The following is a 55,533-nucleotide window of genomic DNA, read 5'->3' on the forward strand; positions in this document are numbered from 1 at the left end:
CCCAACACCAGAGCGGCCCGCTGGCCCTGCGCATGGGCGCTGCGTACAGCCGCCATGACGGCGACAGTAAGCGCGAGGTGGCTTTCAGCGGTTTCGATGAACGCCTGAAAGGTGACTATGACGCCGACAGCCAGCAAGCATTCGTCGAGTTGGGCTATGCCCTGGGCAGTGGCCGTCTGAGCGCCGAACCGTTCGCCAGCCTGGGCTATCAGCGCTATCACCGCGACAGCTACCGGGAGAAAGGTGGCGATGCGGCGCTGGCGGTGGATGCCGACACCCAGGACAACGTCAGCAGCACCTTGGGACTGCGCGTGGCGCACCTCGGCCAGCTGGCCAACGGCATGAGTTTGACCCCGCGGGCGAGCCTGGGTTGGCGGCATACCTATGGCAACATCGATACCCGCACGCGTCAGGCGTTTCTGGCGGGAGGGGATGCGTTCAGTGTCGAGGGCAGTGCAATCGACCGGGACAGCTTGCTGGTCGAGGCCGGGCTGGACCTGGGGCTGAGTGCGCGGCAGACCATTGGCTTGGGGTATAGCGGTGAGCTGGGGAGTAATAGCCGGAACCATGCCGTAGTCGGGCAGTGGCAGTTGAGGTTCTGAGGATTGGTTGTCAGTGCGGGCCTCCTCGCGGGCGGTCCGCACAGTCACCTTGCATTTAGGTCAGCAGAGGCATAGCTTCCGGGCATCGTTTTCCAAGCCCAGGAGCCTCTCCATGTACACCGGCATCGTCCAGGCCGTCCGCCCCCTCCTTGCTGTAACCACTTACCCGGGCCACAACCAGTTCACCATCGACCTCACCCCCGAACTGCTCGACGAGCTGAAGATCGGTGCCAGCGTCAGCGTCGAGGGCACCTGCCTGTCGGTCACCGAAATCGACGGCACCCAGGTCAAGTTCGACGCCATGACCGCCACCCTGGAGCGCACCAACCTGCGCTGCTTCAAGGCTGGCCAGGGCGTCAACATCGAGCGTTCGGCGAAGATGAATGCCGAAATCGGCGGCCACCTGATGGCCGGCCATGTCGCCACCACCGCCGAAATCGTCGAGCTGTCGATCGAGGAAACTGGCGCCTATATCAAGTTCCGCATGCCGCCGGAATGGGCTAAATACGTGTTCCCGCGCGGCTTCCTCGGCGTCAACGGCTGTAGCCTGACCGTCGCCGACGTGGACGATACGCTGATCACCATCAACCTGATCCCCGAAACCCTGCGCCAGACCACCTTCGCCCACTACAAGGCCGGGGAGCTGCTCAACATCGAAGTCGACCACCAGACCATGGTGCTGGTCGATGTGGTGGAACGCACCCTCAAAGGCACCCTCGCCCGCCTGTGATCAGACGCTGCGGGTGAGGCCGCCGTCGACCTTGATGTTCTGCCCGGTGATGTACGCCGCGCCATCGCTGGCCAGGAAGGCCACGGTCGCGGCGATTTCCTCGCTTTTGCCATAGCGCTTGAGCGGCACGCTGTCGCGGCGCTCGTCGGTGGCCGGCAGGCTGTCGATCCAGCCCGGCAGGACGTTGTTGATGCGAATGTTGTCGCCGGCATACTGGTCGGCGTAGATTTTGCTGAACGCTGCCAGCCCCGCACGGAACACCGCCGAGGTGGGGAACATCGCGCTTGGCTCGAAGGCCCAGGCGGTGGAAATGTTGATCACCACCCCACCCTTTTGCCGCTGCATGATCGGCGTCACCAGGCGGGTCGGGCGGATCACGTTGAGCAGGTAGGTTTCCATGCCCAGGTGCCAGTCTTCGTCGCTGATTTCCAGAATCGGCGCACGTGGGCCGTGCCCCGCACTGTTGACCAGCACGTCGATGCGACCCCACTTTGCGACCACTGCATCGACCAGGCGCTGGATATCGTCATTGGACTGGTTGCTGCCGGTCACGCCAATGCCCCCCAGTTCCTCGGCCAGGGCCTCGCCCTTGCCGGACGACGACAGAATGCCGACCTTGAAACCATCGGCAGCCAGGCGCCGCGCTGCCGCTGCGCCCATGCCGCTGCCACCTGCAATCACGATTGCTACCTTCTCGATGGACATGAAGCCTCCAGGTTTTCCTGCATGAGTGATGCAGCCAGACTAGCAGCGTGCTGCGCCTGACAGAGAGGCAGCATAGCTTCTCACTGATAATAGAAAATCTACTGTCTAACAGCCTGTTGAAGTAACCACGTTCGCACCGTGGCCAATGCCGGCGGCTGATAGGCATTTCTCGGCCACACCAGATAAAACGCCTGGTCCAGGCTCAGCGCGTGGTCGAACGCCAGGACCAGCCGCCCCGCCGCGATATCGCTCTGCACGAAGTGATAACTGGCCAGCGCCAGCCCCTGCCCGGCAATCGCAGCGTCGATTGCCAACGCGGTCTGGTTGAAGCGCACATTGCGCGCCGACGTTTGCAGCGGCTGTTGAAAGACTTCGCTGAGGAAATCGGGCCAGAAGTTGTGAGCGTCGTGCAGCAAGGTGTAGCGCTGCAGTTCCTGTAGATTCGTCGGTACGCCTTGAGCCTGCAAGAGCGCGGGGCTGGCTACCGCAACGATGCGCTGCTGAAGGAGCAACTCGGTGTGCAAGGCGGGGCCGAACGGTGGCCGCCCATAGCGCACGGCGATGTCCACGCCCTCCGGACGAAACTGCGAGAGACGCTCGGTGGCGAGCACCTGCAGGTCGATGCCGGGGTGCTCTTCGGCAAAAGATGAAAGCCTTGGGATCAGCCATTTCGCCGCAAAGGTCGGGGTCACACTGATCGTCAGTTGCGCACCATCGGGCCGCAGCGCCTGGGTAGCGCTGCTGATCAAGGCGAAGGCGCTGCGGATATCGCTGCTGTAGCGCACGCCTGCGCCTGTCAGGGCCAAACCTCGGGGCAGCCGCTCGAACAGCTTGATCCCCAGGTTCGCTTCAAGCCCGCGAATCTGCTGCGCCACCGCGGCCTGGGTAACCCCCAGTTCGTCGGCCGCCAGGCGAAAGTTGAGGTGCCGCGCCACCACCTCGAATACCCGCAGCCCATTGAGCGGCGGTAACGCAGAATAACCCTCGGCCATTTAGAAAATCTACTGAGTGAGCGGGCCTTGTACCTTACTCGATACGTGGATGCTGTTGCACCAAGAGCTTGCGCTTGGCCTCAAGTTCCGCGATCTGCTCGTCGATGTCCTCGATCTTCTGCTCGATGTTGTCGTGATGCTCCTGCAGCAGCTCGCGAGCTTCTTCGATGTCCGAGGCGGCTGGCGCGGCGCCGCGCAGCGGCTTGTTGGCGGTTTCCTTCATGGTCAGGCCGGTGATCAGGCCTACGGCGGCAATCACCATCAGGTAGTAGGCCGGCATGTACAGGTCACCGGTGCTCTCCACCAGCCAGGCGGCCAGGGTTGGAGTCAGGCCGGCGATCAACACCGAGATGTTGAAGGCGCTGGCCAAGGCGCTGTAGCGAATGTGTGTGGGGAACATTGCTGGCAGCGTCGACGCCATTACGCCGATGAAGAAATTGAGCATTACGGCGATGATCAGCAACCCGGCGAAAATCACCCCGAGCACGCCGCTGTTGATCAGCATGAACGCCGGGATGGCCAGCACGAACAGGCCGACGCTGCCGATGATGATGAAGGGGCGGCGGCCCCATTTGTCGCTGAGCAGGCCGATGATCGGCTGCACGAACAGCATGCCGACCATGATCGCGATGATGATCAGCACGCCGTGGTCTTCGCTGTAGTGCAGGTTGTGCGACAGGTAGCTGGGCATGTAAGTGAGCAGCATGTAGTAGGTGACGTTGGTGGCGATCACCACACCGATACAGGTCACCAGACTGCGCCAGTGCTGGGTGGCCACCTCCTTGAACGACACCTTGGGCCCAGAAGCCAGGCCTTCACGGTCGCCCTGCTCAAGCTTCTCGACATGCTGCTGGAAGGCCGGGGTTTCCTCCAGTGCATGGCGCAGGTACAGGCCGATGATACCCAGCGGCAAGGCCAGGAAGAACGGCAGGCGCCAGCCCCACTCGAGGAACTTCTCCTCTCCGAGAATGGTGGAAATCAGCACCACCACACCCGCGCCGAGCACAAAGCCGGCGATCGAGCCGAAGTCCAGCCAACTGCCAAGGAAGCCGCGCTTGCGGTCCGGCGCATACTCGGCGACGAAAATCGAAGCGCCGGTGTATTCGCCACCCACCGAGAAGCCCTGGGCCATCTTCGCCAGCAACAGCAGGATCGGCGCCCAGATGCCGATGGAGGCATAGGACGGTATCAGGCCGATGGCGAAGGTGCTCAGCGACATGATCACGATGGTCGCGGCGAGGATTTTCTGTCGCCCGAACTTGTCGCCCAGGGCACCGAAGAACAGCCCGCCCAACGGACGAATCAGGAACGGCACCGAGAAAGTGGCCAGGGCCGCGATCATCTGCACGCTGGGGTCGGCGTTGGGGAAAAACACCTTGCCCAGCGCATAGGCGACGAAGCCGTAAACGCCAAAGTCGAACCATTCCATGGCATTGCCCAGCGCCGCGGCGGTGATCGCCTTACGCATCTTGGCGTCGTCGACGATGGTGATGTCTTTCAAGCCGATCGGCTTGACGCTTTTCTTGCGAGATTTCATGCCTGTGTCCCTTCACTTGACGTTTCGCCACTGGCCGGCCTGCGGCTAGCTGGTGGCTCTAAGGCATCAGATACAACGGGACACTAAATAATTCAGCGCTTAACGATTTTTTGTGAGTGAACTGAGCGACTTCTGGCAAGGCTTGCAGAAATCAGCAGCGCTGTAATCGCTGGATTGGGGCAAAAAAAACCGCTGCAGAGGCAGCGGTTTTTTATCGGATGGCGTTTTATCAGATACCGTCGCGCGCCAGGTCCATGGCGAAGTAGCTCAGGATCAGATCGGCACCGGCCCGCTTGATCGCGCCGATGCTTTCACGCACCACACGGCCTTCGTCAATGGCGCCGGCCAAGCCGCCGAACTTGATCATCGCGTACTCGCCACTCACCTGATACGCCGCCAGCGGCAAGCGCGATGCGGCGCGGATGTCGGCGATCACGTCAAGGTAGGCACCGGCCGGTTTGACCATCAGCACGTCAGCCCCTTCCTGCTCGTCGAGCAGCGACTCGCGCACCGCTTCGCGGCGGTTCATCGGGTTCATCTGGTAGCTCTTGCGGTCGCCCTTTAGCACGGTGCCACCGGCTTCACGGAACGGGCCATAGAGCGACGAGGCGAACTTGGTGGAGTACGCCATGATCGCGGTGTCGTGGAAGCCAGCGGCATCCAGTGCGCCACGGATCGCCTGGACCTGGCCGTCCATCGCCGCCGACGGCGCGATGAAGTCGGCACCCGCAGCAGCGGCAATCACCGCCTGCTTGCCCAGGTTGGCCAGGGTGGCGTCGTTGTCCACGCCATGGTCGTGCAGCACGCCGCAGTGGCCGTGGCTGGTGTATTCACAGAAGCAGGTGTCGGACATCACCACCATTTCCGGCACGCTGTCCTTGCAGATGCGCGCCATGCGTGCGACCAGGCCGTTTTCGTTCCAGGTGTCGCTGCCGGTGGCATCCAGGTTGTGCGAAACGCCGAAGGTCATCACCGACTTGATGCCGGCGCGGGCGTAGCGCTCGATTTCCTGGGCCAGCAGTTTCTCGGGGATACGATTGACTCCCGGCATGCTGCTGATTGGCACAAAGTCGTCGATGCCTTCCTCGACGAAGATCGGCAGGATCAGGTCATCGAGGCGGAATTCTGTCTCCTGGAAGATCGTGCGCAGGGAATCGTTCTGGCGCAGACGGCGGGGACGAACGGAAGGGAAACGGTTGGACATGACAGCTCCAGGGAATATGGACGGCGTATACCTTATGCCTGTTGGGCTTCAGTGGAAAGACCGGGGGGTGAGATTGTGTCGTGCACTCAGGGCAATAGTTGGCTTTTGCATTGGCTGTGCCGGCCCTTTCGCGGGCGGTCCGACGTCTCGGCAAGCCCGCTCCCACAATGGTCCTGCCAACACTGATCATTGTGGGAGCGGGCTTGCCCCGCGAAAAGGCCAGTGCTGGCGCTAAATCACTGCAACCAAGGCGGCGGCGGCTCTTCGCCTTTGACCGGGCCATGCTCAGCTTCGGCCCGCGCCGCGCGGCGACGGGCATCGTCGAGCCGCGCAGCGTCGATCTCGCGCATCACTCCGCCCACATCGGCGACGTGCTCGTCGTCCTCGAATTCACCCGTCAACGGGCTGTCCACCTTCAACTCGCCCGCTTCGTACAGCGCCCACATTTCCTGGGCATAGCGGGTGTGCTTCAGCTCCGGGGCAAAGCGCCCGAAATAGTGCGCCATGTTCGCCACATCGCGCTGCAGCATGCTGAACGCATGGTTGTTGCCAGCGGCATCCACCGCCTGCGGCAGGTCGATGATCACCGGGCCGTCAGGGCCAAGCAGCACGTTGAATTCGGACAGGTCGCCATGCACCAGCCCGGCGCACAGCATCAGCACGATCTGACGAATGACGAAGTCGTGGTATTCACGGGCCTCTTCGGCCTCCAGGTGCACGTCATTCAGGCGCGGTGCGGCATCGCCGTCGGCGTCGGTCACCAGCTCCATCAACAGCACGCCATCCTGGAAGTCGTATGGCTTGGGCACCCGTACACCGGCACTGGCCAGGCGGAACAGCGCCGCCACTTCGGCGTTCTGCCAGGCGTCTTCGGCCTCCTTGCGGCCGTACTTGCTGCCCTTGGCCATCGCCCGAGCCTGGCGGCTGTTGCGCACCTTGCGGCCTTCCTGGTATTCGGCGGCCTGGCGGAAACTGCGCTTGTTGGCCTCTTTGTAGACCTTGGCGCAACGTACCTGGGCGCCGCAACGCACCACGTAGACGGCTGCTTCCTTGCCGCTCATCAAGGGTCGCAGCACTTCGTCGACCAGTCCGTCTTCAATCAGCGGTTCGATTCGTTTTGGCGTCTTCATCAGGCTTGTTTCGGGGTCCTGTCTGGCCTTTTGGCTGGGATGGCGGACATCCTCTCACAGGCGGCTGCGTCTTGCTCGTTTGTCTGCTCAGGCGGTGGCCCGGCACTGCACAATCAGGTGCCGGGCCCGGTCGAACGCCCAGTTGTAAACCACCGTGTAAGGCAGGATGATCACGAAGAAGCCCAACTCGACCATCAGCGCCTGCCACAGCGAGATGTCCAGCATCCAGGCCGCCACCGGCAGGCACCACACCACCAGGCCTGCTTCGAAACCCAGGCCATGAACGAAGCGTGACGAAGCCCTCCACTGGATACGTGGAGTTGCCACATAGCGGTCAACCAGCATGTTGTAGAGCATGTTCCAGCCCATGGCGATCAGCGACAAGGTAACTGCCAGACTACCCGCCGTGGCCAGCGACTTGCCCATGATCCAGGACAACAGCGGAGCACACAGCAATACGGCAAAGAACTCGTAGCCGACGGCATGCAGCAGACGTTCGGAGAAAGCGACTTTTTTCATGACAGGTTCCATCGTGTGATCAACTCGTGCTTCACATTTTCTTTGATGCAACTGATACTCGCGACATAGCTCCTATCGGTTTTATCAATACCTATGCGCTACTCACCCGAAGCTCTCGTCGCCTTTGTCGAAGCCGCCGCGCTCGGTTCGTTCTCGGCTGCAGCGCGTAAACTGCGCAAAAGCCAATCGACCATCAGCATCGCCATCGCCAATTTCGAAGCGGACGTGGGCTGCCCGCTGTTCGACCGTGCGGGCCGCCACCCCACCCTCAATGCGGCCGGTCGTCAGGTGCTGAGCCACGTCGAGGCGATCCTCGACGCCAGCGCGCGGCTCGACGCTCTGGCGGTGCGCCTGGCCGAGCAGGTCGAGCCGCTGGTCTCGGTGGTGATGTCAGACAGTTACAGCGTGACCTTCCAGGGCGCGGTGATCAGCCGTTTCGCCGAAAGCTATCCGCATACCGAACTGCGCTGCGGGCCGGCCGAAGACGCCGACGTGATCGACATGATCCAGCAGGACATGGCGCACATCGGGATCCTCGCCGCGCAGCCGCAGTATCCAGCCGACGTGGCCGTGGCGCGCTTGGTGGAGCAGGCGGAGTTTGCCGTGTACGTCAGCACTGACCACCCGCTGGCGCAGCAACCGGCACTGCAGCCGCTAGACCTGGAAAACGAGCGCCAGCTGTACATCAGAACCTACGCCCCAAGTCTGCACCACGGGCGCGGCCAAGCCTGGTCCGCGCCGGACTACCTGACCTTGCTTGAGTTTGCGGTGCGCGGTTTTGGCTGGGCCGAGCTGCCCAGGGCGCTGGTGGCACGCTTTGGCAGCGGCCTGGTGGAATTGCCGGTGGCAGGTTACCCACGACGCGTCGCAATGGATGTGATCTGGTCGCGGCAAAAGCCGCTTGGGCCGGCCGGCCAGTGGCTGGTGCAGCAGCTGTTGTCGCGCTAACCGCGTCAATCACTGCCGTCTACAGCCACCACCTGCCAGCTGTCATCCGGGTCAAAGCGCTGCATGGCCTTGACCAGCTTGTCACCCTGCGGCCCGAGGTCCTTCTCGAACACCTGCCCGTCATGGCTGACCATGAAGCTCATTACCCCGGTATCGTCGTACTTGGCCGGCCAGGCGACCATCGCGAAGCCCCGGCTCATCTGCGTGCCGATCAGGTAGCTGTAGGCGCCACCCGGTGCTGATGGGCCTTGGCCATCGAGGATACGGAAGTGATAACCGTACCAGTCGTCCCCCACCACATCCTGGCCGAACAGCGGGCCGAGGGGGCTGACTTCGCCGCTCGCGTCCGCTTCCCAGTACAGCCCATCGTGCTTGCCGGGCGAGCTGAAGACTTGCTGGGCATACTCCAGCGCGCCGTTGCCGTTGCGGTCCTTGGAGGCGTAGTCCATCTGCGCATCGTGATAGGCGAGCAGCGATTGCACGGCCGAAAGCTCATCGCGGCCGATGCGCCGTGCGCGGATCTCGGCGCTGCCGGCCTTGAGGTCGAAGCGCCAGCCGTTGGCGCTGTGCGACAGCGGAATGGGGAGCGTCCAGTGCTCGCTGCCCACGGCCAGAACAGCTTTGTCGTCGCTTTGCTTTTGAATCTGGTGCTGTTGGCGGTATTGCTGCAGAAACGCATCCACATCGCTGCGCTGCACGCCTTCACGGGGGATATAGGTGCGCCAGTCATCGCCGAGCAACTGGGCCAGGCGTGCCTGGTCGGCATGCTCGGTGCCCAGCGCTTGGACAAAGGCATCGACGGCTTTTTCCGGTGTCGGAAATGCCTGCTGCGCAGCCAGGCTCGAACCTGCACTGGCCAGGGCAATCAGCCCAAGCATCGTCTTGATGTTCATCGCCGGCCTCCTCCGCCACGGCGCATCGGCGCACTGGGCCTGGAAATGGCATGCCCCGCAGCACGCGCTGAATGGGGCCGCTGGGCAAGCATCTGGCTGGTCCTGCCGCGGTCGATCTGGGCCATGCTGCGCGATGGAGAACGGACGCCCTCGAAGGCATTGTTGCGCGCCCTGCCAGCATGGGTGTTCTGCCTGCTCTGCAGGGTCTGGCGGGCTTGCTGGCCGTCGCGACCGCCCCTGGCCTGCGGCTGACGATCGGCGAGGTGCGGGCGGTTGGTCTGGGCTTCGCGCACCTGGTCACGGGCCTGGCGGTTGCTGGTGGCGGGCCGTTCGATGCCTGCCCGGTCCATCGACGCGCGGGCGCGGTCGCGGGCCTGGGCGCGTTGGGCGTTGTCGCCCCGGAAGGCCGCGCGCTGGCTGGCACCCTCGAGCTGGCGGCCATACTGCTGGCGGCTGCGGTTATCGCGGTAGGGCACGCCATCACGGTGCACGGCGTTGTGCTGCCAGGTGTTCTGGTTGTTGCCGATGCGGTTGTTGACGTTGATGTTGTTGTAGCGATTGACGTCGATATCGATGTCGTTGAGCCCCCAGTCGCAATCGCCCCACAGGGAATTGACGATCGCCACCCCTGTGCCGAAGGCCAGCCCCGCCACCAGCGCTGAGCCTGCGTAGTACAGCGGTGACGGCGGGTAATAGACCGGCGGCGACGCGGGATAGGCCCAGGTGCCATAACTGGTGGTCGGGTTGTAGGTGGGCACGTAGACCACCTGCGGGTCGGCGGGCTGAATGATGATGGTACTGGCGGGTGCCGCGGCACTGCTGGCCGGGGCTGCGGGTGCAGCCTGCACCGTAACGTTCTGGTACTGGTTGCTTTGCAGGTTGCCGGCAGCCTTCGCTTGCTGGCGCAGCCTTTGCACGGCGCCCATCACATCGTCGGGCTGGGCCAGGAACGCATCCCCCAGGCGCTGCACCCAGACCGGGTCCTGGCCCAGCACCACCAGCACCTGCGGGAAGGCCACCAGCGCCTGGACGCTCGGGTCCCACGGCTGCTTGGCCACTTGCTTGACCGCGTCATCGCCCTGGGCCTTGGGGTTGGCTTTGGACCAGGCCACCGCTTCGCCCACCTCCCCGGGGTAAGTCGCGGCCATCAGCACCTGCGCCAGCAAGGCATCGGGATACAGTGCAATGGGGGCCAGCATCTGGTCCAACTGCTCCTGATTGAACACCGCCTGTTTGGCCGGTGCCGCTTCGGCAGGTTGCGCAGGCGCGGGAGACGTTTCAGCCTGTGCAAGGATTGTTAGACCGCTCAGGCAGAGCACCGCCGACACGACGCAGAGCAATGGCATGCGCATCACAGTTCCCTCGGAGTGAAGCCGCGTGGCACTTAAGCCTAGCAAAGGCTGCGGTTTGCACACGGCTGCTGGCGGTATCAATAGTCACTATCGAGAACGACAATTTCTACTGATCGCGCACGCTCAATAACCTTGCTCCATCGACTCGGCACATTCGCCCCCAAATTCTGGAGCTCCCCCATGAACACCACGGCCCGCCTGCTGCTCGCTGCCCTCACCGCCACCGCCCTCGCCGTGCTCAGTGGTTGCGCCAGCCACCCCGAACTGCGCCCCTACACCGCCGAAGAAACCCGCCAGTTGCAACTCGAATCCATCCAGCGCCAGGCCCTTTCACTGGACGAATACGAACTGCGCAAGCGCGTGATCCTGCGTGCGGCCAGCCCGCAGGTGGTGACCGAAGTGGTCGAGGCGCAGCCTGGGATCAAGGGCTGACCGGATCGACATTCCCCAGCGCCTTTGATGTATCCTGTGCCGCTCAAGAGCAAGCCTTCCAGGACGGTGACCATGACCAGGCCCCTTCTGTTGCTGAGTGCGGCCCTGCTGTTCAGTTCGGCGGCGCAGGCGCAGCAGATCCAGCGCCAACTGGGCGATTTCGATTTCAAGCTCGGCACCACGCCCTCACGCAGCATGGCCCAAGGGCTGATCTCGCCGAGCGCGACCGGTGCCTTCCACGGCGGCCTCGACCTCAGCCACCCCAGCGGCTGGTACGTCGGCCAGTACGCGCCGAGCATGGGCGTGACTCCCGAATCCACCCTGCGCCTGGACAGCTACCTGGGCTACAAGCACCATTTCGACAGCACCCTGGGTTACGAGGTCGGCCTGATCCACTACAGCCAACCGAATATCGCCGGCCCCGACAGTTATGCCCTGTACGGCGGCATTTCGATCCTGGGCAGCCGCATCGGCGGTGCCTGGCGCGACAATCCGGACAACCGCACCGGCACCCTGTTCGCCGACTTCGGCCAATTACCCGTATTCGACGTGGATTTGACCGTGAAGCTCGCCCACCACCGCCTGGGCACGCCGTTCACCATTGGTGACGGCAGCCAGGTGGATGCGTTCTCGGACTGGTCGCTGGAGCTGTCGCGGCCCTGGCTGGGCATCGACCTTAACCTCATCTACAGCAACTCCAACCTCACCGGTGGCGGCTGCGATGCATACGCGGGCATCAATACCTACTGCGAAAGCATGGTGACGCTCAAGGCCCAGCGCAGCTTCTTCTAGGTTTCAGGCATCAGCGTTGCAATCAACGCCCGCACGGTCCCCGGCAAGGCATCCAGCTCGCGCACCAGAATGCTGCGCTCACGCACCGCCCACGGTTCATCCAGGGTAATGGTGACCAGCCCCATGGTCTGGCTATGCCGCAGCGCCGCCGACTCGGGGATGATGCCAATCCCCACGCCCGCCTCCACCAGCCGGCAAATGGCCTCGAAACTCGACAGCTGAATGCGTAGCGACAGATTCAGGCCCATACGTTCCACATGGTCGCGCAGAAAGCTCAGCAGCGTGCTGCCGTCGTGCAAGCCGATATGCTGGAACGCCAGGGTCTGCTTCAACGACACCTGCTTGCAGGTCGCCAGCTCATGCCCTGCCGGCACGATCAGCACCAGCCGGTCGGTGCTGAAGTGCATCACCTGCAAACCGCTCGCTTCGACCGGCCCGGCGATTATGCCCATGTCGCTGCTGCCGTCGAGCACACCGCGCACGATATCCCGCGACAGGCGCTCTTGCAGGTCGACCGTCACCCCGGGACGCTTGGCCAGGAAGCCTGCCAGCACTTCGGGGAGGAATTCGGTGACGGCGGTGGTGTTGGCGAAGATGCGGATATGCCCGGCCGAATCGGTGCCGAACTGGGTGAATTCGGCTTTCAGGTAGTCCACCTGGCGCATGATCAGCCGGGCATGCATCAGCAGTTTTTGCCCGGCTGGGGTCAGCTCTACGCCACGGCTGTCGCGGTACAGCAGGCGTGTGTCGAGCTGCGCCTCCAGCGCCTTGATCCGCGCGCTGGCGGCGGCCGGGGAAAGAAATGCGCGGCGTGCGCCCTGGGTCAGGCTCGGTGATTCACCGATATGAATGAAAAGCCTCAGGTCTGCCAGGTCGAAATGCATCGGGGTGTCCTTGCACGGCGCGGGCGTTCAGCATACATGAACGCTGCCTTACGAAAATGCAAATTCACAGAATGCCAGGCGCCTCGCATGATCGATGCCATAACAACAAATGCAGAGGCCCATGGTGATGACTGCTACGGACTACAGTGCCTGGATCGGCCGCACGGAAGAAGCCGTCGACGAGCTCAGCCGCAACCTGATCAAGCGTATTGCCGCCACCTTTGGCGAAACCGCACCCGCCGCCGGACAACCGCTGCCGCCCTTGTGGATGTGGTGCTTCTTCCAGGAGCCAGTGGCCGAAACGCAACTGGGCAGCGACGGCCACCCGGCACGCGGCGGCTTCCTGCCACCCGCAGACAACCGCAACCGCATGTGGGCCGGGGGCCGGGTTGAATTCATCGCTCCGCTCAAAGTCGGCGCCGAGGCACATCGCCTCTCGACCATCGTGCACATCGAGGAAAAACATGGCCGCAGCGGCGCATTGCTGTTCGTCACAGTGCGCCACGAGTACTCGCAACACGGCAAGCTGTGCGTGCGTGAGGAGCAGGACATCGTCTACCGCGAACCCAATCCGCCAAAATTGAGCAGCGCCGCGCCAACCGCTGCAGCCGACTGGAGCGAGGCCATCACGCCCTCACCGACCTTGCTGTTCCGCTACTCCGCCGTGACCTTCAACGGGCACCGTATCCACTACGACCACCCCTACGTCACCGGCACCGAGGGCTACGCCGGCCTGGTGGTGCACGGCCCGCTGATCGCCACCCTCAACCTGCGCGCCTTCATCCGCGCCAACCCCGGCAAGCGTGTGCGCCATTTCGCCTACCGCGGCGTACGGCCACTGACAGTTCCCACGTCATTCGAACTGGCCGGCCACATCAGCGAGCCAGGCCAGGCGCAGCTATGGGCCGGCAATGCCGAGGGTGTGGCACAGAGCGCCGACGTGCTTTTCGACTGATACCTGGACAGGGAACCCCACATGCATACGTACGACAGCGATGACCTCAATGCCATCCGCGAAGGCGTGCGCGCCTTGTGCGCCGAATTCGACGCCAGCTACTGGCGCAAGATCGACGAAGAAAAAGGCTTCCCCGAAGCCTTCGTCAAAGCCATGACCGACGCCGGCTGGCTGTCGGCGATGATCCCGGAGCAATTCGGCGGCTCTGGCCTGGGCCTGGCCGAAGCCTCGGTGATCCTCGAAGAAGTTAACGCCTGCGGCGGTAACTCCGGCACCGTGCACGGGCAGATGTACAACATGTTCACCTTGCTGCGCCATGGCAGTGAAGAACAGAAGCGCCATTACCTGCCCAAGCTGGCCAGTGGCGAGTTGCGCCTGCAGTCGATGGGCGTGACCGAGCCCACCACCGGCACCGACACCACCAAGATCAAGACCACCGCCGTGCGCCAGGGCGACACATACGTGATCAATGGCCAGAAGGTGTGGATCTCGCGGATCCAGCACTCCGACCTGATGATCCTGCTGGCCCGCACCACGCCGCTGGCCGAGGTGAAGAAAAAGTCCGAGGGCATGTCGATCTTCCTGGTCGACCTGCGCGAGGCCATCGGCAATGGCCTGACCGTGCAGCCGATCGCCAACATGGTCAACCACGAAACCAATGAGCTGTTCTTCGACAACCTCGAACTGCCGGCCAGCAGCCTGATTGGCGAAGAAGGCCAAGGTTTCCGCTACATCCTTGACGGTCTCAATGCCGAGCGCACGCTCATCGCCGCCGAGTGCATCGGCGATGGCCGCTGGTTCATCGAGAAGGCCAGCGCCTATGCCCGTGACCGCGTGGTGTTCGGGCGGCCGATCGGGCAGAACCAGGGTGTGCAGTTCCCCATCGCCGAGGCGCATATCGAAATCGAGGCCGCCGACCTGATGCGCTGGCGGGCCTGCGCCGAATACGACAGCGGGCAGAACGCCGGGGCCAGCGCCAACATGGCCAAGTACCTGGCGGCCAAGGCGTCGTGGGAGGCGGCCAACGCTTGCCTGCAGACCCACGGCGGTTTCGGCTTTGCCTGCGAATACGACGTCGAGCGCAAGTTCCGCGAAACCCGCCTGTACCAGGTGGCGCCGATCTCCACCAACCTGATCCTGTCCTACGTGGCCGAGCACCTGCTCGAACTGCCACGCAGCTTCTGAGGGCCCGAGCATGCAGCATACCCAAGCCCTCGCCGGCTTCCTCGCCGACCTGCGCTACGCGCACATTCCCGGCCACGTGCTGGACCGTACCGAAGACTTGTTTCTTGACTGGCTGGGCTCGGCGCTGGCCAGCCAGGGCGCGCACCCGACCCCGTTGTTCGAGCGCTACGCCGAACGCATGGGGCCTGCGCAAGGCAGCGCGCGGGTGCTGACCAGCGGGCGCAGCTCATCGCCCTACTTCGCCGCCCTGGTCAATGGCGCAGCCTCGCACCTGGTCGAGCAGGACGACCTGCATAACAGCTCGGTGCTGCACCCGGCCACCGTGGTGTTTTCAGCCGTGCTGGCAGCCGCCCAGGACCTCGACAAAAGTGGCCAGGACCTGCTGCAGGCAGCGGTGGCCGGCTATGAAGCGGGGATTCGCATCGGTGAGTTCCTCGGCCGTTCGCACTATCGCATCTTCCACACCACCGCCACCGTCGGCACGCTGGCGGCGGCGGTGGGTGTGGGCAAGCTGCTGGGCTTCGACCAGTCGCAGTTCATCAACCTGCTCGGCAGCGCCGGCACCCAGGCCGCCGGCCTCTGGGAGTTCTTGCGCGATGCCGCCGACTCCAAGCAGTTGCACACCGCCAAAGCGGCCGCCGACGGCCTGTTGGCCGCTTACCTCACCGCTGATGGTCTGACCGGGGCGCGCAACATCCTCGAAGGTGAACAAGGTCTGGCCGCTGGCATGTCCCGCGACGCCGACCCGTCGCGCCTGAGCGACCGTTTGGGGGCACGATGGGCCTTGGTGGAAACCTCGTTCAAGTTCCACGCCTCGTGTCGCCACACCCACCCCGCCGCCGACGCGCTGCTGCAGCTGATGCAACGTGAAGGTCTGGGGCATGAACAGATCGCCAAGGTGGTCACCCGCGTGCACCAGGGCGCCATCGACGTGCTGGGCCGGGTCACCACGCCTGCAACCGTTCACCAGGCCAAGTTTTCCATGGGCACCGTACTTGGCCTGATCGCGGTGCACGGCAGTGCGCAGCTCCTGGAGTTCCGCGACCTGGCGCTGACCGATCCGCAGGTCGCGCGCTTTCGCGACAAGGTCGAGATGCAGCTCGACGCTGAAGTGGATGCGGCCTATCCGGCCCGCTGGCTGGGCCGAGTGGAGGTCACCTGCAACGACGGCCGCACCTTCAGCGCCGCCATCGACGAACCCAAGGGCGACCCGGGCAACACCCTCTCGCGCCCAGAGCTGGAAGCCAAATTCCAGCGCCTGCTGGCCTATTCCGGCGCACGCAGCCCGGCCCAGGGGCAGGCGCTGATCGCTCGCATCTGGCAGCTGCGCGACGCCCGCTCGCTGGCCGATCTGCACTGACCCCGAACAGGTGACCCTATGACTCAAGCAACGCCCCGCCCGCTGGACGGCATCACCGTGATCAGCCTGGAGCACGCCATCGCAGCGCCTTTCTGCACCCGCCAACTGGCCGACCTGGGCGCCCGCGTGATCAAGGTCGAACGCCCCGGCAGCGGTGATTTTGCCCGTGGCTACGACCAACGCGTCGACGGCCTGGCCTCGCACTTCGTGTGGACCAACCGCTCCAAGGAAAGCCTCACCCTCGACCTCAAGCAAGAGGCCGCCGACGGCATTCTCGAAGCCCTGCTGGCCAAGGCCGATGTGCTGGTGCAGAACCTCGCACCGGGCGCGGCGGCGCGCATGGGGCTGTCGTTCGAGGCCCTGCACGCGCGCTTCCCGCAGCTGATCGTGTGCGACATTTCCGGCTACGGCGAAGGTGGCCCCTATGAAAAGAAGAAAGCCTACGACCTGCTGATCCAGAGCGAAGGCGGCTTTCTATCGGTGACTGGCGGCCCCGGCGAAAACGACATGGCCAAGGCCGGCTGCTCGATCGCCGACATCGCCGCCGGCATGTACGCCTACACGGGCGTGTTGTCGGCGCTGATGCTGCGCGACAAGACCGGTGTCGGCAGCCGTATCGACGTGTCGATGCTGGAAAGCCTGGTGGAGTGGATGGGCTATCCGATGTACTACGCCTACGACGGTGCGCCGCCACCGCCGCGTGCAGGCGCTGCGCACTCGACCATCTACCCGTACGGGCCGTTCCCTACCGGTGGTGGCGGCACGATCATGCTCGGCCTGCAGAACGAACGGGAATGGGCGTTGTTTTGCGAGAAGGTACTGCTCGACCCAGAGCTGGCCAGCGATGACCGCTTCAGTGCCAACTTCAAGCGCTCGGAAAACCGCGAGATACTTCGGCAAATCATCATCGATGGCTTCGCCGACCTGTCGCTGGACGAGGTGGTGGCACGCCTCGAACAGGCGCAAATCGCCAATGCCCAAGTCAACGACATGCACGGCGTATGGCAGCACCCGCAGTTGCAGGCCCGCGACTGCTGGCGCGAAGTGGACAGCCCGGCCGGCAAGTTGCCGTCGCTGCTGCCACCGGGGCGCAACGCTGCCTTCACCCCACGCATGGATGCCGTACCGGCCTTGGGGCAGCATACCCAGGGCATTCTCGGCGAGCTGGGTTTCACGGCAGCGCAACAGGCCGACCTGGCGGCGGGTGGCGTGGTATGAACGTCGTCCGTTCCGCCCTGTTCGTGCCCGGTAGCCGCCCCGAACGCTTCGCCAAGGCGCTGGCGGCGGGAGCCGACGCGGTGATCATCGATTTCGAGGATGCCGTGGAGGAACCGCTCAAGCGCCAGGCGCGCGACAACCTGGGTGCGTTTCTGCAAGCCACGCCGCGGGCTTCGGTGTGGGTCCGGGTGAATGCGCCGCAGCACGTCGAGCATGCCGCCGACCTAGCCTTCTGTGCACAGCAAACCGGCGTCGCTGGCGTGCTGCTGCCCAAGGTGGAAAATGCCGCTCAGGTCGCCATTGCCCGCCACTCTGGCAAGCCAGTCTGGCCCATCATCGAAAGCGCCAAGGGTCTGTTGGCACTGGAGCAGATCGCCCATGCCGAGGGCGTCGAACGGTTGTCGTTCGGCAGCCTGGATCTGGCGCTGGACCTGCATCTGAACACTGAGAGTGCCGCAGCCCGGCAGTTCCTGGATCAGGCCCGCATGGCTGTGCAGCTGCACTCGCGCGCCGCTGACCTGCTGCCGCCGCTCGATGGAGTGTTTCCTGCCATTGCCGACGCCGAGGGCCTGCAGCGAGCGATGCGCCATGCCTATGACCTGGGCTATGGCGGGGCGCTGTGCATCCATCCCCGGCAGGTGGCGGTGATTCATGCGGCGCTGGCGCCTAGGGAGGAAGAACTGGCTTGGGCTCGACGAGTAGTAGCAGCGAGCGAGGCGGCCCAGGGTGCCGGGGCATTCCAGCTGGATGGGCAGATGGTCGATGCCCCGGTGTTGCTGCGGGCGCAGCGACTGTTGGTGCAACCCTAAGTCAGGGCACGGCGTTCGGCCATACCGAACGCCGCCTTACACAAATGCTAATTCTCTAAACGCAGGCCCTGGTCCATCTTTACGTTCAATCCTCCTACAACAATAAATCAGAGGTGACATCGATGTTGAAACTGACCCAGGCGCTGTTCTGCGCCGCCGCAGTCTCCATGGCCAGCCTGGCCCAGGCCGCCGACCCGATCATCATCAAATTCGCCCACGTGGTGGCCGACAGCACCCCCAAAGGCCAGGGTGCGCTGATGTTCCAGAAGCTCGTCGCCGCCGACCCGCAGCTCAAGGACAAGGTCAAAGTCGAGGTCTACCCCAACTCGTCGCTGTTCGGCGACGGCAAGGAGATGGAAGCCTTGCTGCTCGGCGATGTGCAGATGCTGGCGCCTTCGCTGGCCAAGTTCGAGCACTACAACAAGCAGGTGCAGATCTTCGACCTGCCGTTCCTGTTCGACGACCTGGCCGCTGTCGACCGCTTCCAGCAAGGCCCGCAAGGCAAGGCACTGTTGACCTCGATGGAGGACAAAGGCATCCGCGGCCTGGCCTATTGGCACAACGGCCTCAAACAGCTTTCAGCGAACAAGAAGGTGATCCTGCCCAAGGATGCCCGTGGCCTGAAGTTCCGCGTGCAGGCCTCAAGCGTGCTCGAAGAACAGTTCAAGGCGATCCGCGCCAACCCGCGCAAGATGAGCTTCGCCGAGGTCTACCAGGGCCTGCAGACCGGGACGGTCAACGGCACCGAGAACACCTGGTCGAACTACGAGAGCCAGAAGGTCAACGAAGTGCAGCCGTTCTTCACCGAGACCAACCATGGCCTGATCGACTACATGGTGATTACCAACGCCAAGTTCTGGAACGGCCTGCCTGAGGATGTTCGTGGCGAACTGCAGACGCTGATCGACCAGGTCACCGTCGAGGTGAACAAACAGGCCGAAGCCCTCAACCAGACCTCGCGGCAAAAGATTCTCGAGGCCAAGACTAGCGAGATCGACCCGCTGACCGCCGAGCAACGCCAGCAATGGCGTGAGGCGATGCGTCCGGTATGGGAGAAGTTCTCCGATCAGATCGGCGCCGACCTGATCGACGCCGCCGACGCCGCCAACAAGGCTTCCTGACCGCCGTTGCGCCTTGCCCTGGCCACCCGCTGTCTGGGTGGCCTGCCCCCTGTTTGTCTGGAGAATCCCTATGCAATCGCTCAGGCGTGTCTGGGAGCACTTCGAGGAAGGCATGATCGCCTTTCTCCTGGCGGCCATGACCCTGGTGACCTTCCTCTACGTGGCCCTGAACAACCTCTACACCATGTTCTACACGCTCAGTGACCACTGGTCCTTCGCCAGCGACCTGCTGCTCGCTGTCGGCGACCACCTGATGGGCTACGCCCAGGACATGACCTGGAGCATCGCCCTGACCAAGGCCATGTTCGGCTGGCTGATCTTCTTCGGTATCGCCTACGGCGTACGCACCGCAGGTCACCTGGGGGTCGACGTGCTGGTGCGGCGGACCCGCAAGCCGGTGCAGCGGGTGCTGGCGATGATTGCCTGCGCTTGCTGCCTGGCCTATGCCGGTTTGTTCCTGGTGGCCAGCATCAAATGGGTCAGCGCGGTACTGGTCGCCGGCATCGGCGCCGAAGACCTCGACCGCTATGGCATCAAGGTCGGCCATATTGCGCTGATCGTGCCGTTCGGTTTCGCCCTGGTCATCGTCCGTTACCTGGAAATCCTCTACCGCCTGTTCACCCATCGCCAGTACGGCCTGGGACTGGCCGACGAGGCCGCCGAAGCCAGCAAGCTGGCCAACCCTGGCGAGGAGCATCACTGATGACGGTTATCTGCCTGTTCCTGTTGCTGTTCGTGTTGATGTTCCTCGGCGTGCCAATCGCCATTGCCCTGGGTCTGTCAGGGGCGCTGTCGATCCTGATGTTCAGCCAGGACTCCCTGAGTTCACTGGCGATCAAGCTGTTCGAGACCTCCGACAGCTACACCTTCCTGGCCATCCCGTTCTTCCTGCTGTCGGGCGCGTTCATGACCACCGGTGGCGTGGCCCAGCGGCTGATCGACTTCGCCAACGCCTGCGTCGGGCATATCCGCGGCGGCCTGGCGATTGCCGCCGTGCTGGCGTGCATGCTGTTCGCCGCGCTGTCGGGCTCGTCACCGGCCACGGTCGCGGCGGTGGGTTCGATTGCCGTCGCCGGCATGGTGCGCTCCGGCTACCCACGTGAGTTCGGCGCCGGGATCATCTGCAACGCCGGCACCCTCGGCATCCTGATCCCGCCATCGATCGTCATGGTGGTGTACTCGGCAGCCACCGAAACCTCGGTGGGCAAGCTGTTCATGGCCGGCGTGATACCCGGCATCCTGCTTGGCGTCAGCCTGATGGTGACAATCTACATCGTCGCCAGAATCAAGAAACTGCCAGCGCAGCCCCGTGCCAGCTTCAGCGAATGGCTGAGCACCGCACGGCGGGCGTTCTGGGGGTTGTTGCTGCTGGTGATCATCCTTGGCGGTATCTACAGCGGCATGTTCACCCCGACCGAAGCGGCGGCCGTAGCCGCGGTGTACTCGGCGTTCATCGCGCTATTCGTGTACAAGGACATGCGTCTGCGCGATTGCCCGAAGGTGCTGCTGGAGTCGGGCCGGCTGACCATCATGCTGCTGTTCATCATCGCCAACGCCATGCTCTTCGCCCATGTACTGACCACCGAACAGATCCCCCAGCAGATTACTCAGTGGGTGTTGTCAGAGGGGCTGACGCCGATCGGTTTCCTGATCATGGTCAACGTGGTGCTGCTGGTGGCCGGCAGCTTCATGGAGCCGTCGGCGATCATCCTGATCCTGGCGCCGATCTTCTTCCCGATCGCGATGAAGCTGGGCATCGACCCGATTCACCTGGGGATCGTGATGGTGGTGAACATGGAGATCGGCCTGGTTCACCCACCGGTGGGGCTGAACCTGTTTGTGACCTCGGCGGTGACTGGCCTGACCTTGGGGCAGACGATCCGCGCGGCGCTGCCGTGGCTGTCGATCCTGCTGTTGTTCCTGGTGCTGGTGACCTATGTGCCGTTCATTTCGCTGGCGTTGCCGGCGTGGTTGGGGATGCCTTGAACCTGTAGTCAGATCCCGCCACCGGCCAGCAGCTCCGTCATCACCTCGGCCAACGCCTTGACCATCACATCCGCGGTTGGCCGATGGACGATGACGATCTCGTAACTGTCCACCTCAGGCAATCCCTGCCCCTCTCCCATTACCCGATGCTCAGCGGTTGCCGCCCGTGGCGGCAACAGGCTGATGCCCATGCCGTCGGCCACTGCCGCCTGGATGCCGCTGAGGCTGGAGCTGGTAAAGCTGATCCGCCAACGCCGGCCCATGCGTTCGATGGCACTGATCATGTCTTCGCGGTACAGCCCGCGTGGCGGGAAAGTTACCAGCGGGATAGGGTCTAGCTCGAAAGACGGCATCCGCGCGCTGTCGATCCATTGCAGGCGCTCGGGCCAACAGGCAACGCCCTCGCGGGTGTTGCGCCGCTGCTTGAGCAAAACCAGGTCGAGTTCACCGTTGTCGTAGGCCTGGCTGAGGTCGCGGCACAGGCCGCTGGTGACTTCCAGCTTGACCTGTGGATGCAGCCGGCTGAACGCCGACAGCGCGTTGGTGGTGCGCCCGCCGACGAAATCCTCGGGCACGCCCAGGCGCACCGTGACCCCGACCATGGCGCCCGCCAGCGCTTCGAGCATCTGGTCGTTCAACGCCAGCATGTGCCGGGCATAGCCGAGCAACGTCTGCCCGGCGTCGGTCGGCAGCACGTCGCGGTTGCCGCGCACCAGCAGGCGGTGGCCGACCATCTCTTCGAGGCGACGGACTTTCTGGCTGATGGTCGACTGGGTCGAGTGCAACCGTGCGGCGGCGGTGGTAAAGCTGCCGCAATCGGCCACGACGACGATCGCGCGCAGCAGGTCGAGGTCGAACAGGGCTCTATTCGATTTAACGCTGATGGACATCTTTGTATTCAACTACTGAATGGCAAGCCCTGACTTCTACCACGGCTAATCGCCAAGCGCCACGCCTTCACGACGTGGGTCGGCGCCACCCGACCAGCCTTCGGCGGTGCGCTGTATGATCTGCATGCCACTGGTCATGACCATGGGTGTGACCTCGTGCCCCCAGGTTGCCAGTTGGCGGATCAGCGCGGGGCTGGTCAGGTCGGCCTCCACTTCTGTACCGGCATTGCGGCTGCCGAAATTCGGCAGGTTGCTGGCCTGCTGCGGGTTAAGTTGCCAGTCCAGCAGGCCGATCAGTGCCTTGTTCACGTAGCCGATGATCTGCGAGCCGCCGGGTGATCCGAGACTGGCCACCAGCTCGCCGGAGTCGCGGGCAAATACCAAGGTCGGTGCCATGGCGGACAGTGGGCGCTTGCCGGGTTCGACACGGTTGGCCACCGGCTTGCCGTTTTCCTGTGGGATGAAGGAGAAGTCGGTCAGGTGGTTGTTCAGCAGAAAGCCTTTCACCATAAGGTGCGAGCCGAACGCGGCCTCCACCGAGGTGGTCATGGCCAGCGCCTGGCCGCGGTCGTCGACGGCGCTGAGGTGCGAGGTGGAAATGCGCAACGGCGAGCGGTCCGGCGCCATGGCCAGGTCCGCGCCTTCGGGTTTGCCCGGGCGCGCATATTTCATGCTGAAGTCGCCGATCTGTGCGGCGCGCCCGGCCAGGTAAGCAGGGTCGGTCAACGCCCTGAGTGGGACCGGCACATAGTCGCTGTCGGCCAGATACTGGGCACGGTCGGCGTAGGCCAGCCGTTCGGCTTCAGCGATCAGGTGGACGGCCAGTGGGGCAGGTTCAAGGCCTGCCACCGACGACGTGGCGCGAGGGGGCAGGCTTGCCAGATCGCGTTGCGGGTTGGCGCGGTGCAGTGCGTCGAGGATGCCCAGGGTCTGTAGCACCGTCACCCCGCCCGAAGACGGCGGCGGCATGCCGCAGATCTGCCAGGCTTTGTAAGGGCCGCACACGGGGGTGCGTTCCTTGGCCTGGTACTGGCGCAAGTCGTTCAGGGAAAGGTGGCCGGCATTGGCATGGGTGCGCACGTTGGCAACGATCGCTTCGGCGATCTCGCCGGTGTAGAACGCATCGACGCCTTCATCGGCAATACGCTCGAAGGTCTGCGCGAGGTCGGGATTGCGCAGCAGCGTTCCTACCGGCAGGGGGCGACCCTGCGCATCCAGAAAGTACTTGGCCATGGCCGGTGAACGTGCAATGAAAGGGTCGCCTGCCACCAAGGTATTGAGGCGTTGGGAAACCGGAAAGCCATTGCGTGCCAAGGTGATGGCTGGAGCGAACAGGTCGCGCCAGGGCAGCTTGCCGTGCTGGTCGTGCGCCAGTTTCAGCGCCCGTAGCACACCGGGCACACCAACCGAACGGCCGCCGATCTGCGCGTCCCGGAACGGCATCGGGGTGCCGTCCGCTTGCAGGAACAGCGTTTGCGTAACGGTTGCCGGTGCGGTTTCGCGGCCGTCGAATGCCTGCACGCGCTTGCCGTCCCAGTAGAGAATGAATGCCCCGCCACCGATGCCGCTGGATTGCGGCTCGACCAGGGTGAGGACCATCTGCATGGCGATGGCCGCATCGATGGCACTGCCGCCGGCGCGCAGCATTGCTCGGCCGGCCTCGCTGGCCAGGGGGTTGGCGGCGGCGGCCATGTGCTGGGTGGCGTGCACCGGTTGCAGGGCGGTGCGGTAGCCGGATTGGAGCTCCGGTGGTGCGGGTAGGACTTGGTCGGCCTGGGCGCATTGAGCGGCGGCAAGGCACAGGGCACCAATCAGGTGTGTTGGGAAATGCATAGGTTGTGTCCTTTCGAAGTGCATGCCGTGACGTTTTCGGCGCTTTCTAGATCGAGCGCCGCCCGCGCGGCGCATCGCGGATGAATCCGCTCCTACGGTTTACCTCCGGCCAAGCATCAAGGCTGGCAGTGAAGATGTCACTGACAAAACTGGCCGGAGGTAGATAGTAGGAGCGGATTCATCCGCGATACGCCGCGCGGGCGGCGCTCGATCTCAAGGGCGCTGCAAACCTGTCGGCGTACTAAGCCACCTCATCAAACGGCAACCCCACATAATTCTCGGCAATGTTCACCAACCCCGCCTCGGACGACAGGAAATACTCTCGATCCGCCTCCTGCATCTTCTGATCCCAGGCATCTTTGTGCTCACCAAAATCATGCAGCAATTGAGTCATGAACCAGCTGAACCGCTCGCCTTTCCACACCCGGCGCAGTGCCAGCGGTGAGTACTGCTGCAGCAGGTCGGTACGCCCTTCGCGGTAGACCTTGAGCAGAATCCGGTACAGGTAATTGACGTCCGAAGCCGCCAGATTGAGGCCCTTGGCGCCGGTGGGCGGAACGATGTGCGCGGCATCGCCGACCAGGAACAGGTTGCCATACTGCATCGGCTCGACCACCTGGCTACGCAGTGGGGCGATGCTTTTTTCCAGCGCCGGGCCGGTGACCAGCCGCGCCGCCACGTCCTGAGGCAGGCGGGCCTTGAGCTCATCCCAAAAACGCGCGTCGGACCAGTCCTCAACCCGCTCCGTCAGCGGCACTTGCAGGTAGTACCGGCTACGCGTCTGCGAACGCTGGCTGCACAGCACGAAGCCCCGCTCATGGTGGGCATAGATCAGTTCATGGTTGACCGGCGGGGTATCGGACAACAGCCCAAGCCAGCCAAAGGGATAGACGCGCTCGTAATGCTTGAGCACGCCTTCGGGAATGCTCTGCCGGGAGACGCCGTGAAAACCGTCGCAACCGGCGATGTAGTCGCAGTCCAGACGATGGATCTGCCCGTCCTTCTCGAACGTGACGTATGGCCGTTCGCCCTTGAGTTCGTGCGGCTGAACATTGCTGGCGGCGTAGATGATCGGTGCCCCGCTGGCCTCGCGCGCCTGCATCAGGTCACGGGTGACTTCGGTCTGACCGTAGACCATCACGGTCTTGCCGCCGGTCAGACCCTTGAGGTCCAGGCGCTGGCGGCGGCCACCGACCAGCAGCTCGACGCCTTCGTGGACCAGCCCTTCGCGGTCCATGCGTTCGGCGACACCGGCCTCGTGCAGCAGGTCGACGGTACCCTGCTCAAGCACGCCGGCACGGATGCGGCCGAGCACATATTCCGGGGTTTGGCGTTCAAGAATGACGGTATCGATGCCTGCCTTGTACAGCAATTGACCGAGCAGCAGTCCAGACGGGCCTGCGCCGATGATTGCAACCTGAGTTTTCATTGTTGTTGTCTCGTGCTTGTAGGGTTTGCACTTGCATTTTTACGGGCTGCAGCGGCCAAATAAGTGTGCTATCCCATGCAAAACCTGCACTTTTACAAAAATCGTTCGGTTAACGAACAGGCGTGACAGCATGAAATCCACCCTTCCCGGCGTTCCATTGTTCCAGCTGTACGGCGAAAACCAGGCCTGGCCCGGCACCGACCTGCTGCACTGCGAGTCAATCCCGGCGCGCAGTCGCCTGCACCATTGGGAGATCAAGCCGCACCAGCACGCCGAGCTGTTTCAGTTGCTGTATGTGCAACGTGGCCAGGCCGAGGTAGAGATAGAGGGGGCACACAGCACCATCAACGAAGCAGCCATCCAGGTGGTGCCGCCGCTAACGGTGCATGGCTTTCGCTTCAGCGCCGATATCCAGGGGCATGTACTCACCTTCGGCACAGCGCTGGTGGCTGGCCTGGAGCAGCGCCTGGGCGCACCACTGAGTGTATTGACCCGGCCTGCATGCTACTCGCTGGGCAAGGACCGCCTGCGCCTGCGCCAACTGATCGAGACCCTGCAACAGGAATACCAGGGCCATGCGCCTGCAAGGTCGACACTGCTCGAAGCCCTGGTGACCGCGCTGATGGTGTGGATCAGCCGCCGCCAGCAACTGGGCCAGACGCCGCGCAACCGCGACGAACGTGACCGCCAGTTGCTCGGGCAGTACCTGCGCCTGGTCGAAGCGCATTTCCGTGAGCATTTGTCTGTCGAGGATTTCGCTGCGCGACTGAACATCCAGAGTCTGCAACTCAACCAGTTGTGCCGCGCGTTGAGCGGGCAGACCGCGCTGCAGGTGGTGCACCAGCGGCTGCTGCTGGAGGCCCGGCGCAACCTGATCTACACGCGCATGAGCATCGGGCAATTGTCCGATAGCCTGGGGTTCAGTGACCCCACTTATTTTGCGCGGTTCTTCAAGCGCTTGAGCGGGCAGACGCCCAATGGCTATAGGCGCTCGGTCCAGCCTGACTGATGGGCGAGTGTCGCCACGCTGCTTGACGTATACGTAAACCTGCATTCAGGATACCGCCATACCTTACGCCGAGCCCAAGCATGAGCAGCCAGACCTACAGCATTTCCGACTTGTCCCGCGAGCTGGACATCACCACCCGCGCCATTCGTTTCTATGAAGAGCAGGGCCTGCTCAGCCCTGAACGCCGCGGCCTGGAGCGTATCTACTCGGCACGCGACAAGGTCAGCCTGAAGCTGATCCTGCGCGGCAAGCGCATCGGTTTCTCGCTGGCCGAATGCCGCGAACTGATCGAGCTGTACGACCCCACCAGCGGCAACCTCAAACAGCTCAACAGCATGCTGGCGAAGATCGCCGAGCGCCGCGCCCAGCTCGAACAGCAGATGCTCGACATCCACCAGATGCAACTGGAACTGGACACCGCCCAGGAACGCTGCGAACAAGCCCTGGCCGCGACCTTGAACCATAACGACAACCGTTGATCCGCCACAGGAACCCCGCCATGCCTTTGCCCGAAAAAGTCCGCCTGGTCGAAGTCGGCCCCCGCGACGGCCTGCAGAACGAAGCCCAGCCCATCAGCGTCGCCGACAAGGTGCGGCTGGTCGACGACCTGACCGACGCCGGCCTGGCCTACATCGAAGTCGGCAGCTTCGTTTCGCCCAAGTGGGTGCCGCAGATGGCCGGCTCAGCCGAGGTGTTCGCCGGCATTCAGCAACGCCCAGGCGTGACCTACGCGGCCCTGGCACCTAACCTGCGTGGCTTCGAGGACGCCCTGGCCGCTGGGGTAAAGGAAGTGGCCGTGTTCGCCGCCGCCTCCGAGGCGTTCTCCCAGCGCAACATCAATTGCTCGATCAGTGACAGCCTGATGCGCTTCGAGCCGATCATGGAGGCGGCGCGCAGCCACGGTGTGCGGGTGCGCGGGTACGTTTCCTGCGTGCTGGGCTGCCCGTATGAGGGCAAGGTCAGTGCCGAACAGGTCGCCCCGGTGGCCAAGGCCCTGCATGAGATGGGCTGCTACGAAGTTTCGCTGGGCGACACCATCGGCTCCGGTACGGCCGGAGATACCCGCCGGCTGTTCGAAGTGGTTTCGGCCGTGGTCCCGCGCGAGCAATTGGCCGGCCACTTCCACGACACCTATGGCCAGGCGCTGGCCAATGTGTACGCAAGCCTGCTCGAAGGCATCAGTGTATTCGACAGCTCGGTGGCCGGCCTTGGGGGCTGCCCCTATGCCAAAGGCGCCACGGGCAACATCGCCAGTGAAGATGTGGTGTACCTGTTGCAAGGGCTGGGGATTGAAACCGGCATCGACCTCGACCGGCTGATCGCTGCAGGGCAGCGCATCAGCAACGTGCTGGGCCGGGCCAACGGTTCGCGTGTGGCACGCGCACGCAGCGCGCACTGAGATTCACACGGTTGTCACAGGAGTGTGGGCGGTGTGTTACCGCCCCCACAGTTATCAGCAAAAAATCGGGTAACAGGGAAACAAATCGGCAAAAAAACCGGCCTTCCGATTTTCTCCCATGAAGCTAAACCATTGATTTTAAAGGGTTTGAAAAAGTTGGCACGGCACCTGCTATATCTTTGGTACAAGAACAACAAAAATCGTGACACTCAATAAAAACAACAGATAACGGCTCTGACATAACAAGAACAACACGGCAGAGGCGCAGCAAGCAGATTTTTTTGGAGTAGACAGGTTTTTCAGGGGTTCGCCCCGCGATCTGGCACAAAACAATAAAACTACCTCAAGGTAGCGGCCGTCAGCATCGGATCCTCTGGATGAAAGCAGGGTCAGCGCTCAAAAAAATACGTTTGCCCTTGACCCCGGATGGGGGTCGCTCGCAACACCAAAGCAGGCCTACAAAAACAACAAAAGGCCCGTCTCAATAATAAGAAAAGAGCAGGCAACAACGCTTTGAGGGGAGCTTCGGCTCCCCTCAGTGCTTCCTGCCCTCCTCCTCTTGCTGTTTCTCCTCATTCGCCCCCTCGACCTTATCCACCACCAACGGCATCGTCGCCAGCACCAGCAACGCCAGCAGCGTGCTGATCAGTGCCGTGGCCTCACGCCCCATGCCTGCAGCGGTGCCTATCGCAGCCGTCATCCACAAGCCGGCGGCGGTGGTCAGGCCTTTGACATGGCTGGTGTCCTGTCCGTTACCTTTGAGGATAGTGCCCGCACCGAGAAAACCGATGCCGGCGACGATACCCTGAATCACTCGGCTCAACGCCTGCTCATCGGCCCCCGCCATGCTGGGCGCCAGCACGAACAACGCAGCGCCCATCGACACCAGCATGTGCGTGCGCACACCGGCGGACTTACCCTTGTGTTCGCGCTCGAAACCCAGCACTGCGCCCAGGATCGCTGCCATCAACAGTCGCAGAACGATGCGCACGACTTCCTGAGCGTCGGTGATGTCGGCAAATTCTGCCTGGAGGGTTTGCCAGATGAGGTCCATGCACGTGTTCTCATTGTCGGCTTCTCAATAGGTTGACCTGCGCACTTCCGGCAAAGTGCCCGCCCAGCGGAATCATGGAATCACGTTGGGCCGCCAGCGGTCACACCTGTAATCGCACCCCCGGAGGATCACCCCATGCCCGTCGAAATCGAAGAAAGCACCCGCCGCTGCACCCTCATCGGCGAAGACCTGCGCATCGAAGGCGAAGGTCCGGACATCGAGATCATTACCGATGAGCAACTGCACATGTCCGTGGCGCTGCTGGCCGGCCAGCGCGTGCCAATCACCGAAACAGAAGCAGACGCCTTGACGGTGGCAGGTGCGGTAGATAGCCGCAGGCATCTGAAGGCCAGCGTTCCAGGCTCGGTAATCTGAGGCTCGGCGGACAATTGCCGGCAATCTGATACGGTTTTTAACGTCAAACCTGAGCCTGTGCTGAAAACAGCTTGGGGGCCATAGTGCTGATGCCTGATTCAGGCCTGATGAGCACCGTAGCCATGAACGACAGAATCGACCTTATCGAACTGGCCGCCCCACGGCGGCCCGCCGCCAGCGGCATTCATACTCGCAGTTTCACCGGCCTCTACCGTAACCTGCGCATTGGCTTTGCCGGCCTGCTGTTCGTGCTGTTCTTCGGCACCGCCTGGCTGAACTGGAACGGGCGCCAGGCGGTGCTGTGGGACCTGTCCAGCAGCAAATTCCATATCTTCGGCGCCACGTTCTGGCCGCAGGACTTCATCCTGTTGTCGGCGCTGTTGATCATCTGCGCCTTCGGCCTGTTCGCCATTACCGTGTATGCCGGCCGTGTCTGGTGCGGCTACAGTTGCCCGCAAAGCGTGTGGACCTGGCTGTTCATGTGGTGCGAGAAAGTCACCGAAGGCGACCGCAACCAACGCATCAAACTCGCCGCCGCCCCCTGGAGCCTGCGCAAGCTGGCACGCCGCTCGCTCAAGCACAGCCTTTGGCTGGTCATCGGTGTGCTCACCGGGCTGACCTTTGTCGGCTACTTCACGCCCATCCGCCCACTTGCCCAGGAACTGTTCAGCCTGCAACTGGGCGGCGTGGCGCTGTTCTGGGTGGTGTTCTTCGCCGCCGCCACCTACATCAACGCCGGCTTTCTGCGCGAAGCGGTGTGCCTGCACATGTGCCCCTATGCGCGCTTCCAGAGCGTGATGTTCGACAAGGACACCCTGGCCGTGGCCTACGACCCGCGCCGCGGCGAAGCACGCGGCCCGCGCAAGAAAGGCAGCGACGCCCACGCACAGGGTTTGGGTGATTGCATCGACTGCACCCTGTGCGTGCAGGTCTGCCCGACCGGCATCGACATTCGCCAAGGCCTGCAGATGGCCTGCATCGGCTGCGCCGCCTGCATCGATGCCTGTGACAACGTCATGGACAAGATGGGCTACCCTCGCGGCCTGATCGGCTACAAGTCCGAACACAGCCTGCAAGGCGGCACCACCCACTGGCTGCGCCCGCGCCTGTTGGGCTATGCCGTCGCCTTGCTGGTGATGATCGGCGCCCTGATGGCCGCCCTGCAGTTGCGCCCCATGGTGTCGCTGGACGTGATCAAGGACCGTGGCCTGTTCCGCGAGAACGCCCTGGGCCAGATCGAGAACATCTATCTGCTCAAGGTCATCAACAAGACCGAGCACAGCCAGCGTTACCACTTGCGTCTGCTGGATGCCGATGGCTTCGCACTGCACGGCAAGACCGAATTCGTCATCCTCGCCGGTGAGATGAGCGAATTGCCGGTGTCGGTCGCCCTGCTGGCCGAGCGTCCGGCCAGCAGCTCGCAGGAGTTGGCCTTCGAAATCCAGGACAGCGATCAGCCGGCCATCCGCAGTGTGGCCCGCAGCCGTTTCGTGGCGCCGGTCAACCGCTGATCCCTTACACTCACTGTTCACCTTGCTTGCCGAGCCCTCATGAAACGTTACGAACGCTTTGCCGACGACATTGCCGAACTGATCCGCTCCGGGGTGCTCGGCCCCGGCCAGCGCGTGCCTTCGGTGCGCTACGCCAGCCAGACCCACGGGGTCAGCCCGTCGACAGTGTTCCAGGCCTATTACCTGCTCGAACGCCGCGGGCTGATCCGCGCACGTCCGCGTTCGGGCTACTTCGTCAATGCCCATGCGCCGCGTCAGTTCAGTGAACCGCAACCGCTGGAACCACTGAGCGAATCGACTGACGTGGATGTCAGCGCTCTGGTGTTTTCCATCCTCGAATCGATCAAGGACCCGAACACTGTGCCGTTCGGCTCGGCCTTCCCCAGTCCCGAACTGTTCCCATTGCAGCGCCTGTCCCGCTCCCTGGCCAGCGCCAGCCGGGCGATGGACCCACGCATGGTGGTCACCGACCTTTCGCCAGGCAACCCGCAGCTGCGCCGGCAGATCGCCCTGCGCTACATGGTCGGTGGGCTGATGCTGCCCATGGAAGAACTGCTGATCACCAATGGCGCGCTCGAAGCGCTGAACCTGTGCCTGCAAGCGGTCACCGAACCGGGCGACCTGGTGGCGATCGAAGCGCCTGCCTTTTACGCCTGCCTGCAGGTGCTGGAGCGGCTCAAGCTCAAGGCGGTCGAGATCCCGGTACACCCGCGCGAAGGCATGGACCTTGCCGCGCTCGCTCAGAACCTGGACAAGCACCCGATCAAGGCCGTGTGGTGCATGACCAACTTCCAGAACCCTGTGGGCGCGAGCATGCCCGAAGCCAAGAAGCAGGCGCTGGTCGAACTGCTAAGGCGCCACCAGGTGCCATTGATCGAAGACGATGTCTACGCCGAACTGTATTACTCGCAGCAGGCGCCCAAGCCGGCCAAGGCATTCGATACCCAGGGCCTGGTGATGCACTGTGGCTCGTTTGCCAAGAGCCTGGCGCCTGGCTACCGCATCGGCTGGGTGGCGGCCGGGCGCTTTGCGCAGAAGATCGAACGGCTCAAGCTGATGACCTCGCTGTGCGCGTCAATGCCGGCCCAGGCTGCTATTGCCGATTATCTGCAACACGGCGGCTATGACCGCCACTTGCGCAAACTGCGCTATGCGCTGGAAGGGCAGCAGGCCAATATGCTCGGCGCGATCGCCAAGAATTTCCCGGCACAGACTCGGGTTAGCCAGCCATCCGGCGGTTACTTCCTGTGGCTGGAGCTGCCCGAACAGATGGATGCGCTGAAGCTGTTCCACATGGCCCTGGCCCAGGGCATAAGCATCGCGCCTGGGCCGATCTTCTCGCCAACCCGACGCTTCGGTAACTGCATCCGCCTCAACTACGGCAGCCCTTGGCACAACGATGCCGAGCGGGCCATGGAAACCCTCGGGCGCATCGTGCGATCGTTCTAGCCGCCGCCGGGGCGCGCAGGCTAAAGTTGGCAACTGCTCTGTGCCGGACGCCCCAATGCCCCACCGCGAATTGCATCAACTACGCCAGCAGGTCGACGCCTTGCAACGGCGCAATGCTGAACTTGAATCGACGCTGGCCCATCAACATGCGGTGGGTGATGACCTGTTCCGCTTTCTGTTCGACACCATGGACGAAGGCTTTTGTGTCATCGAGTTCTTCGATGGCCCGCACGGCCCACTGAGTGATTATGTGCACATCGTCGCCAACGCGGCCTACGCCAAGCACGCCGGGATCCCCAACGTGGTCGGGCAGAAGCTGCGGGAAATGGTCCCCGACGAGGCCGACGGCTGGGTGGCACGCTACGGCGAAGTGCTGCGCACCGGCGAACCGCTGCAATTCGAGCAGGAATTGGTCGCCACCGGCCACGTGTTGTCGGTCACCACGTTTCGCGTGGAGCCAGCGGAACGGCGCCAGGTGGCAGTCTTGTTCAAGGATGTGACTGAACGGCGCAAAGCCGAAGTGGCCTTGCAGCAGCTCAATGAAGAATTGGAACGACGCGTCAGCGAAGCGCTGGCCGAGCGTCGGTTGTTTGCCGAGCTGGTAGACCACAGCGTGGTCAACGTGCATGTGATCGATGCAGGCATGCGCTGGCTGGCGGTCAATCGCCAGGCGCAGCAGGACTTTCACAATTTGTACGGGTGCACGCCACACGTCGGCGATCATATGCCCGCGCTGATGGGCGCCAATATGCAGGACTACTACCTGATCTTGCCGATGTGGCAACGCGCGCTGGCAGGCGAACACTTCACCATCACCGAAGCCTTTGGCGCTGAGTCGAATCGACGTCACTTCGAATTGCGCTTCAACGCTCTGCGCAACGCGCAGGGGGATGTGCAGGGCGCGTACTTGTTCGCCTATGACGTCAGTGCCCGGGTGCAGGATCAGCAGCGTCTTGCCCATGCCGAGCAAGCACTGCGCCAGGCTCAGAAGATGGAGGCTGTGGGCCAGCTCAGCGGCGGTATCGCCCACGACTTCAACAACCTGCTGGGCGGTATCCTCAACGCGCAGGAGCTGATGCATCAGCGCCTGGGCCAAGGGCGTCACGAGGAGCTGGACCCGTTGCTGGAATTGTCCAGCACCTGCGCGAAGCGAGCCTCATCGCTGGTACATCGACTGTTGGCGTTTTCCCGTCAGCAAACCCTGCAACCGCTCGCCACCCAGGTCACGGAACTGGTCACCGGCATGGAAGAGCTGATCCGCCGAAGCATCGGCCCATCCATAACGTTGCGTAGCTGTTTCGTCGGCGAACTGTGGCCGACCTTCATCGACCCGCCGCAACTGGAAAGCGCCCTGCTCAACCTGTGCATCAATGCCCGCGACGCGCTGCCAGCCGGCGGCACGATCGATATCCTGGGCGAGAACATCGTGCTCGACCGTGAACGCGCGCAGCCTCTGGAGCTTCCCCCCGGGGACTATGTGCTCTTGAGCGTGGTCGACAACGGCTGCGGCATGACCGCCGAGGTAGCGGCGCGGGCTTTCGATCCGTTCTTCTCGACCAAACCCATGGGCCAGGGCACAGGTCTCGGCCTCTCGATGACGTATGGCTTCGTGCGTCAGTCAGGGGGGCAATTGCGTTTGTTCTCTACCCCCGGAGAGGGCACTCAGGTCAAGCTGTACCTTCCACGGCACCACGAACAGCCCAAGCAAGAAATCCGCCAGCCCAAGCGGACACTCATGGACAGCAGCCGCTCAAGCGGGCAACGCATTCTGTTGGTCGAGGATCAGGCGGCCCTGCGCCTGGTCGTCAGCGAAGTCCTGGAAGAGCTGGGTTATCAGGTCGAGGCCTTCGAGAATGCCCCGGCCGCCTTGAAATACCTGCGCCAAAGCGAGCGACCGGACCTGCTGCTCAGCGACATCGGCCTCCCCGATGGGCTCAACGGTCGCCAACTGGCAGAGCAATGCCGCCTTATCTATTCCGACCTGAAAGTGCTGTTCATCACGGGGTACGACGAAAGCGCGGCATTGAGCGATGGCCAGCTGCTGCAGGGAACCAGCGTCCTGACCAAGCCGTTTGACCTGGACGCATTGGCCGAACGCGTGCGTCAACTGCTGGCCGATGCGCTGCCCTGAGGGCAGCGGTCAGCGGCCGCCGCCCAGGTCGATGAAACTGCCTGTGGAATACGAAGCTTTGTCCGATAGCAGCCAGAGGATCGCCTCTGCGACTTCTTCAGGGTACCCGCCGCGGCCCATGGGCAGGCCTGGTTCAAGCTTGGCCACGCGGTCGGGGTCGCCAGACAGCGCATGAAAGCCGGTATGGATGTAGCCCGGGCGAACGCCGTTGACGCGAACCCCCTCGCCTGCCACTTCCTTGGCCAGGCCAAGGGTGAAGGTATCCAGGGCACCTTTGGAGGCGGCGTAGTCGACGTACTCGTTGGGTGACCCCAGACGTGCGGCGACCGACGACACGTTGACGATGGCGCCGCCCTGGCCGCCGTGCCGCCGGGCCATGCGTAGCAGCGCGTGCTTGGCGCAGAGCATCGGGCCGACGACATTGGTTTTCATCACCTTGAGCAGGCGAAACTCCGACATGTCCTCGACGCGACTTTGCTGACCAATGGTGCCGGCATTGTTGACCAGCGCGGTGACCGGGCCGAGCTCCTGGTCGACACGCTGAAACAGCTGGACCACCTCGTCTTCGACACTGGCGTCGGCACGCACGGCAATGGCTTCGGCGCCAAGCGCACGGACCTGGGCCAGGATGCTGTCGGCGGCCTGGTCGTCGGCGTGATAATTGATGCAGATGCGGTAGCCCTGCCGAGCGGCCAACAGCGCAGTAGCGGCGCCGATGCCACGGCTGGCGCCAGTGATGACGATGACGTTCTCCATGGGTCTGCCAATCGCGGAAAAGGAAAGGACGACAATAGGTGAAAAGTCACAGCATGGGAATGACCGAGCGCAGACCTGCGAGGCATTTCGCTTGTGCTTTTCGCTTTTCGCTTTTCGCTTTTCGCTTGTCGCTTGTCGCTTGTCGCTTTTCGCTTTTCGCTTCTAAGCGCGCGGTAGTACAGGCGACGCAAAATGCGACTTCAGGAGGCCGAGCGCAGGCCTTGCTCCCGGGAGCACCGCGCTCACGGCCCATCCATGGGCCGAAGCGCTTGACGGGCTCCTGCCCGTCACCTCCCTCCGCAAGACCTGCGCTCGGCCTCCTGAAGTCGCATTTTGCGTCGCCTGGACTACCGCACACTTAGAAGCAAAAGCCAAGCAAGAGCAAGAGCAAGAGCAAGAGCAGCTACGTTCAGGGGCGGCGGCCTGTTTCTGCTACCTGCGCAGTCCAAGGCCTGACCTGCTCACTCAGCGACAACCCCAACCCCGGCCGGGTTGGTACCAGCATCCGCCCATCACGGGTTTCCAGCCGCTCATTGAACAGCGGCTCCAGCCACTCGAAATGCTCGACCCAAGGCTCGGTCGGATAGGTCGCGGCGAGGTGCACATGCAACTCCATGGCAAAGTGCGGCGCAAGCATCACGCCCGCCTGCTCGGCCAGCGCTGCCACTTTCAAATACGGCGTGATACCACCCACCCGCGGCGCATCCGGCATCAGGTAGTCGGCACCGCGCAACCGAATGAACTCCGCATGCTCGGCCACGCTGGTCAGCATCTCGCCCGTGGCGATCGGCGTATCGAACTGCTGGGCCAGGGCCGCATGACCCTCCGCGTCATAGCAGTCCAGCGGCTCCTCGATCCACACCAGGTTGAATTCTTCGAAGCGTCGGCACATGCGCTGGGCAGTCGGGCGGTCCCATTGCTGGTTGGCATCGACCATCAGCGGGAAGCTGTCGCCCAAATGTTTGCGCACCGTACTGACCCGATGCAAATCGACCGCACAATCGGGCTGGCCGACCTTGAGCTTGATACCGCCAATCCCTTTCTCGCGGGACAGGTCCGTGTTCTTCAACAATTGCTCCAGCGGCGTGTGCAGGAAACCGCCCGAGGTGTTGTAGCAACGCACCGAATCACGCTGCGCACCGAGCAATCGCGCCAGCGACAGGTTGGCGCGCTTGGCCTTGAGGTCCCACAGCGCCACGTCGAACGCACCGATGGCCTGGGTCGACAAACCACTGCGACCGACCGAGGCCCCCGCCCAGCACAGCTTGGTCCAAAGCTTGGCAATATCGCTGGGGTTCTCACCGATCAAGGCCGGGGCGATCTCCTTGGCGTGGGCGAACTGGCCTGGGCCACCCGCGCGTTTGGAGTAACTGAATCCCAGGCCTTTGTGGCCATCCTCGGTCTCGATCTCGGCAAACAGAATGGCGATCTCGGTCATCGGCTTTTGCCGACCGGTGAGCACCTTGGCGTCGCTGATCGGGTTGGCCAGCGGCAGGAACACCGAGGACACCTTCACATAAGCGATGCGGTCATTGTCGTCGGATGGACGTTGTTGTTCTTGTGCGAGCATGGAACTCTCCTGGTGGACGAATTGGCAATTCGGCGCTACGGGCGGGTGGCAACTGCCGGGGTGGATTCGGTAGGCGTGAGTGGGTCCTGCAAGCCATCGACCTCAAGGCGCTTGAGCGGCCCGACGATGACCAGGTAGGCGAAGGCGCCGAGCAGGCCCATGGCAGCGACGTAGACCAGCGCGGCGTCGAACGAACCCTGGGTGACCAGCAGGCCGATGGCAATCGGGGTGACGATGCTGGCGATGTTGCCGCAGAAGTTGAACATCGCACCGCTGATGCCCATAGCGCGCTTGGGCGATACATCACCGACAATGCACCAGCCCAGGTTGCCGGCGCCCTTGGCGAAGAAGGCGACCGACATCACCAGGATCACCAACGCGATCGACTGGGTGTAGTTGGCCACCACGATGCTGCTCGACAGCAAGAGGCCGCAAATGATCGGGGTCTTGCGTGCGGCGGTGAGACTGAAGCCCTTCTTCAGCATCCAGTCCGACCAGACCCCGCCGATCATCCCGCCCAAGCACCCCGCAATCGGCGGAATCGCCGCCACCAGGCCGACCTTGAGCAAGGTCATGCCCTTGGCCTCGATCAGGTAGGTGGGGAACCAGGTGAGGAAGAACCAGGTGATCGAGGTGAGACAGAACTGCCCCAGGTAGATGCCGACCATCATGCGATTGCCGGCAATGCTACGCAGACGCGCCCAGCTGAACGGGGTCTTGATGTCACCCATGTCGGGCAGGCCGCCACCGGCCTCGATATAAGCCAGTTCGGCCTGATTGACGCGCTTGTCACGGCGCGGCTCATGCACGCACTTGAACCATAGCAGGCCGATCAGGATGCCTGCCCCGCCGGTCCAGAAGAACACATGCTGCCAGCCGAAGCTGTTCAACAACAGCACCATCAGCGGGGTGAACGCGGCCAGGGCGAAATACTGCGCCGACTGGAAAATCGCCGTGGCCAGGCCGCGCTCGTGCCGCGGGAACCACATCACCGTCAGGCGATTGTTGGCCGGGAATGCCGGTGACTCGGCGACGCCCATCATGAAGCGCAATACGAACAGCGCGAGAAACGCCGAGCTGAACAGGTCGACGAAGCCCTGCAGAAAGGTGAAGGTCGACCAGATGATCAGGCTCATGCCCAGCACCAGGCGCGAACCGAAGCGGTCGAGGATGACCCCGCCCGGCAGCTGCATCGCGGTGTAGGCCCAACCGAAGGCGGAGAAGGCAATACCCATGGTCACGGCGTCGAAACCCAAGTCGGCGCGCATGGCGGGTGCGGCGATCGACAGGGTGGCGCGGTCGACATAGTTGAACACGGTGACGATGAAGATCATCGCCAGGATCAGGTAGCGGACATTGGTCCGGGCTGCCTCGTTCGTTGAAGTGATCACTGTTGTTTTCCTTGTTGTGATGTTCGGCTTGAATCTGACCGAGACGATGATTGCGCAATCATCACAAGATCAAAAAAACAGCCATCAGCAATAAGGCAGCAGTTGGCTGTGAATTTGATCTTACAATGATTGCGCAAACATTCAAGCATCAGTTCGTCGGTCAGATAAAAAATCTCAGGTGCTCTGACGATCGATCAGTGTGAAACCGGTATCGATCCGCACCGGGTCGGCGCTGCCTGCGGGGTAGCTGAAGCGTTGGAGCAGTGCCTGGGCGATTTCCTCGCCTATGCGCGTCCCGTCGACGCGCACGGTGGACAATGGAGGGTGAACCTGGGCTGCACTGCTCAAGTCACCGAACCCCATGACGGCCAGGTCCTTGGGAACACGCAGGCCACGACTGGCCGCCTCGGCAAGCACACCCTGGGCGATGGTATCGGAGCTGCACACCACCACTTCGGGCTGGTGGCCCTGGTTAAGCAATTGCCGCAGCCCGATGCGCCCTACTTCGAGCGTCGCTGGTGGGGTCAGGATTTGCGTGGGGATGCCGTCGCAGCCATGCCTGGCCAGCTCCGCTATAAGGCTGTTGCAGCGGCGCAGACCGCGAGGGTCGCCAATGCTGACCACGGCATAGCGCTGGTAGCCTTTGCCCAGCAGATGCCGGGCGATGGCCTCGCCGACCGCCTCATGGGAAAACCCCACCAGCATGTCCAGGGGATCCTCGCTGAGGTCCCACGACTCCACCACCGGGATACCCGATTGGGCCAGGCGCTGGCGGCTGGCTTCAGTGTGCAGGGTGCCGGTCAGGACGATGCCGTCAGGGCGCCTGCCAAGCAGGGCCTCGATGAGTTTTTCTTCCTGCTCGGCAGAGTAGCCCGTCAGGCCCAGCAGGGTCTGGTAGCCTGCAGCCGTAAGGCGGTCCATCAGGGCCTGCACGGTGTCGGCGAAAATCGAGTTGGCGATGGTGGGCAACAGGATCGCCACCAGCCGGCTCCTATTGCTGGCCAGGCTGCCGGCAAGCATGTTCGACACGTAGCCGACCTCGCGTACGGCGGCCAGCACCTTTTCCCGCGCGACCTTGCTGACCACCTCGGGCCGATGCAAGGCCCGCGATACGGTGATCGGCGAGACACCCGCGACCTTGGCCACGTCGATCAGGGTCGGGCTGGACTTGGGGTTGGCATCCTGCAACGAGGGCTTCTTCGGCATGCTGTTTCCGGGTAGTGGGCGTTGGGGCAGCGGTAGAATTTAGCAAAGATCCGCTATCCTCAGCACTCTTGCATCCTGGACACCCTCATGGAACTGCACATCCGCCTGGAAGGCCGCAAAGGCTTGGCCGACCAGCTCTACCAACAGCTGCGTGCTGGCATCGACAGCGGCCATCTGGCCGCCGGCACCCAATTGCCCCCTACCCGCTTGCTCGCCGAACAGCTGGGCGTATCGCGCAAGACCGTGGCCGAGGCCTATTCCCGACTGACCTACGACAACCTGCTCAGCGGCGTGGTTGGCCGTGGCACCTTCATCACCCCGCGCCAGCCAGTGCGCAATGACGAGGCGCAAACCGTGCCGCTGGCCGCTGCCGCATCGCTGGACCGCTGGCAGCAACGCGCCACGGTACTGGCCAGACGCACGCAAGAAGCACCTTCACGCTATGACTTCGTCGGCGGTGCCTCGATCAAGTCGCAATTCCCCTTCGACCATTGGCGCAGTTGCCTGAATTACGCCCTGCGCCGCAGCCAGCGCCACCCCGAGCGGCAGTTCCCGGCCCAGGGCCTGCCAGAGCTGCGTGAAGCCATCGCTCACCACATCGCCTTCGCCCGCGGCGTGCATTGCAGTGCTGCGGATATCCTGGTGTGCAACGGTGCCCAACAGGCCCTGGACCTGATCGCCCGCGTGTTGATCGAGCCAGGCTGCCCGGTGGTCATGGAAGACCCTGGCTACCCACCCGCCCGCCAGCTGTTCCTGGCGCTGGGCGCACGCCTGCAGTCGGTGCCGGTGGATGAGCAAGGCCTGTGCGTCGAGCAGATCGCCGACGGCACACGGCTGATCTACGTCACTCCCTCGCACCAGTTTCCGCTCGGCATGCCGATGAGCGAAGCCCGGCGCCTGGCGCTGCTGGACCGGGCTGCCGAGCTCGGCGCACTGATCATCGAAGACGACTACGACTGTGAATTTCGCTACCAGGGCCCAGCCTCGGACGCCTTGCAGCGCCTAGACCGGCATGGCTTGGTGGCCTACGTCGGTACCTTCTCCAAAACATTGCTGGCGGAACTGCGCCTGGGCTATGCGGTGCTGCCCCCGGCCGTGCTCAGCGCCGCCTGCGTGGCCAAGCACCTGAGCGACTGGCACAGCCCAACGCTGCTGCAGTGGGCCCTTGCGCGATTCATCAGCGAAGGGCACCTGAGCAAGCACATCCGCCGCTGTCATGACATCTATAGCGCCCGCCGCGCGCGCATCCTGGCGCGGCTGGAGGGCGACCTCGCGCCATGGTTCAGCGTGGTCCCGGCCAGTGCGGGTTTTCACCTCAGCGCGCTGGCACAGCCAGGGCTCGACATCGAGCTGTTGGCCAACCTCGCCCGCAAGGTGGAAGTCGGCCTTTACTCGTTGGCCCCCTTCTTCAGCGAAGCACCTGTGCGCCCCGGGCTGGTGTTCGGCTTTGGCGCCATCGAAGTGCTGGACATCGACCCGGCACTCGACCGCGTGCGCGACACTCTGCAGCGCCTCAGCTAACGGTCGCCGCCTGGTTCTCTTGCCGTGGCCGGGCGATGGCAGCGGCATAACCCCGCGGCGCGAAGCAAGTGGTCACCAGCAGCATGGCCAGCACGGTGACGGTCAACAGCGTCCACGACGCCTGGAAGTCACCCGTGACATCGCGCAGCCAACCGGTGACATACGGCACGGTGCCCGTGATGATGAAGCCGACCCCCTGTACAAATGCTGCCAAGCTGCCCGCTTCGCCGGGGGTTTTCAAATGTTCCAGGGTCAAGGTCAGGCTCAGGCTGAAGCACGCACCCAGGCCAAGGCCGATCATCGCTACCCACACTCCCATGGCCAGCGAGGGCGCCAGCAGCAAGCCGAGAAAACCTGCCAATTGGATCGACAACGCCAGCCACAAGCCAGGGCGACGGTCGGCCAAGCGTCGCAGCAACAAGGGCAGCCCGAGCGCGCCGGCGACCTGGAAAATGGTCATCAGGCCGACCAGATCACCGCCTCCCTGGGCGGTGCCGCCATGCTCCAGGTGATAGGCCGGAAGCCAGGCCACCATGCTGGTGTAGCCGCCATTGATCAGGCCAAAGTACAGCGCCAGCAACCAGGCGCGACGCGTACCGAACCAATGCCCCTCGGCAGCACCCGCCAGTTTCGGCACCGCGTCACGCGGGCGCAGCACGGCCCAGGCGAGCACCGCCAGCAGCGCCGGAATCGCCCATAGCCCAAGGCCGGCCTGCCAATGGCCGAAATACCCGCTGATATGTGGCCCGAGCACTGCTGCCAGCCCACCTCCACTCATGAGGGCAGCCGAATAAAGGCCCATGGTCCCCGCCAGGCGGTTGGGGAACCAGCGATTGACCAGCCCCGGCATCATGCCTTGCACCACCGCCACGCCTAGCCCGGCCAATACCGCGCTGGCGATCAGCGCCCAGGCGCTGTCCAACTGCAGTCGCCAGAGACACGCCAGGGCAATGGCCGCGAGGCCAGCGAGCATGCCGCCATGCTCACTGAGCCAACGGCGCACCCAGGGTTGCATCAGTGGCACCAGACCCATGCACAACACCGGCAGCGCGGTGAGCAACGCTGCCTGCTGGTAACCCAGGCCGGTACTGACGCGCATGGGTTCGAGCAACGGGCCGATGCTGGTCAGGATCGGCCGCAGGTTGAGCGCCAGCAACATCACCAGCAGCAGGTTCAACGCGCCCCTCATGGCCGGTTCGCCTGCTTGCACTGTTTGAAGCGTTCGTTACACATCGATCCACTCTCATGATTCAAGACTGCGGCATTATCCCGCCTCGCCAGGCAGGGCAGAAATGAAGAGATTGGATGCCTGCCAGTGGGCACCTGAATGGTGCGATTGGCCTCCCGGCAATGTGCAGGATTGGCTATCGGTCAGAGGGAGCGACAGCGCTAAGGTAGCGCCATGTCCACCCTACCTACTTTGGAGATCGCCATGCACAACCGTATCGAATGGGCCAAGCACTCACCTGAGGCCTATAAAGCCATGGTCGGCCTGGAACAGGCCTTGGCCAAGAGCGGCCTGGAAAATTCGCTGCTGGAGCTGGTGCGCCTGCGTGCTTCGCAGATCAACGGCTGCGCCTACTGCGTGAACATGCACGCCAACGACGCACGCAAGGCCGGCGAAACCGAAGCGCGTCTGCAGACGCTGAGCGTGTGGCAGGAGACCCAATACTTCACCCCCCGCGAGCGTGCAGCGCTGGCCTGGGTCGAGAGCCTTACCCGCCTGCCCGAGCGTGGTGCGCCGCAGCCTGAGTACGAAACGCTGCAAGCGCATTTCGAGCCGACCGAGGTTGTCAACCTGACCCTGGCCATCGCCACCATTAATGCCTGGAACCGGTTTGGCGTGGGGTTCGCCATGGTGCCAGCATGAGTCAACAACCACTTGATTCCTGCAACAGGTGGTGATTTTTCTGACTGCGCGCTGCAGGCGGCGTTACTAGCATCGGTTTTCAATCAAAAACCGTGAGCATCTTCAATGCCGTTAACCCGCCTGACTTCGCCGACTCGCATCCTGTTATGCGTCACCCTGTTATCGAGCCCTGTCTTGCAGGCTCAGCCGCTGACCCGCGACAACGGCGCGCCCGTTGGTGAAAACCAGCATTCGCAGACCGCGGGCGCGGCGGGGCCAACCCTGCTACAGGATGTGCAACTGATTCAGAAACTCCAACGCTTCGACCGCGAACGCGTCCCCGAGCGCGTGGTGCATGCCCGTGGCACGGGGGCCCACGGTGAATTCACCGCTTCTCAAGACCTTTCCGCCCTTACCATAGCGCCACTGTTCACGCCTGGGCAGAAAACGCCAGTGTTCGTCCGCTTCTCCTCGGTGGTGCATGGCCTGCACTCGCCCGAGACGCTGCGTGACCCGCGTGGCTTCGCCACACGCTTCTATTCCAGCACCGGCAACTGGGACCTGGTTGGCAACAACTTCCCGACCTTCTTCATTCGCGATGCGATCAAATTCCCGGACATGGTCCATGCGTTCAAGCCCGACCCGCGCAGCAACCTGGGTAACGATGCCAGGCGCTTCGATCTGTTCTCACACATGCCGGAAGCCACACGCACGCTGACGCTGCTCTACTCCAACGAAGGGACGCCAAAGAGCTATCGGCACATGGACGGCAACAGCGTCCACGCCTACAAGTTCGTCAACAAAAAGGGCGAAGCCACTTACGTGAAGTTCCGCTGGAAGAGCCTGCAGGGCCGAGAAAACCTTGATCCCAAAGCTGTCGAGCGGATCCAGGGCAAGAATTTCAGTCATATGACCGAGGACTTGGTCAGTGCCATCCATCGTGGCGACTATCCCAAGTGGGACCTTTTCATTCAAACGTTGCGCCCAGAGCAGCTGACAAAGTTCGATTTCGACCCGCTGGATGCCACGAAGATCTGGCCTGGCGTGCCCGAGCACCGGGTCGGCCAGATGGTACTCAACCGCAATGTCGGCAACTTCTTCCAGGAAACCGAGCAGGTCGCCCTGGCGCCTTCGAACCTTATCCCCGGGATTGAGCCATCCGAGGACCGCTTGCTGCAGGGCCGGTTGTTCTCCTACGCCGATACCCAGATGTACCGGGTAGGCGCCAATGTCAACAGCCTGCCTATCAACCAGCCGCGGGCTGCCGTCAACAATGGCAACCAGGACGGCGCCCTCAACGCCAACCGAACCCACGGGATGGTCAACTATGAGCCCAGCCGCCTGCAGCCACGCACCAGTACCGAATCGGCACGTTACAGCCAGCTGCCGTTGAGCGGGACCACCCAGCAACAGGGCATTGCCAAGCAGCAGAACTTCAAGCAGGCCGGTGATCTTTACCGTTCGTACAGCAAGAGCGAGCAACGCGACCTGGTGAACAGCTTTGGCCAGGCGCTCGCGGCAGCCGACGATCAGAGCAAGCACATCATCCTGTCGTTCCTGTACAAGGCCGATGCCCATTATGGCGCGGGGGTGACCAAGGTCGCCAAAGGCGACTTGACGCGGGTCAGGGCCTTGGCGGCCAAACTGCAGGACTGAGTGCTGCGCCGCTATCGGGCAGCTAGCCTCGCCCGGTAGCTGCCTGGGCTCTGCCCCGTCCATTTCTTGAAAGCCCGGTGGAATGCACTGGGCTCTTGAAACCCGGCCTGCTCGGCAATCTCGGCCACGCTCATCACCCCTTCGCGCAAGCGCTCGAACGCCATCGCGCGGCGCACCTCATCCTTGATCTGCTGATACGACCGCCCTTCGCGCTCCAGTTGCCGACGAAAGGTGCTGGCGCTGATGCCCTGCAGTTTCGCCAAGGCCTCCAGGGTGGGCCATTGGCCGAAGCGACGCGCGCGCAAATGACGGTAGACCTCTGCCACCACGCCATTCTGGTTGCGGAACCGGATCACCAACCCCTGCGGCGCACTGCGCAGAAAAGTCTTCAGGCTGCTGAGGTCTTGAACCACCGGCAAGCGCAAAAAGGCGCTGTCGAACTCAACCTCCGTCCGACCACTTCCCAGGCGCAAATCCGGCCCCCACAACAGCAAGTCGTCTTCCTGGGCAGGGCGTGCCAGGGCAAGCTCGGTGCGGTCGATGGCAATGCGGCGCCCGGCCAGCCAGCAGAGCAGGCCGATCACCAGCACCAGGTAGGTTTCTTCGGCGTAGACTCGGGTCAATGGGTCGGCAATAGCCGACTGCACGCTGATCACGGCGCGAGCTCCGCGCACGGTCAGGCTGGCGTGCAAGTCACGCAGGAACAGGCCGAAATTGCCCAGACACTGGCGCAGGGCCTTTTCCAGATTCGGTTCCTGGATCAGGCCACGGCAAATCAACGCGAAGCTGCCCAGCGGCATGCCATGGCTGTCGAGACGAAAGAACTCGTCATCGAGCCGATGGATCAGCGCCAGCCAAAGCTCGGCAAATGCCTTGGCCGGCACGCGCACCTGGGGCTGACCGAGCAGCGCCGGGTCGATACCTACCTTGCGCAGGTGGGCATCACGCGCTTCAGGCTGATCGCGCAGGACATGCAACATGGCATTGAGAAAGTACACGGCGACCGTATCGCTATCGCGCATGGCGGAATTCGCTGTCTATGCTGAGTGGCAAAAAGTGCCAGGTTGACTGAACAGATCCGGCATAGGCTACAACAGAGCCTTTGCCTAGACTCGAACCCCATCCGGGATCGCCGGCCATTCTCGCAGAGCCTGGCCCTTTCCCGCCATGCCTTAGCAATCGGAGCCATCATGAGCAGCGCAGAAATCTACGTCGTCAGTGCCGTCCGTTCCGCCATCGGTGGTTTTGGCGGTTCGCTCAAGGACCTGCCCCTGGCCGACCTCGCCACCGCCATTACCCGCGCCGCCATCGAGCGTTCGGGTGTAGCCGCCGAACAAATCGGTCACGTGGTCATGGGCAGCGTGATTCCCACCGAGCCACGCGATGCCTACCTGGCCCGGGTAGCGGCGATGAACGCCGGCATCCCCAAGGAAACCCCGGCCTTCAACGTCAACCGCCTGTGCGGTTCGGGCCTGCAAGCCATCGTTTCGGCCACCCAGTGCCTGTTGCTGGGCGACACCGACGTGGCCCTGGCGGCCGGCGCCGAATCCATGAGCCGCGGCCCTTACCTGCTGCCGCAAGCGCGCTGGGGCGCACGCATGGGCGACCTGCAGGGCATCGACTACACCGTCGGTGTGCTGCAGGACCCGTTCGAACATTTCCACATGGGTATCACCGCGGAAAACGTCGCCGCCGAGCATGGCATCACCCGCGAAATGCAGGATGAGCTGGCCCTGACCAGTCAGCGCCGCGCTGCTCGCGCCCTGGCAGAAGGCCGTTTCGACAGCCAGATCGTGCCGCTGCAATTGAAAACCCGCAAAGGCACCGTCGAGTTCGCCGTGGACGAACACGTGCGCGGCGATGTGACGGCCGAACAACTGGCCGGCATGAAAACCGTATTCAAGAAAGACGGCACCGTCACCGCCGGCAACGCCAGTGGCATCAACGACGGCGCTGCCGGCCTGGTGCTGGCCACCGGTGACGCTGTGCGTCGCCTTGGCCTAAAGCCGCTGGCACGCTTGGTAGGCTATGCTCACGCTGGCGTCGAGCCACACCTGATGGGCCTGGGGCCAATCCCCGCTACACGCAAGGTGCTGGAAAAAACCGGCCTCAAGATCAGCGACCTTGACGTGATCGAGTCCAACGAAGCTTTCGCCGCCCAGGCCTGCGCCGTGGCCCGCGCGCTGGACTTCGACCCGGAGAAGGTCAACCCGAACGGTTCGGGCATTTCCCTGGGCCACCCGGTCGGCGCCACCGGGGCGATCATCGCCACCAAGGCCATCCATGAACTGCAGCGCATCCAGGGCCGCTACGCACTGGCCACCATGTGCATCGGCGGCGGCCAAGGCATTGCCGTGGTCTTCGAGCGCGTTTAACGGAACAACAACATGACTATTGAACAAATCGCCGTGATTGGCGCCGGCACCATGGGCAACGGCATCGCGCAAGTGTGCGCGGTGGCCGGTTATCAAGTGCTGCTGGTGGACGTCTCCGAGGCTGCGCTGGAGCGCGGCGTAGCCACTTTAAGCAAGAACCTGGAGCGCCAGGTGAACAAAGGCACCCTCGACGCCGAGCGCGCGCAGGCCGCCAAAGCGCGCATCCGTACCAGCACTGATTACGTCCAATTAAGCACCGCGCAACTGGTGATCGAAGCAGCCACCGAAAACCTGCAGCTCAAGCAGCGCATCCTGCAGCAGGTGGCGGCCAATGTAACGGCCGACTGCCTGATCGCCACCAACACCTCGTCGCTGTCGGTCACCCAGCTGGCGGCCAGCATCGAGCACCCCGAGCGCTTCATTGGCGTGCACTTCTTCAATCCGGTGCCGATGATGGCCCTGGTCGAGATCATCCGTGGCCTGCAGACCAGCGACAGTACCTACGCCCAGGCGCTGCTGGTCACCGAAAAGCTCGGCAAGACCCCGATCACCGCCGGCAACCGTCCAGGCTTCGTGGTCAACCGCATCCTCGTGCCGATGATCAACGAAGCGATCTTCGTACGCCAGGAAGGCCTGGCCAGTGCCGAGGACATCGACACCGGTATGCGCCTGGGATGCAACCAGCCGATCGGCCCGCTGGCCCTGGCCGACCTGATCGGCCTGGACACCTTGCTGGCGATCATGGAGGCCTTCCACGAGGGCTTCAACGACAGCAAGTACCGCCCTGCCCCGCTGCTCAAGGAAATGGTCGCGGCGGGCTGGTTGGGGCGCAAAAGCGGCCGTGGCTTCTTCACTTACTAAGGAGCTAACAGCATGCCGCCGGTCAATGCCGCAGTGCGCTGTGCCAACTTCGAAGAGCGACGTGACCGGGCCATGGCGCTGTTCGCCGAAAAAGGCTTCGGCCAGGTCAGCATGCGCGAACTGGCGGCCCATGTGGGGTTGACGGCGGGGTCGCTGTATCACCACTTTCCCAGCAAACAGGACTTGCTGTACGACTTGATCGAAGAGTTGTACGAGGAGTTGCAGGCGACCCTGGAACTGGGACGCCGCGCCATGGCCCGTGGCAGTTCGGCATTGTCGTGCCTGATCGCGGCGCATTGGCAGTTACACGCCGAGCGGCCGCTGCAGTTTCGATTGGCGGAGCGGGATTTCTGTTGCCTGAACGAAGAACAGCAAGCCCGCCTGGCGTCGTTGCGCAAGCGATACGAAGCGGGCTTGCTGCCGTTGATTGCGCCGCAGGCGAAAGTGCACAGGGAGGCATTGATGGCGACGGCGCATGTGGTGGCGACGTTGCTGAATCAACTGCCGGGAATGCTGCAGGCATTGCCTCCAGAGCAGGGATTAGGCCTTATGGAGAGCTTGCTGAAAGGTGGTTTGGAACGCACCCTCCGGTAGTTCGTTCAGGCCTATTCAGCGCAACAGCGTCTGAATCTGCTGATGCAGCGTGTCCAGGTCAAATGGCTTGGCCAGAATCGGTGCCTTGCGGGCAATCGGGCTACCCGACTCCAAGATCTCTGCGGGATAACCGCTGATGAAAATAACCTTCAAATCTGGCCGCAATTTCACCGCCGGCTCGGCGATTTCCACCCCGGAAATACCGCCCGGCAAACGAAAATCGGTCACCATCAAATCCAGGTGCGGCTTGCTCGCCAGGATCGCGAACGCCTGTTCACCGTCTTCGGCCACCAGCACGTGGTACCCCTCGCCTGCCAGGTAATCCCGCAGGATCATACGAATCGCCGGTTCGTCCTCGACCACCAGAACCACATCTTGTGCATCTTCACTCATGACAACAACGCCTTGAAATTCATACAGTTGGCCCATCTGACCCCAGGCTCAGGCAGAGGTTGCCCGCACCTGGTCGTTTTGTTCTGAAAGCCGCGTCAGCGGTAATTGCAGGCTGAACGTGGCGCCCTTGCCCTCTTCACTTTCGACCTGGATCTGCCCGCCGTGGGCCTGCACGATCTGCTCCGAGATATACAGCCCCAAGCCCAGCCCACCGCTCGCCTGTTGCGTCGCCACGCGCTCGAACTGCTGGAAGATCCGCTGCTGATTGGCGCTGCTGATACCGATACCGTGGTCCTGCACCTGCACCCAGGCCATGCCATCGCGCTCGAACACACGTACCTCGACCGGCTGGCGTTCGCCATAGCGCAACGCATTGGACAACAGGTTGGCTACCACTTGTTCAATCCGAAACTCATCCCACTCCCCTCGCAGAGGTTCGCAGCGCTGCAGTTCGATATGGGTATCCAGCGCCGTGGCCTGGGCGGCGAAGTTTTCCACCAGGCCGCGCACCAATTGCCCCAGGTCGAACAGCTTGGGCCGTAAAGACAGCTTCCCCGTGCGGATGCGCGAGACATCGAGCATGTCCTCGATCAGCCGGATCAGGCTGTTGATCTGGCGTTCGTCACGCTCGACCATGGCCTGCAGCTTGTCGGCACTGAAGGCGTCAAGGTTGCCGCGAGTCAGATGCATCTTGCGCAGCTGGGTTTCCAGGATCAGCCCATTGAGCGGCGTACGCACTTCGTGCGAGACGATCGACATGAAGTCGTCGCGCATGCGCACCGCGTGCTCCAGCTCGCCACGTGCCACCTGCAACTGGGTCAGCAACAATTCCTGTTCCTGGCGGCTGCGCTCCAGAGCTTGCAGCTGGCGGTCGAGGACCTTGCGCTGGCAATAGAGGTCGACGAACACCGAAACCTTGCTCTTCACCGCCAGGGTGTCGAGCGGCTTGTGCAGAAAGTCCACCGCTCCGCTTTCGTAGCCTTTGAAGGCGTAGTTCATCTCGCGTCCGGCAGCGGTGACGAAGACGATCGGGATATTGCGGGTCTTTTCCGTACCGCGCATCAGCTCGGCCAGCTCGAAGCCATTCATACCCGGCATCTGCACGTCGAGGATGGCCAGGGCGAACTCGTGCTCCAACAACAACGACAATGCGGCTTCCGCAGACTGGGCCTGGTGCACCTCGCGGTCTTCGCCCTGGAGCAGGGCGTCGAGGGCCAGCAGGTTTTCCGGCAGGTCGTCGACGATCAGCAGTTTGGCGGGAGTGTGGCTTAGCATGCGCTGGATTCCAGGTTAGCGAGCAACTGCTCGATACCGCTCAGAGAAAGAATATGGTCGGGCTGGTGCAGGGCCAATGCGGCCTCCGGCATCAGCGCTACCTGGGCGTCGCGGGGGTCCTGGACCACAGTCCGGCCGCCGCTGTTCTTGATATAGGCAAGGCCTTGGGCACCGTCTTCATTGGCGCCGGTCAGCAAAATGCCAAGCAGGCCCTCGCCGAAGGCATCGGCCGCCGAGGTGAACAGGAAATCGATCGCTGGACGGGAGAAATGCACCGGTTCCTCCTGGCTCAAGGACAGGCGCAGATCCTGCTCCACCGACAAGTGATAACCCGGCGTCGCCACGTAGATCTGGCCTGGGGCGATAGCTTCCTTGTCGCAGGCCTCGCGCACGGGTCGGTGCAGGCGCCGTTCCAGCACTTCGGCCAGTTGGCTGTGGCGGTCATCCGGCAAGTGCAGCACGCACAGCACCGGTGTGACGAATGCCGCCGGCAAGCTGCCGAGCACCTGGAACAACGCCTGCACGCCGCCCGCCGAGGCACCGATCACCACCGCGCGTACGTCGTTCATGATTTGCGGAAGATCCGTTCAGGCTTGACCAGCGGCTCGAAGCGGTCGCTGTAAGCCGAGAAGTCCACCGACTCCTTGCTGCCCAGCACCAGGAAACCGCGGTGGCACAACGACTCGTGGAAAAGCCCCAAGGCGCGATCCTGCAAGTCTTTGTTGAAGTAGATCAGCACATTGCGGCACGACACCAACTGGGTTTCGGAAAACACGCTGTCGGTGGCCAGGCTGTGGTCGGCGAAGGTGACATTGTCGCGCAGGCTGCTGTCCATGATGGCGTTGCCGTAAGCCGCGGTGTAGTACTCGGTAAAGTCACGGCGGCCACCGGCCAGGCGGTAGTTTTCTTCGTACTCGCGCATGCTCTGCATCGAGTAGATACCCTGCTTGGCTCTGTCCAGCGAGCGTGGATTGATGTCGGTGGCGTAAATGATGGTGCGATCCAGCAGGCCTTCCTCGCGCAGCAGGATGGCCATCGAGTACACCTCCTCGCCCGTGCTGCAACCGGCGATCCAGATCTTGATCGACGGCCAGGTGCGCAGCAGCGGCACCACCTCGTTGCGCAGGGCAAGGAAGTGGCTCGGGTCGCGGAACATCTCGCTGACCGGGATGGTCAGGAACTGCAACAACTGCATGAACATGCCCGGGTCATGCAGCACCCGTTCCTGCAGGGCCGATACGGTCAGGCAGTCGAACTGGCGCAAGGCATGGAGAATCCGGCGCTTGATCGAAGCGCCGGAATAGTTGCGAAAATCGTAGCTGTACTTGAGGTAGATCGCCTCGATCAGCAGCCGGATCTCGATGTCGGTATTGCGCTCGCTAGTCAAATTCGCTCCAGTTGCGGCAGCCACACGCGTATCAACGAGAACAGGCGGTCCAGGTCGATCGGTTTGGCCAGGTAATCATTGGCACCCGCCTGCAGGCAGCGCTGCTGGTCGTCCTTCATTGCCTTGGCGGTCACGGCGATGATCGGCAGCTTGCGCCAGCGCGCCTGCTGGCGGATCAGCCGGGTGGCCTCGAAGCCGTCCATCTCCGGCATCATCACATCCATCAGCACCAGGTCGATGTCGTCATGCTGCTCCAGGCGCTCGATGGCTTCGCGCCCGTTACGGCCGATCTCGACGATGGCGCCCTTGTGCTCCAGGGCACTGGTGAGGGCGAAGATGTTACGCACATCGTCATCCACCAGCAGTATCTTGCGGCCCTCGAACACCTTGTCGCGGCTGCGCGCGGTCTTGAGCATGCGCTGGCGTTCATGGGACAACTGCGATTCGACTTTGTGCAGGAACAGCGTCACTTCGTCGAGCAGGCGTTCCGGCGAGCGGGCGCCCTTGATGATGATCGAGCGCGAATACTTGAGCAGGTCGGTTTCTTCTTCGCGGGTGAGGTTGCGCCCGGTGTAGACGATCACTGGCGGGAACGAGCGGATATCCTCGGCGGTCATGCGTTTGAGCAGCTCGTTGCCGAGCATGTCGGGCAGCTTGAGGTCGATGATCATGCAGTCGTAGATGTTCTCGCGCAACAGTGCCAGGGCATCCTGGGCCATAGCCACGGCGGTGATCTCGACATCGTCGTCGCCGATCAGGCGGGCGATGCTTTCGCGCTGCAGGTCATCATCCTCCACCAGCAGGATGTGCTTGAGCTTCTGCGTCAGCTTCGCTTCCAGGCGGGCGAACACTTCCTTGAGCTCTTCACGGCTGGTCGGTTTGACCGCGTAGCCCACCGCGCCCATGTGCATGGCCGCCTCGACGCGGTCTTCCACAGAAATGATGTGCACCGGAATATGCCGGGTGGCGGCCAGCTCTTTCAGGCGCTGCAGCACGGTGAGGCCGGAGTGGTCGGGCAGGCGCATGTCCAGCAGAATCGCATCGGGTATGAATTGTGCGGCCAGCGCGAAGCCCTCGTCGGCGCCCTGGGCCACCAGGCAGCTGTAGCCCAGTTCGTGGGCCAGGTCGAAGAGGATACGGGCGAAGTTTGGCTCGTCCTCGATCACCAGGATGCAGCGGTTGCCGAACGGCGCCCGCTCGCGGTCGTCGGCGAACGCTGGTGCCGGCAGTTTCGGCGCCACGGCCGTCGCGACTTTGGGGGCTGGTGGCAAGCTGTCTACCGCTGGGCGCAGGCTCAGGGCCTCGACTTCATCGGCCTCGGCCTCGTAGCGCTCCGGAACGATCAGGCTGAACACACTGCCTTGCCCCGGGCTGCTGTCGACGCTGATCTGCCCGCCGAGCAAGTGCGCCAGGTCGCGGGAAATCGACAGGCCGAGGCCGGTGCCGCCGTAGCGGCGGTTGCTGCTGCCGTCGACCTGATGGAAGGCGCCGAAGATTGCCTGCTGCTGGTCGGCGGCGATACCAATGCCCGAATCGCGCACGGCGAAGACGATGCCAGTGCCAGCCTGGTGGCTGATGTTTAGGCTGACCTGGCCGTGGTCGGTGAACTTGATGGCGTTGGACAGCAGGTTCTTGAGGATCTGCTCCAGGCGCTGGCGGTCGGTGAACAGCGTAACGGGGACGTGCGGCTCGACCTTGACCTCGAAGTTCAGCCCCTTGTGCTCGGCCAACGGCAGGAACATGCCGCGCAGGCCTTCGACCAGGCGCTCCAGCTGAGTGGTTTCAGGACGCACTTCGAGCTTGCCGGCCTCGACCTTGGCGATGTCGAGGATGTCGTTGATCAGGTTCAGCAGGTCGTTGCCGGCCGAGTAGATGGATTCGGCGAACTTGACCTGTTCGCCACTGAGGTTGCCCTCGCCGTTCTCGGCCAGCAGCTTGGCCAGGATCAGCGAGCTGTTGAGCGGCGTACGCAGCTCGTGGGACATGTTGGCGAGGAATTCGGACTTGTACTTGCTCGAACGCTGCAAATCGTCGGCACGGGCCTGCAGCTCTTCCTGGGCCTGGCTCAGTTCGTCGTTCTTGCGGTCCAGGGCATCGGTGCGCTCGGACAGCTGCTCGTTGGTCTGCTCCAGCTCCGCCTGCTGGGTTTCCAGGTGAGCCTGGGACTCTTTGAGCACACGCGATTGCTCTTCGAGCTCTTCGTTGGCGGTCTTCAGCTCTTCCTGCTGCACCTGCAATTCTTCGTTGAGCTGCTGGGTTTCGGCCAGCACTTCCTGCAGGCGCTGGCGGTAGCGGGCGCTTTCGATGGACATGCCAAGGTTGCCGCCGACCCGCTCCAGCAGCTCGTCGTCACGTTCCTGCAGCGGGCGCAGGAAGCCCAGTTCGATGACGCCGTTGATCTGGCCGTCTTCGCTGGCCGGCATCAGCAGTGCGCTGCGCGGAAGGCCGCTGCCGAGGCCGGAACTGAGGCGGTAGTAATCCTCGGGCAAGTCGTCCAGGCGCAGCAGCCGGCCTTCCCGCACCGCTTGAGCCAGCAAACCATCGTGGGCCGCCAGTACCTGCTCGCGCGCCTGCTCTTCGGCGTCCAGACCGTAGCTGGCCACCCGCACCAGGCGGCCATGGCCATCGCGCACATACAAGGCGCCGACCACGCTGCCCAGGTAGCTGGCGAAGAAACGCAGGATGTTGTCGCCCAGCATTGGCAGGGTTAGCTGGCCCAGCACCTGCTCGGCCAGTTGCGTCTGGCCGTTGCGCAGCCAGGCCTGGTGTTCCAGACGTTCGGCCGAGCGCTGTTGCGCCTTGAGGTTGTCGTCGTAGCTGCCCGACAGGGCCAGCAGATCACGCCGCCCCAGGTAGGCCAGCAGTGCGCTGAGGCCGACGATGAGCAGCACGAAGGCGGTGATGGCAGTCACGGTGACCGTGCTGACCTTTTCATTACGGGCCATGCGCAACTGCTGTTCGGTGCCGATCAGGCCATCGAACTCCTTGCGGATCTCGTCGGTGATGCGCTTGCCGCGACCATTGCCGACCGACTCCCGGTAATCGCCACCGTTACGGCGCTGGTTGATCATTTCGGTGCCGAAATCATTCCAGGCCTGCTGCAGGGCAATCAGCCGGTCGATGCGGTCGACCTGTTGCGGGTTGTCCTCAACCATGCCGCGCAGGCTGTTCAGGCTGCCGAAAATCTTCGGCTTGGCCACTTCATAGGGGTCGAGGAAACGCTCGTCGCCGGTGATCAGAAACCCGCGCATGCCGGTTTCCATGTCGATCGACAGCTTGACCGTTTCGTTGGCATTACCGATCACCCGATCGGTGTGCTCAACCCATTGCATGGCCGACAGCAGGTAGCTGATCACCGCGACAAAGGCCACGGCACCGAGCAGGCCCACTCCCAGGGGGAGGCCAATATTGCGGCTCAACAGCTTGCGAAAGCTTTGCTGGTCCATCGAGGCTGCTTGAATCATGTGAAGACGCCCGAGCGAAAAAAAGTCCATTGAACGGTGTGGCGGATAATGCCTCTGTTGCTTGCCGCCGCGCTCACCGGTTAACAGCGAGTCTAACCAGCTTTGTCGGCTTCGGCAGGGCATTTAGCCAGTATTTGAAGGTTGGGTTCGCCAATCGTTCCCTCCTTTTGCAACGATCGGTATCCTGAGGGAACTTCTGCCGCCACCTGGCGCACAGAATAAAGACATTCTTCTGGTACAGGATCACACAATGCATCTCTTGGTAGTCGAAGATGACGACATCGTCCGTATGCTGATGGTCGAAGTGCTCGACGAACTGGGCTATCAGGCCATCGAAGCGGACTGTGCCGCTGCTGCGCTAAAGATTCTAAAGGACGCCGACCAACCCTTGGCGCTGTTGATGACAGACGTCGGATTGCCGGACATGCGCGGCGAGGAGCTGGCGGCCAAGGCTCGTGAACTGCGGCCTCTGTTGCCGGTATTGTTTGCCAGCGGCTATGCCGAGAGCCTCAATGTGCCCGAGGGGATGCACATGATCGGTAAGCCGTTCGGCATCGATCAGTTGCGCGACAAGGTAGTGGCCATTCTGGGTAAGGCCTGAGACCTGCGAAGAGCGTCTCAGAGCCTACAGCTCCCGCCGCAGCAGGTAGGTATCCATGATCCACCCCTTGCGCGCTCTCGCCTCCTCCCGCACCGCCATGATCCGGGCCTTGACCACCTGCAACGGCCCGGCGATCAGCACCTCGTCATCCGTCCCCAGGTAAGCGCCCCAGTAGATCACCAGCTCAGGGTCATCGAGCG

52 protein-coding genes (2 of these 52 only partly in view) are annotated in these 55,533 nt (G+C 63.1%); 27 read left to right on the forward strand and 25 right to left on the reverse strand.

Features of this window, described 5'->3' with window-relative positions:
- Positions 1-602: the end of an autotransporter domain-containing protein gene (locus ACIQUF_RS06270; RefSeq protein ID WP_403129528.1), read on the forward strand. The gene continues 2,383 nt to the left of window position 1, outside the view; 602 of the gene's 2,985 nt are visible here — the last part of the coding sequence; its start codon lies off the left edge, out of view; the stop codon is at positions 600-602.
- Between the two features lie 112 nt (positions 603-714).
- Positions 715-1,332, forward strand: coding sequence for a riboflavin synthase subunit alpha (locus ACIQUF_RS06275; protein ID WP_403129530.1), 618 nt, complete (start codon positions 715-717; stop codon positions 1,330-1,332).
- Here ACIQUF_RS06275 and ACIQUF_RS06280 read toward each other — a convergent pair whose 3' ends face one another.
- The 6 genes from ACIQUF_RS06280 to ACIQUF_RS06305 form a co-directional block, all read right to left on the reverse strand.
- Positions 1,333-2,037, reverse strand: a complete 705-nt coding sequence (locus ACIQUF_RS06280) for an SDR family oxidoreductase (RefSeq protein ID WP_403129532.1) — start codon at positions 2,035-2,037, stop codon at positions 1,333-1,335.
- 98 nt (positions 2,038-2,135) lie between these two features.
- Positions 2,136-3,029: a transcriptional regulator GcvA gene (gene gcvA / locus ACIQUF_RS06285; RefSeq protein WP_403129534.1), complete on the reverse strand. Its 894-nt coding sequence runs from the start codon at positions 3,027-3,029 to the stop codon at positions 2,136-2,138.
- 34 nt (positions 3,030-3,063) lie between these two features.
- A complete protein-coding gene (gene proP, locus ACIQUF_RS06290; protein WP_400804650.1) occupies positions 3,064-4,566 on the reverse strand; it encodes a glycine betaine/L-proline transporter ProP in 1,503 nt (500 codons plus the stop codon).
- Between the two features lie 229 nt (positions 4,567-4,795).
- Positions 4,796-5,770, reverse strand: a complete 975-nt coding sequence (gene hemB / locus ACIQUF_RS06295) for a porphobilinogen synthase (protein WP_403129535.1) — start codon at positions 5,768-5,770, stop codon at positions 4,796-4,798.
- Between the two features lie 236 nt (positions 5,771-6,006).
- The gene (locus ACIQUF_RS06300) at positions 6,007-6,900 is read right to left on the reverse strand and encodes a PA4780 family RIO1-like protein kinase (protein WP_403129537.1); all 894 of its coding nucleotides are present in this window, start codon (positions 6,898-6,900) and stop codon (positions 6,007-6,009) included.
- A gap of 87 nt (positions 6,901-6,987) precedes the next feature.
- Positions 6,988-7,419 (reverse strand): multidrug/biocide efflux PACE transporter, encoded by a 432-nt coding sequence (locus ACIQUF_RS06305; RefSeq protein ID WP_403129538.1) that lies wholly within the window; start codon positions 7,417-7,419, stop codon positions 6,988-6,990.
- A gap of 93 nt (positions 7,420-7,512) precedes the next feature.
- On the opposite strand from ACIQUF_RS06305, the gene ACIQUF_RS06310 reads away from it, so the two are divergent.
- Entirely contained in the window at positions 7,513-8,367 is an 855-nt protein-coding gene (locus ACIQUF_RS06310; RefSeq protein WP_403129539.1) for a LysR family transcriptional regulator, read from the forward strand.
- Positions 8,368-8,372: 5 nt separating this feature from the next.
- On the opposite strand, the gene ACIQUF_RS06315 is transcribed toward ACIQUF_RS06310, so the two are convergent.
- Together ACIQUF_RS06315 and ACIQUF_RS06320 are read right to left on the reverse strand one after the other, a co-directional pair.
- Entirely contained in the window at positions 8,373-9,260 is an 888-nt protein-coding gene (locus tag ACIQUF_RS06315; RefSeq protein WP_403129540.1) for a DUF2950 domain-containing protein, read from the reverse strand.
- Positions 9,257-10,612 carry a DUF3300 domain-containing protein gene (locus ACIQUF_RS06320; protein WP_403129542.1) on the reverse strand — a complete coding sequence of 452 codons (1,356 nt, stop codon included), beginning with the start codon at positions 10,610-10,612 and terminating at the stop codon, positions 9,257-9,259. The genes ACIQUF_RS06315 and ACIQUF_RS06320 overlap by 4 nt, the downstream gene beginning before the upstream one ends.
- Positions 10,613-10,792: 180 nt before the next feature.
- Between ACIQUF_RS06320 and ACIQUF_RS06325 the strand changes: the two genes are divergently transcribed.
- Positions 10,793-11,044 (forward strand): hypothetical protein, encoded by a 252-nt coding sequence (locus ACIQUF_RS06325; RefSeq protein ID WP_403129544.1) that lies wholly within the window; start codon positions 10,793-10,795, stop codon positions 11,042-11,044.
- 72 nt (positions 11,045-11,116) lie between these two features.
- Positions 11,117-11,836, forward strand: coding sequence for a TorF family putative porin (locus ACIQUF_RS06330; protein WP_403129546.1), 720 nt, complete (start codon positions 11,117-11,119; stop codon positions 11,834-11,836).
- Here the strand turns inward: ACIQUF_RS06330 and ACIQUF_RS06335 are convergent.
- On the reverse strand, positions 11,833-12,720 hold the full coding sequence (locus ACIQUF_RS06335) for a LysR family transcriptional regulator (protein WP_400804626.1): 888 nt from the start codon (positions 12,718-12,720) through the stop codon (positions 11,833-11,835). The genes ACIQUF_RS06330 and ACIQUF_RS06335 overlap by 4 nt on opposite strands.
- 127 nt (positions 12,721-12,847) lie before the next feature.
- Here ACIQUF_RS06335 and ACIQUF_RS06340 point away from each other — a divergent pair, with 127 nt between their 5' ends.
- The 8 genes from ACIQUF_RS06340 (at position 12,848) to dctM (ending at position 21,354) form a co-directional block, all read left to right on the forward strand.
- Positions 12,848-13,675 (forward strand): MaoC family dehydratase N-terminal domain-containing protein, encoded by an 828-nt coding sequence (locus ACIQUF_RS06340; RefSeq protein ID WP_403129549.1) that lies wholly within the window; start codon positions 12,848-12,850, stop codon positions 13,673-13,675.
- Between the two features lie 21 nt (positions 13,676-13,696).
- A complete protein-coding gene (locus ACIQUF_RS06345) occupies positions 13,697-14,860 on the forward strand; it encodes an acyl-CoA dehydrogenase family protein (protein ID WP_403129550.1) in 1,164 nt (387 codons plus the stop codon).
- A gap of 10 nt (positions 14,861-14,870) precedes the next feature.
- On the forward strand, positions 14,871-16,220 hold the full coding sequence (locus ACIQUF_RS06350) for an MmgE/PrpD family protein (protein ID WP_403129552.1): 1,350 nt from the start codon (positions 14,871-14,873) through the stop codon (positions 16,218-16,220).
- Positions 16,221-16,238: 18 nt separating this feature from the next.
- Positions 16,239-17,438 carry a CaiB/BaiF CoA transferase family protein gene (locus tag ACIQUF_RS06355; RefSeq protein ID WP_403129554.1) on the forward strand — a complete coding sequence of 400 codons (1,200 nt, stop codon included), beginning with the start codon at positions 16,239-16,241 and terminating at the stop codon, positions 17,436-17,438.
- A complete protein-coding gene (locus ACIQUF_RS06360; protein WP_403129555.1) occupies positions 17,435-18,247 on the forward strand; it encodes an HpcH/HpaI aldolase/citrate lyase family protein in 813 nt (270 codons plus the stop codon). Before ACIQUF_RS06355 ends, ACIQUF_RS06360 begins: the two co-directional genes overlap by 4 nt.
- A 122-nt stretch (positions 18,248-18,369) precedes the next feature.
- Positions 18,370-19,368 carry a DctP family TRAP transporter solute-binding subunit gene (locus ACIQUF_RS06365; RefSeq protein ID WP_403129557.1) on the forward strand — a complete coding sequence of 333 codons (999 nt, stop codon included), beginning with the start codon at positions 18,370-18,372 and terminating at the stop codon, positions 19,366-19,368.
- A 70-nt stretch (positions 19,369-19,438) separates the two neighbouring features.
- Positions 19,439-20,071, forward strand: a complete 633-nt coding sequence (locus tag ACIQUF_RS06370) for a TRAP transporter small permease (protein ID WP_403129559.1) — start codon at positions 19,439-19,441, stop codon at positions 20,069-20,071.
- Positions 20,071-21,354, forward strand: coding sequence for a C4-dicarboxylate TRAP transporter large permease protein DctM (gene dctM, locus ACIQUF_RS06375; protein ID WP_400804606.1), 1,284 nt, complete (start codon positions 20,071-20,073; stop codon positions 21,352-21,354). Before ACIQUF_RS06370 ends, dctM begins: the two co-directional genes overlap by 1 nt.
- Before the next feature lie 8 nt (positions 21,355-21,362).
- On the opposite strand, the gene ACIQUF_RS06380 is transcribed toward dctM, so the two are convergent.
- The 3 genes from ACIQUF_RS06380 to pobA all read right to left on the reverse strand — a co-directional run bounded on the left by ACIQUF_RS06380 (position 21,363) and on the right by pobA (position 25,506).
- Complete coding sequence (locus ACIQUF_RS06380; protein WP_403129561.1) at positions 21,363-22,244, reverse strand: LysR substrate-binding domain-containing protein; 882 nt, start codon at positions 22,242-22,244, stop codon at positions 21,363-21,365.
- Between the two features lie 45 nt (positions 22,245-22,289).
- Positions 22,290-24,077 (reverse strand): gamma-glutamyltransferase, encoded by a 1,788-nt coding sequence (ggt, locus tag ACIQUF_RS06385; RefSeq protein ID WP_403129562.1) that lies wholly within the window; start codon positions 24,075-24,077, stop codon positions 22,290-22,292.
- A 241-nt stretch (positions 24,078-24,318) separates the two neighbouring features.
- Positions 24,319-25,506 (reverse strand): 4-hydroxybenzoate 3-monooxygenase, encoded by a 1,188-nt coding sequence (pobA, locus tag ACIQUF_RS06390; RefSeq protein WP_403129564.1) that lies wholly within the window; start codon positions 25,504-25,506, stop codon positions 24,319-24,321.
- Positions 25,507-25,636: 130 nt separating this feature from the next.
- Between pobA and ACIQUF_RS06395 the strand changes: the two genes are divergently transcribed.
- The 3 genes from ACIQUF_RS06395 to ACIQUF_RS06405 all read left to right on the forward strand — a co-directional run bounded on the left by ACIQUF_RS06395 (position 25,637) and on the right by ACIQUF_RS06405 (position 27,914).
- Positions 25,637-26,515 carry a helix-turn-helix domain-containing protein gene (locus tag ACIQUF_RS06395; RefSeq protein WP_403129566.1) on the forward strand — a complete coding sequence of 293 codons (879 nt, stop codon included), beginning with the start codon at positions 25,637-25,639 and terminating at the stop codon, positions 26,513-26,515.
- 80 nt (positions 26,516-26,595) lie between these two features.
- A complete protein-coding gene (locus ACIQUF_RS06400; protein WP_400804595.1) occupies positions 26,596-26,994 on the forward strand; it encodes a MerR family DNA-binding transcriptional regulator in 399 nt (132 codons plus the stop codon).
- 20 nt (positions 26,995-27,014) lie between these two features.
- Complete coding sequence (locus tag ACIQUF_RS06405; protein ID WP_403129567.1) at positions 27,015-27,914, forward strand: hydroxymethylglutaryl-CoA lyase; 900 nt, start codon at positions 27,015-27,017, stop codon at positions 27,912-27,914.
- A gap of 535 nt (positions 27,915-28,449) precedes the next feature.
- Here ACIQUF_RS06405 and ACIQUF_RS06410 read toward each other — a convergent pair.
- Positions 28,450-28,968 (reverse strand): MgtC/SapB family protein, encoded by a 519-nt coding sequence (locus ACIQUF_RS06410; RefSeq protein ID WP_403129569.1) that lies wholly within the window; start codon positions 28,966-28,968, stop codon positions 28,450-28,452.
- A 135-nt stretch (positions 28,969-29,103) separates the two neighbouring features.
- Here ACIQUF_RS06410 and ACIQUF_RS06415 point away from each other — a divergent pair, with 135 nt between their 5' ends.
- The 4 genes from ACIQUF_RS06415 (at position 29,104) to ACIQUF_RS06430 (ending at position 34,434) form a co-directional block, all read left to right on the forward strand.
- A complete protein-coding gene (locus ACIQUF_RS06415) occupies positions 29,104-29,343 on the forward strand; it encodes a DUF3203 family protein (protein ID WP_400804589.1) in 240 nt (79 codons plus the stop codon).
- A 122-nt stretch (positions 29,344-29,465) separates the two neighbouring features.
- Positions 29,466-30,854 carry a cytochrome c oxidase accessory protein CcoG gene (ccoG, locus tag ACIQUF_RS06420; RefSeq protein ID WP_403129571.1) on the forward strand — a complete coding sequence of 463 codons (1,389 nt, stop codon included), beginning with the start codon at positions 29,466-29,468 and terminating at the stop codon, positions 30,852-30,854.
- A 39-nt stretch (positions 30,855-30,893) separates the two neighbouring features.
- Positions 30,894-32,303, forward strand: coding sequence for a GntR family transcriptional regulator MpaR (mapR, locus tag ACIQUF_RS06425; protein WP_403129573.1), 1,410 nt, complete (start codon positions 30,894-30,896; stop codon positions 32,301-32,303).
- 55 nt (positions 32,304-32,358) lie between these two features.
- Positions 32,359-34,434, forward strand: a complete 2,076-nt coding sequence (locus tag ACIQUF_RS06430; protein ID WP_403129575.1) for a PAS domain-containing protein — start codon at positions 32,359-32,361, stop codon at positions 34,432-34,434.
- A gap of 9 nt (positions 34,435-34,443) precedes the next feature.
- Here ACIQUF_RS06430 and ACIQUF_RS06435 read toward each other — a convergent pair whose 3' ends face one another.
- The 4 genes from ACIQUF_RS06435 to ACIQUF_RS06450 all read right to left on the reverse strand — a co-directional run bounded on the left by ACIQUF_RS06435 (position 34,444) and on the right by ACIQUF_RS06450 (position 39,357).
- The gene (locus tag ACIQUF_RS06435; RefSeq protein WP_403129577.1) at positions 34,444-35,190 is read right to left on the reverse strand and encodes an SDR family oxidoreductase; all 747 of its coding nucleotides are present in this window, start codon (positions 35,188-35,190) and stop codon (positions 34,444-34,446) included.
- Between the two features lie 409 nt (positions 35,191-35,599).
- A complete protein-coding gene (locus ACIQUF_RS06440) occupies positions 35,600-36,760 on the reverse strand; it encodes a mandelate racemase/muconate lactonizing enzyme family protein (protein WP_403129578.1) in 1,161 nt (386 codons plus the stop codon).
- 35 nt (positions 36,761-36,795) lie between these two features.
- Positions 36,796-38,151 (reverse strand): MFS transporter, encoded by a 1,356-nt coding sequence (locus tag ACIQUF_RS06445; protein ID WP_403129581.1) that lies wholly within the window; start codon positions 38,149-38,151, stop codon positions 36,796-36,798.
- Between the two features lie 174 nt (positions 38,152-38,325).
- Positions 38,326-39,357, reverse strand: a complete 1,032-nt coding sequence (locus tag ACIQUF_RS06450; RefSeq protein WP_403129582.1) for a LacI family DNA-binding transcriptional regulator — start codon at positions 39,355-39,357, stop codon at positions 38,326-38,328.
- 87 nt (positions 39,358-39,444) lie between these two features.
- Here ACIQUF_RS06450 and ACIQUF_RS06455 point away from each other — a divergent pair, with 87 nt between their 5' ends.
- Entirely contained in the window at positions 39,445-40,878 is a 1,434-nt protein-coding gene (locus ACIQUF_RS06455) for a PLP-dependent aminotransferase family protein (RefSeq protein WP_403129584.1), read from the forward strand.
- Here the strand turns inward: ACIQUF_RS06455 and ACIQUF_RS06460 are convergent.
- On the reverse strand, positions 40,871-42,067 hold the full coding sequence (locus ACIQUF_RS06460) for a cyanate transporter (RefSeq protein WP_403129585.1): 1,197 nt from the start codon (positions 42,065-42,067) through the stop codon (positions 40,871-40,873). The genes ACIQUF_RS06455 and ACIQUF_RS06460 overlap by 8 nt on opposite strands.
- A gap of 243 nt (positions 42,068-42,310) precedes the next feature.
- Between ACIQUF_RS06460 and ACIQUF_RS06465 the strand changes: the two genes are divergently transcribed.
- Both ACIQUF_RS06465 and ACIQUF_RS06470 read left to right on the forward strand, forming a co-directional pair.
- Positions 42,311-42,748 carry a carboxymuconolactone decarboxylase family protein gene (locus tag ACIQUF_RS06465; protein ID WP_403130305.1) on the forward strand — a complete coding sequence of 146 codons (438 nt, stop codon included), beginning with the start codon at positions 42,311-42,313 and terminating at the stop codon, positions 42,746-42,748.
- Positions 42,749-42,853: 105 nt separating this feature from the next.
- Positions 42,854-44,383: a catalase gene (locus ACIQUF_RS06470; RefSeq protein WP_403129587.1), complete on the forward strand. Its 1,530-nt coding sequence runs from the start codon at positions 42,854-42,856 to the stop codon at positions 44,381-44,383.
- An 11-nt stretch (positions 44,384-44,394) separates the two neighbouring features.
- Here the strand turns inward: ACIQUF_RS06470 and ACIQUF_RS06475 are convergent, their stop codons facing one another.
- Positions 44,395-45,405, reverse strand: a complete 1,011-nt coding sequence (locus ACIQUF_RS06475; protein ID WP_403129588.1) for an AraC family transcriptional regulator ligand-binding domain-containing protein — start codon at positions 45,403-45,405, stop codon at positions 44,395-44,397.
- Between the two features lie 168 nt (positions 45,406-45,573).
- On the opposite strand from ACIQUF_RS06475, the gene ACIQUF_RS06480 reads away from it, so the two are divergent.
- The 3 genes from ACIQUF_RS06480 to ACIQUF_RS06490 are packed head-to-tail and all read left to right on the forward strand — an operon-like array spanning position 45,574 to position 48,213.
- The gene (locus tag ACIQUF_RS06480) at positions 45,574-46,758 is read left to right on the forward strand and encodes an acetyl-CoA C-acyltransferase family protein (RefSeq protein ID WP_403129590.1); all 1,185 of its coding nucleotides are present in this window, start codon (positions 45,574-45,576) and stop codon (positions 46,756-46,758) included.
- A 12-nt stretch (positions 46,759-46,770) separates the two neighbouring features.
- A complete protein-coding gene (locus tag ACIQUF_RS06485; protein WP_403129592.1) occupies positions 46,771-47,619 on the forward strand; it encodes a 3-hydroxybutyryl-CoA dehydrogenase in 849 nt (282 codons plus the stop codon).
- Positions 47,620-47,631: 12 nt separating this feature from the next.
- Positions 47,632-48,213 (forward strand): TetR/AcrR family transcriptional regulator, encoded by a 582-nt coding sequence (locus ACIQUF_RS06490; RefSeq protein ID WP_403129594.1) that lies wholly within the window; start codon positions 47,632-47,634, stop codon positions 48,211-48,213.
- A gap of 15 nt (positions 48,214-48,228) precedes the next feature.
- Here ACIQUF_RS06490 and ACIQUF_RS06495 read toward each other — a convergent pair whose 3' ends face one another.
- Genes ACIQUF_RS06495 through ACIQUF_RS06515 form a run of 5 tightly spaced genes read right to left on the reverse strand, consistent with a single transcriptional unit; the run spans position 48,229 to position 54,732 of the window.
- Positions 48,229-48,606 (reverse strand): response regulator, encoded by a 378-nt coding sequence (locus ACIQUF_RS06495; protein WP_176511937.1) that lies wholly within the window; start codon positions 48,604-48,606, stop codon positions 48,229-48,231.
- Positions 48,607-48,654: 48 nt separating this feature from the next.
- Positions 48,655-49,881 carry an ATP-binding protein gene (locus ACIQUF_RS06500; protein WP_403129597.1) on the reverse strand — a complete coding sequence of 409 codons (1,227 nt, stop codon included), beginning with the start codon at positions 49,879-49,881 and terminating at the stop codon, positions 48,655-48,657.
- Positions 49,875-50,450, reverse strand: a complete 576-nt coding sequence (locus tag ACIQUF_RS06505) for a chemotaxis protein CheB (RefSeq protein ID WP_403129599.1) — start codon at positions 50,448-50,450, stop codon at positions 49,875-49,877. The genes ACIQUF_RS06500 and ACIQUF_RS06505 overlap by 7 nt, the downstream gene beginning before the upstream one ends.
- Positions 50,447-51,268, reverse strand: coding sequence for a CheR family methyltransferase (locus ACIQUF_RS06510; protein WP_403129601.1), 822 nt, complete (start codon positions 51,266-51,268; stop codon positions 50,447-50,449). The genes ACIQUF_RS06505 and ACIQUF_RS06510 overlap by 4 nt, the downstream gene beginning before the upstream one ends.
- Positions 51,265-54,732, reverse strand: a complete 3,468-nt coding sequence (locus ACIQUF_RS06515; RefSeq protein ID WP_403129603.1) for a response regulator — start codon at positions 54,730-54,732, stop codon at positions 51,265-51,267. The genes ACIQUF_RS06510 and ACIQUF_RS06515 overlap by 4 nt, the downstream gene beginning before the upstream one ends.
- Positions 54,733-54,982: 250 nt before the next feature.
- Here ACIQUF_RS06515 and ACIQUF_RS06520 point away from each other — a divergent pair, with 250 nt between their 5' ends.
- Positions 54,983-55,333 (forward strand): response regulator, encoded by a 351-nt coding sequence (locus ACIQUF_RS06520; protein ID WP_403129604.1) that lies wholly within the window; start codon positions 54,983-54,985, stop codon positions 55,331-55,333.
- Between the two features lie 24 nt (positions 55,334-55,357).
- Here the strand turns inward: ACIQUF_RS06520 and cobF are convergent, their stop codons facing one another.
- Positions 55,358-55,533, reverse strand: partial view of a precorrin-6A synthase (deacetylating) gene (gene cobF / locus ACIQUF_RS06525; protein WP_403129606.1) — the 3' end only. 574 nt of this gene lie beyond the right edge of the window; only the last 176 of its 750 coding nucleotides appear in the window; its start codon lies beyond the right edge, outside the window; the stop codon is at positions 55,358-55,360.

It is taken from the genome of Pseudomonas sp. NPDC090233 (genome assembly GCF_044772285.1).
Lineage (GTDB): Bacteria > Pseudomonadota > Gammaproteobacteria > Pseudomonadales > Pseudomonadaceae > Aquipseudomonas.

Excerpts from the sequence above, each read along its gene's own strand:
- ccoG (WP_403129571.1), top strand. The coding sequence starts at position 29,466 with ATGAACGACAGAATCGACCTTATCGAACTGGCCGCCCCACGGCGGCCC.
- pobA (WP_403129564.1), bottom strand. The coding sequence starts at position 25,506 with ATGAAAACTCAGGTTGCAATCATCGGCGCAGGCCCGTCTGGACTGCTG.
- ACIQUF_RS06430 (WP_403129575.1), top strand. The coding sequence starts at position 32,359 with ATGCCCCACCGCGAATTGCATCAACTACGCCAGCAGGTCGACGCCTTG.
- ACIQUF_RS06315 (WP_403129540.1), bottom strand. The coding sequence starts at position 9,260 with ATGAACATCAAGACGATGCTTGGGCTGATTGCCCTGGCCAGTGCAGGT.
- ACIQUF_RS06305 (WP_403129538.1), bottom strand. The coding sequence starts at position 7,419 with ATGAAAAAAGTCGCTTTCTCCGAACGTCTGCTGCATGCCGTCGGCTAC.
- ACIQUF_RS06335 (WP_400804626.1), bottom strand. The coding sequence starts at position 12,720 with ATGCATTTCGACCTGGCAGACCTGAGGCTTTTCATTCATATCGGTGAA.
- ACIQUF_RS06275 (WP_403129530.1), top strand. The coding sequence starts at position 715 with ATGTACACCGGCATCGTCCAGGCCGTCCGCCCCCTCCTTGCTGTAACC.
- ACIQUF_RS06355 (WP_403129554.1), top strand. The coding sequence starts at position 16,239 with ATGACTCAAGCAACGCCCCGCCCGCTGGACGGCATCACCGTGATCAGC.
- ACIQUF_RS06440 (WP_403129578.1), bottom strand. The coding sequence starts at position 36,760 with ATGCTCGCACAAGAACAACAACGTCCATCCGACGACAATGACCGCATC.
- ACIQUF_RS06460 (WP_403129585.1), bottom strand. The coding sequence starts at position 42,067 with ATGAGGGGCGCGTTGAACCTGCTGCTGGTGATGTTGCTGGCGCTCAAC.
- ACIQUF_RS06435 (WP_403129577.1), bottom strand. The coding sequence starts at position 35,190 with ATGGAGAACGTCATCGTCATCACTGGCGCCAGCCGTGGCATCGGCGCC.
- ACIQUF_RS06370 (WP_403129559.1), top strand. The coding sequence starts at position 19,439 with ATGCAATCGCTCAGGCGTGTCTGGGAGCACTTCGAGGAAGGCATGATC.
- hemB (WP_403129535.1), bottom strand. The coding sequence starts at position 5,770 with ATGTCCAACCGTTTCCCTTCCGTTCGTCCCCGCCGTCTGCGCCAGAAC.
- ACIQUF_RS06505 (WP_403129599.1), bottom strand. The coding sequence starts at position 50,450 with ATGAACGACGTACGCGCGGTGGTGATCGGTGCCTCGGCGGGCGGCGTG.
- ACIQUF_RS06365 (WP_403129557.1), top strand. The coding sequence starts at position 18,370 with ATGTTGAAACTGACCCAGGCGCTGTTCTGCGCCGCCGCAGTCTCCATG.
- ACIQUF_RS06395 (WP_403129566.1), top strand. The coding sequence starts at position 25,637 with ATGAAATCCACCCTTCCCGGCGTTCCATTGTTCCAGCTGTACGGCGAA.
- ACIQUF_RS06515 (WP_403129603.1), bottom strand. The coding sequence starts at position 54,732 with ATGATTCAAGCAGCCTCGATGGACCAGCAAAGCTTTCGCAAGCTGTTG.
- ACIQUF_RS06455 (WP_403129584.1), top strand. The coding sequence starts at position 39,445 with ATGGAACTGCACATCCGCCTGGAAGGCCGCAAAGGCTTGGCCGACCAG.
- ACIQUF_RS06465 (WP_403130305.1), top strand. The coding sequence starts at position 42,311 with ATGCACAACCGTATCGAATGGGCCAAGCACTCACCTGAGGCCTATAAA.
- ACIQUF_RS06340 (WP_403129549.1), top strand. The coding sequence starts at position 12,848 with ATGACTGCTACGGACTACAGTGCCTGGATCGGCCGCACGGAAGAAGCC.
- ACIQUF_RS06330 (WP_403129546.1), top strand. The coding sequence starts at position 11,117 with ATGACCAGGCCCCTTCTGTTGCTGAGTGCGGCCCTGCTGTTCAGTTCG.
- ACIQUF_RS06495 (WP_176511937.1), bottom strand. The coding sequence starts at position 48,606 with ATGAGTGAAGATGCACAAGATGTGGTTCTGGTGGTCGAGGACGAACCG.
- ACIQUF_RS06320 (WP_403129542.1), bottom strand. The coding sequence starts at position 10,612 with ATGCGCATGCCATTGCTCTGCGTCGTGTCGGCGGTGCTCTGCCTGAGC.
- ACIQUF_RS06360 (WP_403129555.1), top strand. The coding sequence starts at position 17,435 with ATGAACGTCGTCCGTTCCGCCCTGTTCGTGCCCGGTAGCCGCCCCGAA.
- ACIQUF_RS06325 (WP_403129544.1), top strand. The coding sequence starts at position 10,793 with ATGAACACCACGGCCCGCCTGCTGCTCGCTGCCCTCACCGCCACCGCC.
- ACIQUF_RS06450 (WP_403129582.1), bottom strand. The coding sequence starts at position 39,357 with ATGCCGAAGAAGCCCTCGTTGCAGGATGCCAACCCCAAGTCCAGCCCG.
- ACIQUF_RS06300 (WP_403129537.1), bottom strand. The coding sequence starts at position 6,900 with ATGAAGACGCCAAAACGAATCGAACCGCTGATTGAAGACGGACTGGTC.
- ACIQUF_RS06350 (WP_403129552.1), top strand. The coding sequence starts at position 14,871 with ATGCAGCATACCCAAGCCCTCGCCGGCTTCCTCGCCGACCTGCGCTAC.
- ACIQUF_RS06405 (WP_403129567.1), top strand. The coding sequence starts at position 27,015 with ATGCCTTTGCCCGAAAAAGTCCGCCTGGTCGAAGTCGGCCCCCGCGAC.
- ACIQUF_RS06415 (WP_400804589.1), top strand. The coding sequence starts at position 29,104 with ATGCCCGTCGAAATCGAAGAAAGCACCCGCCGCTGCACCCTCATCGGC.
- ACIQUF_RS06400 (WP_400804595.1), top strand. The coding sequence starts at position 26,596 with ATGAGCAGCCAGACCTACAGCATTTCCGACTTGTCCCGCGAGCTGGAC.
- ACIQUF_RS06475 (WP_403129588.1), bottom strand. The coding sequence starts at position 45,405 with ATGCGCGATAGCGATACGGTCGCCGTGTACTTTCTCAATGCCATGTTG.
- ACIQUF_RS06380 (WP_403129561.1), bottom strand. The coding sequence starts at position 22,244 with ATGTCCATCAGCGTTAAATCGAATAGAGCCCTGTTCGACCTCGACCTG.
- ACIQUF_RS06490 (WP_403129594.1), top strand. The coding sequence starts at position 47,632 with ATGCCGCCGGTCAATGCCGCAGTGCGCTGTGCCAACTTCGAAGAGCGA.
- gcvA (WP_403129534.1), bottom strand. The coding sequence starts at position 3,029 with ATGGCCGAGGGTTATTCTGCGTTACCGCCGCTCAATGGGCTGCGGGTA.
- ACIQUF_RS06345 (WP_403129550.1), top strand. The coding sequence starts at position 13,697 with ATGCATACGTACGACAGCGATGACCTCAATGCCATCCGCGAAGGCGTG.
- ACIQUF_RS06520 (WP_403129604.1), top strand. The coding sequence starts at position 54,983 with ATGCATCTCTTGGTAGTCGAAGATGACGACATCGTCCGTATGCTGATG.
- proP (WP_400804650.1), bottom strand. The coding sequence starts at position 4,566 with ATGAAATCTCGCAAGAAAAGCGTCAAGCCGATCGGCTTGAAAGACATC.
- ACIQUF_RS06280 (WP_403129532.1), bottom strand. The coding sequence starts at position 2,037 with ATGTCCATCGAGAAGGTAGCAATCGTGATTGCAGGTGGCAGCGGCATG.
- ACIQUF_RS06410 (WP_403129569.1), bottom strand. The coding sequence starts at position 28,968 with ATGGACCTCATCTGGCAAACCCTCCAGGCAGAATTTGCCGACATCACC.
- ACIQUF_RS06480 (WP_403129590.1), top strand. The coding sequence starts at position 45,574 with ATGAGCAGCGCAGAAATCTACGTCGTCAGTGCCGTCCGTTCCGCCATC.
- dctM (WP_400804606.1), top strand. The coding sequence starts at position 20,071 with ATGACGGTTATCTGCCTGTTCCTGTTGCTGTTCGTGTTGATGTTCCTC.
- ACIQUF_RS06500 (WP_403129597.1), bottom strand. The coding sequence starts at position 49,881 with ATGCTAAGCCACACTCCCGCCAAACTGCTGATCGTCGACGACCTGCCG.
- ACIQUF_RS06470 (WP_403129587.1), top strand. The coding sequence starts at position 42,854 with ATGCCGTTAACCCGCCTGACTTCGCCGACTCGCATCCTGTTATGCGTC.
- ACIQUF_RS06485 (WP_403129592.1), top strand. The coding sequence starts at position 46,771 with ATGACTATTGAACAAATCGCCGTGATTGGCGCCGGCACCATGGGCAAC.
- mapR (WP_403129573.1), top strand. The coding sequence starts at position 30,894 with ATGAAACGTTACGAACGCTTTGCCGACGACATTGCCGAACTGATCCGC.
- ggt (WP_403129562.1), bottom strand. The coding sequence starts at position 24,077 with ATGCATTTCCCAACACACCTGATTGGTGCCCTGTGCCTTGCCGCCGCT.
- ACIQUF_RS06310 (WP_403129539.1), top strand. The coding sequence starts at position 7,513 with ATGCGCTACTCACCCGAAGCTCTCGTCGCCTTTGTCGAAGCCGCCGCG.